The sequence below is a fragment of the Clostridium sp. UBA5119 genome (assembly GCF_002414285.1).
Classification (GTDB): Bacteria; Bacillota; Clostridia; order Clostridiales; family Clostridiaceae; genus Clostridium_J; species Clostridium_J sulfidigenes.
On sequence record NZ_DHYX01000055.1, the window covers coordinates 44,274 to 91,266 of the forward strand.

39 protein-coding genes are annotated in these 46,993 nt (G+C 29.7%); 12 read left to right on the forward strand and 27 right to left on the reverse strand.

Features of this window, described 5'->3' with window-relative positions:
• Positions 1–300: 300 nt before the first annotated feature.
• From B2671_RS08730 to B2671_RS08740, 3 genes are all read right to left on the reverse strand, one after another.
• Positions 301–1,125: a DUF3307 domain-containing protein gene (locus B2671_RS08730; RefSeq protein WP_346870063.1), complete on the reverse strand. Its 825-nt coding sequence runs from the start codon at positions 1,123–1,125 to the stop codon at positions 301–303.
• Positions 1,115–1,789: a SatD family protein gene (locus B2671_RS08735; protein ID WP_346870064.1), complete on the reverse strand. Its 675-nt coding sequence runs from the start codon at positions 1,787–1,789 to the stop codon at positions 1,115–1,117. Before B2671_RS08735 ends, B2671_RS08730 begins: the two co-directional genes overlap by 11 nt.
• A 294-nt stretch (positions 1,790–2,083) precedes the next feature.
• The gene (locus B2671_RS08740) at positions 2,084–3,640 is read right to left on the reverse strand and encodes an ABC-F family ATP-binding cassette domain-containing protein (protein WP_346870065.1); all 1,557 of its coding nucleotides are present in this window, start codon (positions 3,638–3,640) and stop codon (positions 2,084–2,086) included.
• Between the two features lie 260 nt (positions 3,641–3,900).
• On the opposite strand from B2671_RS08740, the gene B2671_RS08745 reads away from it, so the two are divergent.
• Entirely contained in the window at positions 3,901–5,076 is a 1,176-nt protein-coding gene (locus tag B2671_RS08745; protein WP_346870066.1) for a class I SAM-dependent rRNA methyltransferase, read from the forward strand.
• Between the two features lie 75 nt (positions 5,077–5,151).
• Here the strand turns inward: B2671_RS08745 and B2671_RS08750 are convergent, their stop codons facing one another.
• Positions 5,152–5,406 (reverse strand): phage holin family protein, encoded by a 255-nt coding sequence (locus tag B2671_RS08750; protein WP_346870067.1) that lies wholly within the window; start codon positions 5,404–5,406, stop codon positions 5,152–5,154.
• A gap of 270 nt (positions 5,407–5,676) precedes the next feature.
• On the opposite strand from B2671_RS08750, the gene B2671_RS08755 reads away from it, so the two are divergent.
• On the forward strand, positions 5,677–5,874 hold the full coding sequence (locus B2671_RS08755; protein ID WP_346870068.1) for a hypothetical protein: 198 nt from the start codon (positions 5,677–5,679) through the stop codon (positions 5,872–5,874).
• 59 nt (positions 5,875–5,933) lie between these two features.
• On the opposite strand, the gene B2671_RS08760 is transcribed toward B2671_RS08755, so the two are convergent.
• Positions 5,934–6,650 (reverse strand): 2-phosphosulfolactate phosphatase, encoded by a 717-nt coding sequence (locus B2671_RS08760; protein WP_346870069.1) that lies wholly within the window; start codon positions 6,648–6,650, stop codon positions 5,934–5,936.
• Positions 6,651–6,684: 34 nt separating this feature from the next.
• Complete coding sequence (locus tag B2671_RS08765) at positions 6,685–7,620, reverse strand: TIGR01212 family radical SAM protein (RefSeq protein WP_346870070.1); 936 nt, start codon at positions 7,618–7,620, stop codon at positions 6,685–6,687.
• Between the two features lie 489 nt (positions 7,621–8,109).
• Here B2671_RS08765 and B2671_RS08770 point away from each other — a divergent pair, with 489 nt between their 5' ends.
• The gene (locus B2671_RS08770) at positions 8,110–9,186 is read left to right on the forward strand and encodes a transporter (RefSeq protein ID WP_414632628.1); all 1,077 of its coding nucleotides are present in this window, start codon (positions 8,110–8,112) and stop codon (positions 9,184–9,186) included.
• A gap of 159 nt (positions 9,187–9,345) precedes the next feature.
• A complete protein-coding gene (locus B2671_RS08775; protein ID WP_346870124.1) occupies positions 9,346–10,242 on the forward strand; it encodes a radical SAM protein in 897 nt (298 codons plus the stop codon).
• A 106-nt stretch (positions 10,243–10,348) separates the two neighbouring features.
• On the opposite strand, the gene B2671_RS08780 is transcribed toward B2671_RS08775, so the two are convergent.
• The 11 genes from B2671_RS08780 to B2671_RS08830 all read right to left on the reverse strand — a co-directional run bounded on the left by B2671_RS08780 (position 10,349) and on the right by B2671_RS08830 (position 21,012).
• Positions 10,349–12,127, reverse strand: coding sequence for a heme NO-binding domain-containing protein (locus tag B2671_RS08780; RefSeq protein ID WP_346870072.1), 1,779 nt, complete (start codon positions 12,125–12,127; stop codon positions 10,349–10,351).
• Positions 12,128–12,161: 34 nt separating this feature from the next.
• Entirely contained in the window at positions 12,162–12,419 is a 258-nt protein-coding gene (locus B2671_RS08785) for an ATP-binding protein (RefSeq protein ID WP_422653232.1), read from the reverse strand.
• The gene (locus B2671_RS08790; RefSeq protein WP_346870074.1) at positions 12,373–13,659 is read right to left on the reverse strand and encodes a HAMP domain-containing sensor histidine kinase; all 1,287 of its coding nucleotides are present in this window, start codon (positions 13,657–13,659) and stop codon (positions 12,373–12,375) included. Before B2671_RS08790 ends, B2671_RS08785 begins: the two co-directional genes overlap by 47 nt.
• 1 nt (position 13,660) lies before the next feature.
• On the reverse strand, positions 13,661–14,338 hold the full coding sequence (locus tag B2671_RS08795) for a response regulator transcription factor (protein WP_346870075.1): 678 nt from the start codon (positions 14,336–14,338) through the stop codon (positions 13,661–13,663).
• A gap of 162 nt (positions 14,339–14,500) precedes the next feature.
• On the reverse strand, positions 14,501–15,865 hold the full coding sequence (locus B2671_RS08800; RefSeq protein WP_346870076.1) for a peptidoglycan-binding protein: 1,365 nt from the start codon (positions 15,863–15,865) through the stop codon (positions 14,501–14,503).
• Positions 15,866–15,957: 92 nt separating this feature from the next.
• Positions 15,958–17,679 (reverse strand): S8 family peptidase, encoded by a 1,722-nt coding sequence (locus B2671_RS08805; protein ID WP_346870077.1) that lies wholly within the window; start codon positions 17,677–17,679, stop codon positions 15,958–15,960.
• A gap of 59 nt (positions 17,680–17,738) precedes the next feature.
• Entirely contained in the window at positions 17,739–18,431 is a 693-nt protein-coding gene (locus B2671_RS08810; RefSeq protein ID WP_346870078.1) for an XRE family transcriptional regulator, read from the reverse strand.
• Between the two features lie 83 nt (positions 18,432–18,514).
• A complete protein-coding gene (locus B2671_RS08815) occupies positions 18,515–18,886 on the reverse strand; it encodes a DUF3783 domain-containing protein (protein WP_346870079.1) in 372 nt (123 codons plus the stop codon).
• Between the two features lie 15 nt (positions 18,887–18,901).
• Entirely contained in the window at positions 18,902–19,417 is a 516-nt protein-coding gene (locus B2671_RS08820; protein WP_346870080.1) for a peptidylprolyl isomerase, read from the reverse strand.
• 37 nt (positions 19,418–19,454) lie between these two features.
• The gene (gene murI, locus B2671_RS08825) at positions 19,455–20,285 is read right to left on the reverse strand and encodes a glutamate racemase (protein WP_346870081.1); all 831 of its coding nucleotides are present in this window, start codon (positions 20,283–20,285) and stop codon (positions 19,455–19,457) included.
• Between the two features lie 193 nt (positions 20,286–20,478).
• Complete coding sequence (locus tag B2671_RS08830) at positions 20,479–21,012, reverse strand: hypothetical protein (protein WP_346870082.1); 534 nt, start codon at positions 21,010–21,012, stop codon at positions 20,479–20,481.
• 181 nt (positions 21,013–21,193) lie between these two features.
• Between B2671_RS08830 and B2671_RS08835 the strand changes: the two genes are divergently transcribed.
• Positions 21,194–21,562 carry a hypothetical protein gene (locus B2671_RS08835; RefSeq protein ID WP_346870083.1) on the forward strand — a complete coding sequence of 123 codons (369 nt, stop codon included), beginning with the start codon at positions 21,194–21,196 and terminating at the stop codon, positions 21,560–21,562.
• Between the two features lie 107 nt (positions 21,563–21,669).
• Here B2671_RS08835 and lexA read toward each other — a convergent pair whose 3' ends face one another.
• Positions 21,670–22,578, reverse strand: a complete 909-nt coding sequence (gene lexA, locus B2671_RS08840) for a transcriptional repressor LexA (protein WP_346870084.1) — start codon at positions 22,576–22,578, stop codon at positions 21,670–21,672.
• Positions 22,579–22,624: 46 nt separating this feature from the next.
• Entirely contained in the window at positions 22,625–23,173 is a 549-nt protein-coding gene (locus B2671_RS08845) for a hypothetical protein (RefSeq protein WP_346870085.1), read from the reverse strand.
• A gap of 197 nt (positions 23,174–23,370) precedes the next feature.
• Between B2671_RS08845 and B2671_RS08850 the strand changes: the two genes are divergently transcribed.
• The gene (locus B2671_RS08850; RefSeq protein WP_346870125.1) at positions 23,371–24,939 is read left to right on the forward strand and encodes a MutS-related protein; all 1,569 of its coding nucleotides are present in this window, start codon (positions 23,371–23,373) and stop codon (positions 24,937–24,939) included.
• Between the two features lie 93 nt (positions 24,940–25,032).
• On the opposite strand, the gene B2671_RS08855 is transcribed toward B2671_RS08850, so the two are convergent.
• A complete protein-coding gene (locus B2671_RS08855; protein WP_346870086.1) occupies positions 25,033–26,133 on the reverse strand; it encodes an ion channel in 1,101 nt (366 codons plus the stop codon).
• A 243-nt stretch (positions 26,134–26,376) separates the two neighbouring features.
• Between B2671_RS08855 and B2671_RS08860 the strand changes: the two genes are divergently transcribed.
• A complete protein-coding gene (locus B2671_RS08860) occupies positions 26,377–28,404 on the forward strand; it encodes a HAMP domain-containing sensor histidine kinase (protein ID WP_346870087.1) in 2,028 nt (675 codons plus the stop codon).
• A gap of 81 nt (positions 28,405–28,485) precedes the next feature.
• Here the strand turns inward: B2671_RS08860 and B2671_RS08865 are convergent, their stop codons facing one another.
• The 6 genes from B2671_RS08865 to B2671_RS08890 form a co-directional block, all read right to left on the reverse strand.
• On the reverse strand, positions 28,486–30,534 hold the full coding sequence (locus tag B2671_RS08865; protein WP_346870088.1) for a family 10 glycosylhydrolase: 2,049 nt from the start codon (positions 30,532–30,534) through the stop codon (positions 28,486–28,488).
• Between the two features lie 194 nt (positions 30,535–30,728).
• Positions 30,729–32,390, reverse strand: a complete 1,662-nt coding sequence (locus B2671_RS08870; protein ID WP_346870089.1) for a glutamine--tRNA ligase/YqeY domain fusion protein — start codon at positions 32,388–32,390, stop codon at positions 30,729–30,731.
• 248 nt (positions 32,391–32,638) lie between these two features.
• Positions 32,639–33,442: a 3'-5' exonuclease gene (locus B2671_RS08875; RefSeq protein WP_346870090.1), complete on the reverse strand. Its 804-nt coding sequence runs from the start codon at positions 33,440–33,442 to the stop codon at positions 32,639–32,641.
• Positions 33,443–33,626: 184 nt separating this feature from the next.
• A complete protein-coding gene (locus B2671_RS08880) occupies positions 33,627–34,883 on the reverse strand; it encodes a HelD family protein (protein WP_346870091.1) in 1,257 nt (418 codons plus the stop codon).
• A gap of 262 nt (positions 34,884–35,145) precedes the next feature.
• Positions 35,146–36,735 (reverse strand): hypothetical protein, encoded by a 1,590-nt coding sequence (locus B2671_RS08885; RefSeq protein WP_346870092.1) that lies wholly within the window; start codon positions 36,733–36,735, stop codon positions 35,146–35,148.
• Positions 36,728–37,438 (reverse strand): ABC transporter ATP-binding protein, encoded by a 711-nt coding sequence (locus B2671_RS08890; protein WP_346870093.1) that lies wholly within the window; start codon positions 37,436–37,438, stop codon positions 36,728–36,730. The genes B2671_RS08885 and B2671_RS08890 overlap by 8 nt, the downstream gene beginning before the upstream one ends.
• A 252-nt stretch (positions 37,439–37,690) precedes the next feature.
• Here B2671_RS08890 and B2671_RS08895 point away from each other — a divergent pair, with 252 nt between their 5' ends.
• Positions 37,691–38,455 (forward strand): SagB/ThcOx family dehydrogenase, encoded by a 765-nt coding sequence (locus B2671_RS08895; RefSeq protein ID WP_346870094.1) that lies wholly within the window; start codon positions 37,691–37,693, stop codon positions 38,453–38,455.
• Positions 38,456–38,925: 470 nt separating this feature from the next.
• Positions 38,926–40,908 carry a sodium-translocating pyrophosphatase gene (locus tag B2671_RS08900; protein ID WP_346870095.1) on the forward strand — a complete coding sequence of 661 codons (1,983 nt, stop codon included), beginning with the start codon at positions 38,926–38,928 and terminating at the stop codon, positions 40,906–40,908.
• A gap of 88 nt (positions 40,909–40,996) precedes the next feature.
• On the opposite strand, the gene B2671_RS08905 is transcribed toward B2671_RS08900, so the two are convergent.
• On the reverse strand, positions 40,997–41,872 hold the full coding sequence (locus B2671_RS08905; RefSeq protein WP_346870096.1) for a tRNA 2-thiocytidine biosynthesis TtcA family protein: 876 nt from the start codon (positions 41,870–41,872) through the stop codon (positions 40,997–40,999).
• Positions 41,873–42,117: 245 nt separating this feature from the next.
• Here B2671_RS08905 and B2671_RS08910 point away from each other — a divergent pair, with 245 nt between their 5' ends.
• From B2671_RS08910 to B2671_RS08920, 3 genes are all read left to right on the forward strand, one after another.
• Entirely contained in the window at positions 42,118–43,980 is a 1,863-nt protein-coding gene (locus tag B2671_RS08910) for a S8 family peptidase (RefSeq protein ID WP_346870097.1), read from the forward strand.
• Between the two features lie 3 nt (positions 43,981–43,983).
• Entirely contained in the window at positions 43,984–45,879 is a 1,896-nt protein-coding gene (locus tag B2671_RS08915) for a S8 family peptidase (RefSeq protein WP_346870098.1), read from the forward strand.
• A gap of 222 nt (positions 45,880–46,101) precedes the next feature.
• On the forward strand, positions 46,102–46,722 hold the full coding sequence (locus B2671_RS08920) for a S8 family serine peptidase (RefSeq protein ID WP_422653233.1): 621 nt from the start codon (positions 46,102–46,104) through the stop codon (positions 46,720–46,722).
• Positions 46,723–46,993: the final 271 nt, after the last annotated feature.

Sequence of the window (46,993 nt, forward strand, 5' to 3'; positions counted from 1 at the left end):
ATTCTTCTCACACTCTTATTTTTTTGCTTTTCACCTAAGAAGTGATGAAAAGTATAGAAAAGGAGTCTCTCCTTTGTTATGGTTAATTTGCAGAAAAACACTTAACAATGGAGAGACTCATATGAATATTTTAATAGAAAAATATGTAAATTAAATAACAAAATTAATTTAATAATCGATAGGGACTAAGATTGTTACTGGCTGTAGATATCTAACATTTAAACTATGCAGTAGGTGTCCTTATAAAAATAATTTCAATTAATAATTCAAGTTAATATATTAAAATATCTTATTAACTGATTAAAAAATAAAGTTATAAATAACTATAACAAATAAAGTACTAAATAATGTTCCAATTAAATAATACTCACCAAATTCTGCATCCTCAGAAATCTTATTATATCTAGCAATTGACTTTGCTGTTAAAATAAATCCTATAGCCGAGTATTGATTACTATATAAAAACATAGCAATTATTATACGTTCTAAAAAACCTATAATTGCACCATTATTACTACTATTATTAGCAACGCTACTATTGATGCTATTGTTAACTACCGAATTATTACTACTAGTAACTAGGTTTCCCTTAGGCTTACATCCTGAAAATATTATTTTAAAAGTTACATTTGCTGGCTTATGCATATATAACACTATCAATACCCATTTTAAAACCGTTAATCCATCGATACCCAATATACTATATACAATATACAATGTATCTATTGGATAATATAAATTCCCCCTAAAACAAACTATTACAGTTATAAGTAAAATTATATGTACCACTTGATCAAATATATATATCATCCATGGTTTAATATACTTTTTTACTTTATTCTTTTTACATGTAGTATGAAATATTTTTAAATATCCCTTATATGAATAATATTTTACTACATCTATCAATAAATGAGCTAAACATAATAATAGTATTAATCCTGTTATCCTATAACTTTTTTCAAACAAAAATAAAATTAAAATAAATGGAATACTATAGAATACTGAATGTTTAAATACGCCACCTATTTTTTTCTTCTTTAACTCTGACATTTCATCATCTTGAAAATAATAATCCCCAATTACATGTGCTATCAAGCATAGTACAATAAATTTAATCTGCATATTTATATTCTCCCCATACTTCCATCAAAACTCTATTCAAACTATGTTTTACATAAATATAATTATAATATCCTGAGCTTTTTAATCTCCTTTGTACGCTTGATTGAACTAAATTTAATTCATTAGCAATTTCCCTTTGAGTCTTATTTGAAAACATTATTTTTTCAATAAGCTCTCTTTGCTTATCTGTCCACTTCTCTTCTATAAAGTAACATAAACATAAATTATTATTGATTAAACTAACTATATCCGTTTTATAAATCGAACTAACCCCTATATCTGTATTGTATTGTGATTTACTGTTTGTTTTATTTAATATTTTAATTTTTTCTATCATTTTTCTAGCATAATGATATGCTGGACCGTCAGCCCCTAATGCCATCTCTTTATTTATATTAGTATCAATATTACCAATCCCAACTCCAAATCTAATTTTTATAGGATACATTTTAAACTTAATTTTATCAATAATATCAAATAAATGAATAGGATTACTTAATAAGCCTTGAAATTCATCTCCTAATGTAATAATAAATTTTGCAGCAATGTTTCTTTCATATTCAATATTTATATCTTTTAATATATGATTTAGTGTTTCTTGAGCTTCATTTCTATTTAATATCTTTTTTGACTCAACTATATCACCTATAATTGCAAAGTACATAATTATTACCTCATAATTCATAAATATTTCTTTAATTTTAACATTTATTAGATACTTTTTCAACAATGATGCATTTATAATAGCATCATCCTTTTTGATGCACTTACAACAGCATCATCCTTTTTGATATTCTTGCAGTAGTATTAATATACTTTTTCTTTTTCTTAAAAATAAGTTTTTTAATTGGAATAATATATTGTTTAGTAGTTTAAATTATTTGCTTATGCTATATGTTAAAGTTAAAAATGAGGTGTAAAATAACACCTCACCTAATAATATAATTTTATATATTTATTATACAATCTTTGTTGTCCAGTCCTCACAGTTCCATATGTCAGTTACTACATCTTTATAAAACTCCGGTTCATGGCAAACTAGTAATATAGTTCCCTTATATTCTTGTAATGCTCTCTTTAACTCATCCTTTGCTTCTACATCTAAGTGGTTGGTAGGCTCGTCAAGGATTAATATATTGGTTTCCCTATTTATAAGCTTTGCAAGTCTTACTTTTGCAGCTTCTCCTCCTGATAGTACCATAACCATACTTTCTATGTGCTTAGTAGTTAAACCACATTTAGCTAAGGCTGCACGGACTTCGTATTGAGTGCAGCTAGGAAATTCACTCCAGTACTCTTCTATACAAGTATTTTTATTTCCTGATGCGCCTTCTTGCTCAAAGTATCCTATTTGTTGATAGTCACCTAGGGTAGCTTCTCCACTTATAGGTTTTATGTCTCCCATAAGGCTCTTAAGTAGAGTTGTTTTTCCAAGTCCATTGGCTCCTACAAGGGCAATCTTTTGTCCTCTTTCCATATAAATATTAAGAGGCTTTGTTAATGGACTATCATATCCTATAACCAAGTCCTTAGTTTCAAAGATAACCTTACCTGATGCTCTTCCTGTTTTGAAGTTAAATGTTGGCTTTGGTTTTTCCTTAGAAAGCTCTATTCTATCCATCTTATCCAACTTCTTCTGCCTTGATTTAGCCATGTTAGATGTAGCAACATTAGCTTTATTTCTCGCAACAAAATCTTCAAGTTTTGCAATTTCAGCTTGTTGTCTTTCATATGCTCTTTCAAGCTGTTCTTTCTTTGCTTCATATATTCTCTTAAACTCTTCATAGTCTCCTACATATCTACTTAACTTTCTATCTTCCACATGATATATAAGATTAATTACAGAATTTAAGAAAGGAATATCATGAGATATTAGAATAAAGGCATTTTCATAGCTTTGTAAATATCTCTTTAGCCATTCTATATGCGCTTCATCTAAATAGTTTGTAGGCTCGTCTAGAAGTAATATATCTGGAGTTTCAAGTAGAAGCTTTGCAAGTAAAACCTTAGTTCTTTGACCTCCACTTAAAGCCGTTACATCTTTATCTAGCCCTACATCTAAAAGTCCTAATCCCTTAGCAACTTCTTCAACCTTTGCATCTATAACATAAAACCCGTTATTATCTAGCATATCTTGAATAATAGCAGTTCTTTCTAATGCCTTATTCATTTGTTCTTCGTCCATTTCACCCATTTTCCCATAAAGTTCATTCATTTCAGTCTCTAAATCAAATAGATATTTAAATGCATCTCTTAGCACATCTCTTATAGTTAATCCTTGTTCTAGAGCAGCATGTTGATCCATATATCCTACTCTAACATTATTAGACCAAATCACTTGACCTTCATCAGGCATAAGTTTACTAGTTATTATATTCATAAAAGTAGATTTGCCCTCACCGTTAGCTCCAATTAAACCTACGTGTTCCCCTTTTAATAATCTAAAGGATACATCTTCAAATATTGCTCTATCCCCAAAACCATGACTTATATTTTTAACTGTAAGTATACTCATATATTTTCCTCCTATATCCTTCTGATTATTACCATTAAATGGTATGTGTTCAAAAAATTCAAACCAAGAATATTATACTTTACTAACAAAAATTTTTCTATGGTAAAAATTAAATAATTTATTTGCAAAATCCTCTCTATAAATTTATACTATAAGAAGTCTAAATAAAGTTTAATAAATTTATTTCTTAGATATAACAACTTTAAATTTAACAATATAAATTATTAATAATTAATTGTTTTGATAATAGGAGGATGTAAATGGCTTGTAAATTCTATCTACTAAAGGGAAAAGGAAAAAGTGTGGAGAATGGTCACCTTTGGGTTTACTCTACTGATATAGAAGAATATGATGGTGAATATGAAAATGGAGACATTGTAGAAGTATATAATTGCAGAGAGGATTTCATCGGAAAAGGTTATATTAATGATGTTTCTAAAATTACTATAAGAATTATGACTAGAGATATTGATGAAGAAATTGATGAAGAATTTTTTAGAAAAAGACTTAGAGCTGCTTGGGAATATAGAAGAAAAATAATAGATACTTCTAGCTGTAGGTTTTTGTTTGGAGAAGCTGATTTTGTACCTGGACTTATAATTGATAAATTAGAAGATTACTACGTTATTCAGTCTCTAGCTCTAGGCATTGATAAATATAAAGATATCATTGTAAAAATTCTAGTAGAAGAATATGGTGCTAAAGGTGTTTATGAGAGAAGTGACGCTAAGGTTAGAATCCTTGAAGGTATGGAACAGATTAAAGGCTTTTTAACTGAACCATTTGATACTATGATTCAGATAGTTGAAAATGGTGTTAAGTACTATGTTGATGTTGAAAATGGTCAAAAGACAGGATTTTTCTTAGATCAAAAGGAAAATAGAGCTACTATACATAAACTTTGCAAAGATGCCACTGTGCTAGACTGCTTTACTCACACTGGTTCCTTTGCATTAAATGCTGGTGTTGCTGGTGCTAAATCAGTATTAGGAGTAGATATATCAGAGCATGCAGTAGAATTCTGTAGACGTAATGCAGAGCTTAATAATCTACAAGATGTAGTTAAATTTGAATGTCACAACGCCTTTGATGTACTTCGTGAGTGGTCTGATGAAGGCAGAAAATATGATGTGGTTATCCTTGACCCACCAGCCTTTACTAAATCTCGTTCTACTATTAAAAGTGCTACAAGAGGATATAAAGAAATAAACCTTCGAGGAATGAAATTAGTGAATAAAGGCGGCTATTTTATAACATGTTCATGTTCTCACTTTATGAATCCTGAACTATTTAGAGATACCATTGCTAGTGCAGCTAAAGATGCAAGGGTTACCCTAAGACAAGTAGAATTTAGAACTCAAGCTCCTGACCACCCAATTCTATGGAATAGTGATGAATCATACTACTTAAAATTTTATATCTTCCAAGTAGTTTAATTACTTATAAAGAGCTATATAATTTATAATCTTATTTGATTTATAAATTATATAGCTCTTATATTTAAATCTTATTTACTCTTTCTTTTGACCTTGTTTTACTAGTTGGTTAGCATATACGCTAGCCCCAGTAACTAAAACACCCTGAATTATAGCATCAGCACTAAAACTGTGCATAACTCCTATAGATAACAGTATGCCTACAGGAAGCAAGATTATTGGTATATATTTATCATTTATCTTTTCTGTTCCTTTTAAAATCATACCAATTATATATAGCACTGGTATTAGTATCAATGCATTCTCTGTAATATAACTAAAGAATTCCATAAATATTCCCCCTTTATATATTTTATTCATTTTATACTTATATGAGTACATTATTTTATATAAATTCAATAAAATTTTATTTGTTTACTACTAGATATATTTATGCATGTCATCTAACATTTTCCTTTTTTTACACAATGTAATTTTATTCTTTGATTTTCTTAAATTATAAGGATAATGAGATATAAATTTGTTGTACAGTTTTTATTGAATGTTAGTTCTAAAAGTGTAACAATAATAATATAGTAATATTTGGTAAGAGGTGATGTTATGAAAGGCTTATCCACTCTAAGATTTGTTCAGATTGTTTTTTGTTTCCCTATAATAATATTGTTTGCTACGTCTAAAATGAATGGTATTGAACAAATTATTTTCATAGCTCTCTTTACCTTATATACTGTAGTATATGAAGTTATATTTTTAACTTTAGCTAAAAGAAAAAGAACTACTAAAAGCAGCAGTTCTTAAAATAGAGTTCTAAGCTTCAGTAGGAGTAAAACTGCCTCTGAAGCTTAGAACTCTGTTCATTAATATATCTTTATTTCTCCATCCTTGTATTCTGGAACTATATTTATTAAATCCTTTGAAAGACAATATCTTAAATCTTCATTATACTTAAAATCCTTCATCCTTTTATAATGAAGTGCATCTTTTACAAAACTTATTATACTAGGATTATTTATATATACATATTCCGAAGTTTTTGCTATATCTGTTAAGGTGAAATGATTTTTCATTATATCTCTTAAACAGTTGATTATATACCCACTTGCTATAAAATCATCCATAGAGAATTCTCCATCGGTTCCTGCATTTACAAAGGTTACATCCTTATTTAACTTAGCTAATTTTTCTGCTACTACTCTTCCATTTATTAAAGCGCCTATAAATATCTTCTCTGCTTCCTCACTATTTTTAATAGCTCTAGTCCCATTTGTGGTAGTCATTATAAGACTCTTACCTTTTACTATATCCTCAATATAGTCTAAAGGTGAATTGGAGAAATCAAATTTATCTATTTTTATTCCCCCTCTTTCTCCTCCTAAAAGATATTTATTTCTATCTTTACTTGCAATATCTATAGCTTCTTCTATCTCTTTTACAGGAATTATTTTATCACAACCATTATTTAATGCTGTAACCATTACTGAAGTTGCTCTTAAGACATCAATAACAACCACTATCCTATCTTTAAATTTTTCTGGCTTAATATGTTGTGCAGATATAACTACATCAATATTCATGTACTATTCCCCCCTGATTATACATTTAATTAAATTAATCTTCTTTATAATATTTTCCTTGATATAGGTCTTCAGTGACTAACTTATTATCTATGGCATTTAAGACTTCCCACTTTTTCAAACTCCACATAGGACCTACTAATAAATTTCTTGGAGCATCTCCTGTAAGTCTATGAATTACTATATTCTGTGGTAACATTGTTATAGCCTTAGTTACAAGGTCAATATATTCATCCATTTCTAGTAATGTAATCTTGCCTTCATCTAACAGCTTTTCTAGCCTTGTATTTTTCATTACATGAAGAAGGTGAATCTTAACTCCTTTTATGGGAAGCTTAGAAATATACTTAACGGTTTTTAACATATCCTCTTTACTTTCTCCTGGAAGTCCAAAGATTATATGTGCCACCACATCTATGTTCCTTTTATGTAGCTCCTCCACTGCTTTTTTAAATACTTCTAACTTATATCCTCTATTTATAAGGATAGCTGTAGTATCATTGCTAGTTTGAAGTCCAAGTTCCACCCAAGTATATACCCTTTTTGAATAGTTTTCTAATAATTTTAACACATCTTCTTCTAAACAATCTGGTCTTGTAGCAATGGCAAGTCCAACCACATCCTCTTGTATTAATGCTTCATCATACTTTTTCTTTAATACTTCTACAGGCGCATAGGTATTTGTATAGGCTTGGAAATAAGCTATATACTTACCATCTTTCCACTTTTTATTCATCATTTCCTTTATATCAATAAACTGCTCAGTTATAGACGATAACCTATCTCCAGCAAAATCTCCTGAGCCACTCTCAGAGCAGAATATACACCCACCTTTTGATAATTTTCCATCTCTATTAGGACATGTAAATCCACCATCTAATGATATTTTAAAAGTTTTTTGTCCATTAAACTTTTTTCTTAAGAAATAATTTAAACTATGATATCTCTTTCCATTAAAATCTTTTCTCATTTCTAATCTTCCTATCCTATTCTTCTATTATATATTTTAAATATATCCATATAGTAATCTTCTATATTCAATTATAGTTTAACTCTTTTATCTTTCAAAATCCACTAAGGCATCTTCAAAAAATAAATAAGTCAGAATGCTTGTCTATTTTGTGTTATCCGATGACTACCAGCTCTTAACTCCCATATTTTTCAAAGTGGGAGTTAAGAGCTGGTATGTCCCTGGATAACGATTTCTAAAGCTTCTGAGAAGCTAAGAACTCTGTTTATACTTCGTCAACAGAACCCTTAGATAGTGCTACTATCTGCGGAACCTGTTTCCTTGTCTAACTCAAAATATACTTCTCATCTTTGACTTATTATTTATTTTCAGATACCTAAATGAAAATTTACTAACAATACTTTAAAAAGTTTTCCACATATTAATACTTTTCCACATATTCTTCTGTGGACTTCAATATAAATATACAAGCTATCATAATTTGGAGGGATAACTTTGAAGAATCTTAAATTAATTTTTCAAGCTGCCACTGTTTTTATTGGCACCATTGTAGGAGCAGGCCTTGCTTCTGGTCAAGAAATAACTCAATTTTTTTCTACCTATGGGTTTTCAAGTTTTTATGGACTTCTTCTCTGTGCAGTATTTTACATAATAATAAGCTCCATTATAGTGTCTATAAGTTTAAAATATGACTTAAATTCTTATACGGATTTTATAACCCTTGTAAGCCCTGGTTTCTTTGGAAAAATAACGGATTATCTTACTAGCTTCTTTTTAATCTCAGGAGCTGCTATAATTCTTGCTGGTAGTGGTGCTTTACTTTATCAACACTTTGGTATTCCAAGACTTGTTGGAGTGTTCCTAATGGCTGGAATAGCACTTATTACCTTATTAAATGACACTAAGGGCCTAATAGCTATTAATTCCATAATAGTACCTAGCCTTACTACTATAATTATTACTATATTTGTCCTTTATCTTCTCTTTTCAAAGGATACTATATCTATAGACTATATGAAGCAAGTACCAGTATATAAAAACCTTATTATAGATAAACAGTGGATTATATCATCACTTCTCTATGCAGGATTTAACATGTTATCCTGTAGCGGAGTTCTTGTACCAATTAGTAAGGAAATTAAAAATAAACGTCTTATTATTTCTGGATTAACCATTGGCGCTCTTGTCCTTACTCTACTTGCTTTCTTAATTAATTCAATGTTAATGGCAAATATACCTGAAATCTTTAAATATGAAATTCCACTACTCTTTGTAGCTAGTAAGTTTATCTCTTTAATGCAAATTCTTCTTTTATGTATTATTTGGTGTGAGATGTTTTCTACGGAAGTTTCAGATATATATAGTGTTGGTAAAACCCTTGAAAATAAATACAACATCCCTTATAAGAGAGGTGTTGTACTCATTCTTTTAATAGCCATTCCTATATCTCAAATAGGCTTTAAACAGCTTATAACTTTCTTATATCCCGGTTTTGGAATAGTTAGCTTGGTATTTATAGCTCAATGCATTGGGTTCTACTTTAAAATGAATAAGGTAAAAAAATAATTAAAACTTATATAGGCTACTTCACTTTTTGCTCCTCTTTAATTATACTGATGTTATATAAGATGAACACTACTATGTTAGTAGTGTTTATTTACTTTGAAATATAAATATAGTATTTGCTATGTTTATTATGTAAGGAGATAATTAATTATGAAAGATTTGACTGCTCTCAATAATTGTAATATATGCCCTCGTAATTGCGGTATAAATCGAAACTCTGCAAAGGTAGGCTTTTGTAAAAGTGGAGCTAAAGTAAAAATTGCTAAGGCCTATGGCCATATGTGGGAAGAGCCCTGTGTGTCTGGCACTAATGGTTCTGGTACAGTTTTCTTTTCAAATTGTAACCTTAGATGTGTATTTTGCCAAAATCATGATATTAGTCAGTCTGACATAGGTAAGGAAGTTTCTATAGAAAGATTAAGTGAAATATTTTTAGAGCAACAAGCTAAAGGATACCATAATATAAACTTAGTTAACCCTACTCACTATATACCTCAAATAATAATTGCTTTGGATAAAGCTAAAGAAAATGGACTTAATATCCCTGTAGTTTATAATTCCAATGGCTATGAAAACGTAGAAAGCATTAAAGCTCTTAAAGGATACATAGACGTGTATATTCCTGATTTAAAGTATTTTAACGATAAATATGCAATAAAGTATTCTTCTGCTCCTAACTATTTCACCATAGCGTCAAAGGTTATTGAGGAAATGGTGGATCAAGTAGGTATTCCAATATTTAATGATAAAGAAATTATGATTAGAGGTGTTATCATAAGACACTTAATGCTCCCTGGACTTTTATTCGATTCAAAAAAAATAGTAGATTTCATATATAAAACCTTTGGAAATTCAGTATATTTAAGCCTAATGAATCAGTATACACCTATGTTTAAAGCAGCAGAATATGATGAAATTAATAAACCTCTTAACCCTATTCATTATGACTCTTTAATAGATTACTGTATAGATTTAGGCTTTAAAAATGCCTTTATCCAAGAATCTGGCTCTAACTCAACAGTTTATGTACCAGATTTCAATCTACAAGGGATTTAAAACTCAAATATTATAAATCTCTTTGAAAATAATAAAACTAAACAAATAAAAAGCATTCTTAGGTAAAATCTCATGAACTTTACCTTGAGAATGCTTTCATCATTAATTATACATCTAGTGTACTTCTAAAATATTCTGTAATTCTTTGAACCTCACCTATAGCTTCTGTAAGTTTAATCATTTCATCCGTGTAGGTATTTACACTAGCACTAACTTCTTGAGATGATGCAGAATTTTCTTCTGCAATAGCTGCTAATGATTCCACATTATCATACATTCCTTCTATAGCTTTAACTTCTCTACCTAAATCATTGATTGTAGTAATCATTGATTCTGATACTTTATCAACAGCAGTAGTAGTACCCGCACTTATATCTCTAATTCTTTCTAATCCATCAGTTTGTTTTTCAAGGGCTACATACTGTTCATCTATGCTATCTACAGTATATTTAATATCCTCTGCAAATTCTTTAAGATTTAAATTAATTTCTTCAACAGCATCTTTAGTTTGTTCTGCAAGCTTTCTTACCTCTTCTGCAACAACAGCAAAACCTCTACCATGCTCTCCAGCTCTAGCTGCTTCTATGGAAGCATTTAATGCTAAAAGATTTGTCATGTCGGAAATTTGAGCTACTATTGATACTATATTAGTAATATCACTAGCTTTATTGTTTAACTTTATTCCAGTTTCTTTTACTTCTTGGAACTTGTCCAATGTCTTTTGAATATTATTACTTACAGTCTTTATCTCATCAAAGCCAGCAGTAATTTTCGTTATAGTATCTTCCATAGCTAATTTATTTTCATTTTCACTGTTTACTAAGCTATTTAAAGCTCTAATATTATCATTCAATCCTGATGCTACTCTTTCTGTATTGTTGGCTTGGTCCACACTAGTTTCTGACATTTGTTCCACTACTGTAGATATTTCCTTAGATGAGCCTTCCATTACATCTGAAATAGTTTTAACCTTATTAAGATATTCTACCATCTCACTAACATTAGCATCAAACTCCGTCATATCCATTGAAGATACATTAGTTCCTGATTTTATAACTTCATATAATCCTTCAAGCTCATCCTTGGTGCTAATAACATCATATGACCTTTCCTTATCTTCTTTTAATCCAGTGGCAGCTTTAACAGGTCTTAATAATAAATATGTACCTACAAAGGTTACTACTGTAGCTACAGCTGTAATTTCTAAAGCTGGAACTATACTTTTAACTCCAAGTATTAATGTTGATCCAATAAGAGTTAATATAAAAGTAAATATGGATGCCTTAACTGATAATAATTTTATAAATCCAAAGGATAAGATTTTATTAAATCCATAACTTTTTTCGCTATTTATTTCTTTTTCAAAAGTCACTTGCACTTTCATCACATCTCCAGACTTTTCTAAAATTTCATATTCTAATTGTTCATTAAAATATTCAAAAGTTCCTTCAAGCATACCTAAGAAATAATCAAACATCTTTCTTTTAGATGAATAAGTCATCACCGCTTTTCTTTTAGATGTCTGAACAATATCTACTGCTGGTGGCTTAGCTCCTGAAATTTTCTTAGTTATTGCTATATGTATATCATTTAGTGATTTTAAAAATTCATATGCACTTCTCTTTTTAAAGTATACTGGATATACATTAACAAAGGATTGTATATTGTCTTTTCCTATATTATTCCATAATTTTTCTTTAGTTAAACTTCTAGTTTCTGATAGCCTAGATATAAACTTAGCTATTACTTTATCGTCTACTTCTTCTAGTGGAGAAAATATCTTATTTGTCTCCCATCCAGCATGGTTCATAGCTTCATTTACTTGTGAATCATTATAAAGTTTTCTACAAGTATTTAGCCATATTGATACAACTGTGCCCTTCATAATTAATACCCCTCTTTTCTATGGCTATAGTATATTAGCACTGATTTGGCAATTCAAAATAGAATCTTACACCTCTTTTTGTATTTTCAACTCCACATTTGCCTTGGTGCAAATCTACTATATTTTTAACAATTGATAGTCCAAGTCCTGTACCACTATCTTTCCTATTTCTTGACTTATCTATCTTATAAAATTTATCCCATATCTTATCAATTTCTTCGTTATTAATAAGCTCACCTGTATTTTCAAAAGATAATTGAGTNNTACATTCCAACAAATATACTTCCTTCACAGGGAGTATGCCTTATTGCATTAGTAAGAAAATTGGTTATTACTTGTTCTATCTTAAATTCATCACCATAAATTTGTTTCTCATATAGATTCAAATCTATTTTTATATTCCTATTATCGATACTATGATGTAATTTCTTTACAACATTTTTCACTAAATTATCAATAAAAAATAATTCTTTATTAAGGATCACCTTTCCACTTTCTAAAGATGATATTTGAAGCATATCTCTAACTAAATTACTCATCTTATCAGATTCTTCTATAATTACATTTAATGATGAATTCATATTGTCTTCTAAAAATACTCCATCCTTAATACCTTCTGCATATCCTTTTATTAAAGTAATAGGAGTTTTTAATTCATGAGATACATCTGCTATAAATTCTTTTCTCATAATCTCAATCTCTCTTTCTCTGTGGATATCATTTTGTAGTTTTCTATTAACTTCTTTTAATGAATTTAAAGAACTATCCAAATTTTGTCCTAAAAAATTTAATGTTTCCCCAAGGTTTCCAATTTCATCTTCATATACCATAGTACATCTCTGACTAAAATCCAAATTACTCATTCTTATAGCTACTTTATTTATTTCTTTTAATGGCTTTGTAATAAATTTCGAATAAATTAATGCTAATACAACTATTACTATTATAGCCCCTAAGTAAAAATACTTATAAAATATCCCTATAACTCCCATGGCTTCTTTTACATATTGTAAAGATGTAAATCCTACTATTATATTATTCTCATGTAGAAGTGCAGAAGCTAAATATTTAGTGTTCTCGCCATTCTTAAATGAAATAGTTACCTGTTTTTTATTAATCATCTCGTTTAATAGTTCCGGATCTGTCTTTATAGTTTTAATAACATAATTAAATATTTCTGTATTTTTACTATCTATAGCTTCTGAGTCAGTTTTAAAGGTTACTATAATATTATTTTCTGTGTTTACCACTCCTATAGATGTGTTATAATTATTCTCAAACTTCTTAATACTCTCTATTATTTCCCTTTCATCCTTTGGATTACTTAGTGTATCTCTAAACTTTATCACATTACTTTTAATATCATTTTCCTTTTTATCATTATATATCTTTTCAAACAATATTCTTTGACTTAAAAGGGTAATAGTCAAAAATGTTATAAACACCACAGTAGTTACAACAAACATTTTCAATGTAATGCTTTTTTCTATATTTTCTTTTATTTTTTTATAGTAGTTAATTATTTTATTCATACTAAACCTCTATCTTATAACCAAAGCCTCTTACTGTAACTATCACTTTATTCATGTGCTTTAGCTTCTCTCTAAGTCTCTTAATCGTAGTATCAACCACCCGTATATCTCCTTCAAAATCATAACCCCATATTTTTGTAAGAATTTGCTCTCTAGTAAGAACTATATTTTTATTTTTCAGGAAATATATAAGCAAAGAAAATTCTGTTGGTGAAAGGTTGATTTCTTCATCACTTACCATAACTCTATGACCTTCTTCATCTATATATAGATTTTCTATTACAATTCCCGTACCTTTATCCCTACTACTTCCATAGCTCCTCTTTATTAATGCTTTAATTTTAGCTACTAAAACTTTTGGACTAAAAGGCTTTGTTTCATAGTTATCTGCACCAAATCCCAATGCTAAAAGCTTATCTTCTTCCTCTTCTTTTGCACTGAGCATTATTACTGGTATATTCCATCTATTTCTTATAACCTTTAATGTCTCGAATCCATCTAAAACAGGCATCATTATATCTAGTACTACTAAATTTACTGATTCTTTCTCCATAATCTCTATAGCTTCTTTACCATTAGAGCTATGTAATGTTTTAAATCCTTCCTTTTTTAAATAAGCTTCCAACAAGTTTCTAATATTTTCTTCATCATCAACTAATAATACCTTTATATTATCCATATCCGTAACTCCTTGTATTTTTCTTCTTATCAATAATTATACCTTATTTTTTACTCTATAATTATTTACTTGAATATTTTATTAAAGTATTTTTAGCATGTTGTTTTTATACGCAAAAATGAACTTCGAGATAACTTCGAAGTTCATTAATAGATTATATACTCAATTTTTAGGATATTTAATTCTAGGTAAATCCGGTGCATCTTTATATGGCCAATGTGGAACAAAGTATGAATATTCAACTTTTTCCTCATGAACACTTCTTAATTCTGCGATTTTAGTTACTCCTGTATATATAGCGGAAATCTTATACCATGTAGCATAATCTACTTCACCTGTCTGTGGAAGACCAAATACCTGTTGAAATACTTTTACTTGATTGGCAGTTGTAGAACCATACTTTCCATCAATAGCTACTTTAGGTATTAGAGGATAATTTTGTGCTATTCTATTTAAAAAGGTTTGAGTGGTTCTAACTGGCTCTCCACTTGCTCCCTGTTTCAATGTAAAGCCTGGATATGACCTTGGACTTCCAGAAACCTTTTCAGCTCTTTCAAGAACTATATCACTTCCATAAAAGTTTCTTAATATATCATATGGAATCCATCCTTGAGCCCCTAAATCCTTGCTGCCCCATTGAGTAAGCCATCCTGGGCACTGAACATTTCTACCATCACAGTATTGCGTGAGTAAAGGTTGTTTAGCTCCTGACCTCTTTACATAGGTAGCAAATAACTCATCTACTATCCTACTTATGTTATCAAATATGTTTCTTCCGTAAACAAAAGCTTGATCATAGGCCGTAGAATTTGTTACATCAAAATTAAATCCCTTGCTTCTATACCATTCTGTGTATATTCTATTTAGAGTAAATGAAATAATACAATATACATTAGCTCTTATAGTTGCCTCTGGCCAAGTTGCATAAATTTCGCAACTAGCTACATTTTTTATATAGTCTGTATATGGAACAGTATAATTTGGTGCTGCTGTATTAGTCGGTACCCCTGCATGTACGATTATAAACTCTGGTACAACTGGCTCCGGCAAAACTACAAAACCACTTGGTGGAGGTGGCAAAGCCTTATCAGGGTCCTCAGGTATCTTAGGTGGAAAATCACCAAATTGAACATTAGGTGGAATTTCTATAACCCTGACTACCTGTACATCTTCATCCTCTGTGATCTCTCTATTAAGACTTGTTGGAATCAGATTACATATCTGTAACGCTGTTTGTCTCGGCAACACTTGGCATCCTCTTATATTTATTTCATCAAAGCCTTCTGCCGTTACATTTATATCATAAAGGGCATAAGGTATAAGGGTATTATCTGGATTTAATGACCTTTCTATTTCTGGAGTTTCTAATTCTATAGTCTCCGTTTGTCCTTCTGGATTAGTAGTTAGGGTAGTAACTTGCTCTCTAGTTTCTCCATCTGCTCTTGATATTGTAATATCGGCATTACTTATCGGTATAGCTGTATTTACTCTATACACTTGAACCTGTAACCTGCCTATATCTGCCATAAATTTCTCCTTAAAATAATACTTCAATATATATATTATGATTACCCTCATAGAAAAGTTACATATTATTTATAAGAAAATTGTAATTAATCTTACCTTGAAGCTACTTCGTTATTCCATACCCTAAGAGCTCCTGCAAGACACAAGGTACCATATCCCCAACTATTATTAGGATACTGTACATCTATCCTACTTCTATTTGCTCCTTTTAATAAAAAGTACTTTGACCTTTCTCCATACAAATAAGGATCATTTCCTCTTACAATTCCAAATTCCATTAAAAGTCCACATGCCCCAGCCACATGAGGTGTAGCCATCGATGTTCCTGAACGTGGCTCAAAACCACCTCCTGGAGTAGATGATTCAATATTTTCTCCTGGTGCTACTAAATCAGGTTTTACAGGATTTAATTCTTCATTTCCTCTTCCTGAGAAAGGTGATATAGTAGAGTTTATAAAATTATAACTACCAACGGTTATTACATCTGCTACAGTTCCCGGTATACCTACAGTATTACTTGTACTTGGTCTTAGAAATCTCGTAGCAATATTTAATCCCTCTGCAATAGGTAACCACATGTCATAACTTCCTAGAACATTTTCATTAGTAGTCATGTTCATAGTCCATATTCCACTCGCAATGGTTTCTTCTCCTACTCCTGAAAGTACAATTATTATTTCACCATCTATACTAAAAGGTGTTGGCCCTGTATTGAATACAATATACTCAGTATTACCTATTCTTCCTTGATTTAATGCATTAGTTAATCTTAATTCACCACTACTATTTCCACTTGGTGATATAAGATTTAAATCAATATCCTTTAAAAATGACTTAAATAACTGTATTATTAATAATCTTTCATCTATTCCAACATTAAATCGTATTTCTTGTTCTCCAACCAGTTCGCCACCAACATGATGTGCTCTATCTCCTTCATTTCCTGCTGCTACAACTATGTTAACTCTTTGCACTGTAGAAACTATCTCTATATACTGCTCTAACAAGCTATTTCCAGTATGTGCTCCATCATTTGTACTAAAACTTATGTTTATAACCAGAGGCTTATTTAATTCATAAGCTCTATCAATTAAGAATTTAATTCCTCTCATTAACTGGGTACTTTTTGCTCCCTGTCCTCCTATCTCTCTTGTCATTTTAACCATAGCTATAGAACTTCTAGGAGCTACCCCATAAAACCTCCTTGGTATATTCCCTCCAGCACAAGCTATACCAGCCACATGAGTACCATGGCCTGCTCTATCAAAGTGTGGTACTAATGAGTATGGATCTGGACTTCTTAAAGCTGCATTTATCTCTTCTCTTGTATAAATCCTTCTATTTTCATATAAATCATAAATAAAATCAATCCTTGTATCTCCATTCTCAAGTCTAAATGATTGATTTACATAATCTATTCCAGAATCTATGAACCCTATAAGTACCCCTTCTCCCTCTAATCCATAATTAGTATTTACTTCTGTTATACATGAAGCTCTATTACTAGGTTCAAAGGATAAATATAAATTTTTAGGTAACTCTATATAGTTGATTTCTCTTATTCCTATTAGCTTTTCAATATCTCCTCTTGGTATAGTTACAATTCCATAACCAAAATCTAAATCTTCAAAGGTACCTCCAATAGCATTTATTTTCTCTTTCATTACCTCTGGAGTTCCACTATATAGTATAATCAATTCAATGTTAGTTTCTTCAACATCTCCAATTCCATATCCATATATAATCTCATTTCTTATGCTCTCTGGTACATTTATAAGTAAATTTAATAACCCATCAGCCTTTTGCACACCCATACCTCCAAATTCTTATATAGTTATAGTATGAATGTATGCTAAAAATGTTATTAAATTGATTATAGTTGAATTTCTAATCTATTTAATTTTGCAATAACCTTTATATCTTTAGGATGAGCTGTTTCTGTACGAACCATATTTTTGTTACTTATTATTAAAACCTTATTACTATCTAGCTTCTTTAACTGTCTTATCACTCTTTCTCCATTTATATCCATGAGATATATTTTATTATTTTCTATTTCAGAAGTTAGGTTAGCAAATGCTAAATCTCCTTGACAAATTCTAAATCCTAACAAATCATCATTTTCAATTTTAATATATAACACCTTATCCTGAGCATATCCTTCTATTTTATTTGATATAACAGGCAACTCTTTTTTTCCTATAGGCTTGTTTAAATCATAGCTATAAATTCCTACAGACTTAAGAACAGAACTAAAGGCATCATTCCATACTTCATTTATAGTTTCTTTTACTTTATTAGCTTTTGCTGCATTATGTGTCTTTAGATTACTTTCTGAAGATTTTCTTTCTTCATAAGCTATATTATCAAAGAGCGTAGTCATTTCTGCAAGATCTCCACCTAAAACCTTACCTACTCTTTCTATAAACTTTTCTTCTACAACTTTTCTTCCATTCTCAACGTCATTTATATAGTTTTCTGATACTCCAAGCTTCTTAGCAAGTTGCTTTTGAGTCATTCCCTTGGTATTTCTTCCTTGTTTAATTCTTTCTCCAACAGTACTCATTCTTAATTATCCTCCCTGTATCTCCTTAATCTAAATAGAAATCCCCTAGTCCTAGAGGATTTCTAAATTATTTGGCTTAAAAATTATTTCTGATAATATTGTCTTTCTTTTACTAAATGATCTATCAATTCATGAACAGTCATTTTAATAGAATTTGGGGTAGTAGACGCTAATATTGGCTTTGGACCTAAAACTTCTCTAACCTTTTTAACAGCTTGTTGAAGATAAACCCCTAAAAACCCATTAAGTATAATAACTTTTTCTTCAGGTAGTTTAGTATCACTATATGATAAGCTCTCTTCTTTTAATATATGCTCTAAAGTATATTCTCCCATATTTTCATTTATTGATACACATGGTTTTATACATATATCTTTAAATCTTATATTTAATTTTTCTATCTCTTCATCATTAAGCCCATAAGCTATAATTAATCTATCTTTAAGTATATTCATATTAAATACCTTCCATTATAATTTTTCTGGTTCTCCGTAGTTTACATCAAAAGTTTCTACAGTTACAGATTTTATAACTTGATCTTCATATGGTCTATCTCTTCTATCTGTTTGAGAACTTACTATTTCATCTACTACATCTTGACCTTCTATTAATTTACCAAAAGCAGCATAACTTCCATCTAGGTGTGGTGCATCTGCAACCATTATAAAAAATTGAGACCCCGCTGAATCTGGATGTTGAGCTCTAGCCATTGATAAAACGCCCTTAGTATGTTTTAAATCATTTTTAAATCCATTCCCGCTAAATTCTCCTTTAATTGAATATCCTGGACCACCCATTCCTGATTTTTCTGGGCAACCACCCTGAATCATAAAACCTGGTATTACTCTATGGAAAATTAATTCATCATAAAATCCCTTATAAGCTAAGTCTATAAAGTTTTTTACTGTATTTGGAGCTATTTCAGGATATAATTCCGCCTTCATTATTTTTCCATTTTCCATTTCAAAAGTTACTATTGGATTCATACATCTTCCTCTTTTCTTTCTTTATATTATTAATTCTTTAATTATGTCTATGTAATTTATTATACTTATGATAAACAGAGTTATTTGCTGTTTTTATCTGNNCAAGCAACTTATATGACAATTCTATTAAACTTTTATCATCCTTAGAATTATATATTTTAACAGTGCCTTGTTCATTATTATTATTTAATAAACCTTTTTGATCTAACTTACGCTTCAATTGTTTTACTGTTCCTAAACTACCATCTATAATAGCAACATCATCATTTATAACATTCACTAATGCTTCTTTAATAAATGGATAATGAGTACATCCAAGAACTACAGAGGACACACTCTCTTTAGGTACATCTTTAAACCTATTTCTTAAATACCCCTCTATAACTTCACCCTTAATATTTCCGCCTTCAATGATTTCCACCAAACCATCACATGGCATTGAAATAATATCAGAAGCCTTATTATATCTTTCTCTTAGTTTACTAAATTTATTCTCAGATAAAGTCATTGGTGTAGCCATTATTACTATTATTCCATTACCATAATTCTCTACTGCCGGCTTTAAAGCTGGCTCTATTCCAATTATGGGGATTTCTTTATAAATCCTTCTTAATTCATCGATTGCGATACTAGTAGCAGTATTGCATGCCACTACTATAGCTTTCACATTCATAGAAATAAGCTTATCTACCATATTAAAGGTTAACTCTCTAACTTCCTCTGGAGTTTTCACTCCATAGGGTGCATTTAAAGAATCTCCTATATATATGTAATTTTCTTTAGGTAGTAGCTTCACTGCTTCCTTTAGGACACTAATACCTCCAACCCCTGAATCAAAAAATCCTATACTAAAATTAGTTTTGTCCATACTTCATTACACCACACTACTTAGTTTTTAGATATTTCTTCATATATCCTATAACTATAATACTACAGCTAAAAGATTATTAAAAGTATGAGACATGCATTATGTAAAAATATAGTTAAAAAAGAGTATTGTTTATGACTAATTTAGGTCATCTTACAACACTCTTTCTTCAATTAATTTTACAGTATTGTCACTATTGTAATACTTCCTTAATCTTTTCTTTAATATATTCTATTATTTCTATATCTCCAATAGTTGCTTTACCATCTATTAAATCAATCTTTATTCTAAAGAAATTTATAATTAACTTATTTCCCGAGATTATATATTCATCAGAATGTAATGGTGAGAAAATAACTTCTACTTCATCATAATTATGTTTATTTTCTTCCTTCTGAAATTCACTTGCTAATGAATCTAAATTTAATACTTTTAGTGGTGTTGCCATTGCATGTGTAAATTCTAAGTCTTCCATCATCCACATATTGTTATTCCAGAACTTCTTTTCTTTTTTAGTTCCATCAAAAGGTTCTCTATTTTTTATAGCGCTTAAAGCACGTCTTACAGATTCTCCATTAAATTCATCATCATAGGCAACAATTAATCCTGGCATTTTTGCTACATCATAGAAAAATGATTCTGCAATGTTATCCTTTTCAGATGCTGCTTGCCAATAATAAAGCATTGCTTCTACTGCTTCTAAATTTAATCTTACTCTACTTAACATAAAATCTCTCCCTCTCATAATCAGATTAAACCAAACTTCACAGATAATTATACACCATGGCTTAGTAAGTTTCTACGGTTTACATTTTTCTTATTTCCATTACCTAAATAGCTTTTTAAGCATATATTATATTAAACTCTTATAATTCAATAAGAATTCATTTTCAAGCGAGGTGAATTTCATGAAAAATACATCAGTAAAAATCACTTTAAAGCTATTTATCTGTGGTGTGTTGTGGAGTATTCTAACTTTAGCTATAGCAGGAATATTTACACCACTAACTAACTTTTTCTTTAAAGATATTATATTTGTAGAAGGCTTAATCATGTTATTAATGTCTATTACATCAGCTATAAACAGTAAATCTTTAGGTATGTCATATTATATTTTAAATGAAATATATTCTAAATATATGGACAATAAGGATTTTACAAAAGATAAAGATAACATTTTTAATACCTTTAATAATATAAATTTTCATCTTTTTCTAAATTGGATTTCTATAGCTATAGGTGGCTTTATAGACATTCTGTTGATCTTTATTTTATAAGCATTATTGAGACTATAAAATAAAAAGGTAGAGTAAACTTGAATAAATTATTTACTCTACCTGTATACATAAAATAATTTGTTATTATTTTAATACTTACATAGGTATTAGCTAGTAGACTTAATTAACCCTACAGCCTTCCCAATAATATAAGCATTATCCTCTTTAATCTCTATAGGATAGTATTTATCATTTTCTGGCATTAATACTGCCTTATTTCCTTTTAACCATAGCCTCTTAAGGGTAGCTTCTCCATCTATACTTACAGCAACTATCTCATTATGATTTGCCATAGTTTGCTTATTTATAACTATATAATCACCATCTTCAATATTAGCATTAATCATACTATCCCCTTTTACCTTTAATATAAAAGGTTGTTGTACACCTTTAAGCCAATATATAGGAACATTAAATTGCCCTTCTATTTCATCATTAATAGAAATAGGTTGCCCCGCAGCAATCTCATTGTACACTGGAACTTTATTTATTTCCTTATCTCTGATTATCTCACTAGTAGAGTTAGGGTTTAAAATAACTTCATTATAATTACTAGTATCTATGGCAAAATCATGAGATATACTGTGTTTTAAATCTACATATTTATATGTTTCAATATATTCATTGTTTTTAACCATTTCATCTTCCTTCAACTCTTTATTAGTTTGATCTTTGATAGTTTGTTCTATAACTTTTTTAGTGACATTTTTCTTTGATACTTTACTACAATTAACAACCTTATATTTATTACTATCAAAAATAGTAACATCCTTATTTCGTTTAAAGTATTGAAGCCAAGGTTTTAGTGTGTCAATAGGATTAATATTTTTCACCAAAATAAAGTTACTATAAGTAAAATCTTTTAAAAGTCCACGAATAAATTTTACTTCTTCAATGGTTAACTGTTCTACATTATCTATTATTATATGTGCATACTTTAAATCTTTAAGCTTATCTATATTATCATAAACAATTTTAAACTCATCTATATAATCAATTAGTCCATTTTCATCCATGTAGTTACAATACCATGAATATAATTTATAAATAGCTTCTCTACTATTAGAATTCTTTCTTAATGAAAACCCTCTTTTTTTTTCTATTTAAATTTTGATATTCTTCAAGGGAGCTTATATTCAAATGTTTTATATAGAAAATTTCATCGAATAAAAAATCTATATTTTTTGTTAATATAATCTTATTTATTCTTCTTTCCTTCTGTCGCAATTCTCCAATTCCTTCTAAAATGAAAGCCTTTGTCACATCCTTATTGCAAAACCTTTTACCTTTCAAAGGGTTGCGTGATGTTATATACTGGAAACATTTATTTATTAATTGTTTTTTACTGCAAACCTCAACATTATTATTTAAATATGCAAAGAACGTATTATTTCTATTTACATCTTGCTTTACCTCTTCTAAAGTATCCCCTAAAACCTCATTAGATATAAACAATATATTTTCATTTTCTCTAATGCAATAATTGTCTTGTAAAAATATAGCTCTTGATAAAGCTGCTCTAGTTTTCCCTATACCTTCTTTGCCATTGATTATAAAAAATCTATGCTTCTTATCCTCTTTAAATTTACTTAAGGCCTGTTTAATATCCATAAAATCACCTCCATTCACTGTCTATTCCACTAAAATATATAATTAATATATCTTCTTCTACTACATTTATAATATACCTCATATTATATCATAAACTCTCATATTCTTCCTAAAAAAATAATAGGTCGTCCCTACTTGTTAGACTAAAATGTAATAATGAGTTATAATGTTAAATAATAACATGTATTGGAAGTGATATATTGTCTAAAATCAAACTTAACTATATTAAAGAAGATTCTAAACGAGATAATGAAAGGGTACGTAACTTCAAGTCTATTAGACGGTTATTTGATATCAGACCTAAAACCGAATATTTTCTAGATGAACAAAGTTTCAATGATCTAGATATGAATAGAGTTTATGAAAAATTCGATAGAACCTATAGTAGCGCAGGAGAATCTGCTTTATATTCTATGATAAGGAATATTATTATAGATAAAAAAGAACTTAACAGAAGAAATAATATAATTAGCTTCTTTAAGGATAATGAACATAAAAAATGCCAGGTTCAAATGCATTTTTTTAATATGGGATTCGATAATAAAGACTGTTTTATAGAAATGCTAGAAACATATCTTAAAGTTAATAAGAGTAAATACTACTTATATACTTTCTTAGGTAAATTTCTACCTATATTAATAATACTTATATCTATAATGACCAAAAATCCTAAGTATATGTTTGGTTTTGCTATAATTTTATGGGTTAATGCATTTATAAATATGGCTGAAGCTAAAAATATCAAAGATAAAGGATTATTATACCTACGAAAAATAATCGTTGCTGCTAAAAAGTTAAAAAATCTTAATATTTCTGAACTTAAGGACTATAAATGCCAAATAACCAATATTTTAAACAATATAAAAACCATAGATAGAGGAACTAGACTTGTTGGGTTTACCACCATGTTTGAAGGTTTCTTTGAGTTCATCTCTGTACCACTTTTGTTAGAAGAAGCCGCTTACTATAAACTTAGTAGTGAACTTAAGGAGAAAAAGAATTACCTCTTAGACTTATATTACATAATTGGAGAAATTGAAGCTTTAGCATCTGTAGCAAGCTACCAAAGTGGACTTGATATACCATATACTAAACCAAAATTTTATCAGGAACTAAAGTTAAATATTTCTGAAGGAATTCATCCCCTTGTTAAAAATCCTGTTGCAAATTCCATCAATATTAATAAACATGGTATCATTCTTACAGGTACAAATATGTCTGGGAAATCAACTTTCTTAAGGATGCTCGGAATTAACATAGTATTTGCACAAAGTTTCAATTTTGTACTAGCTGAAAATTACGAAGCTAGCTTTTTCAATGTTGTATCTTCAATTAGTCCAAGCGATGATATAAATGCAGGAAAAAGCTATTACATGGCAGAGGCTGAATCTATTCTTAGAATTATAAAGGCTACTGAAAAACCTCTTCCTATTTTCTGCGCCATAGATGAAATTTTTAGAGGTACAAACCCTGTAGAAAGAATTGCTTCTTCTGCTGAAATTCTAAAATATATTAACTCTAAAAAAACAATTTCTATAGTTGCTACCCATGATAGGGAACTAGCTGATATTCTTAAAGATTACTATGATTTCTTTTATTTCAGTGAAGATGTAAATAGTAACGAAGGACTTTCCTTTGACTACAAACTGAAACAAGGAGTATCCCAAACAAAAAATGCAATAAAACTTTTAAAATATATTGGATATCCAAATGAAATCATAGAAAATTCCTTTGAAAGAGCAAAGCATATAGACGGTTTTATATAACAATAAAACATGGGAGGTCTCTAAAAAGTAACCTCCCATAAAATCTGCCTTACTTTATATTCTATGTATATACTTTAATAATTGTAAATATGTTTATCTTGTCATCTTTCTAACTAAAGTAGATGTCAAAATTCCTATCATTATAATTCCTATAAGTATTTCTATACTGCTTAGTATAACCCCCATCATATTATATGGCAATAAATCACCATATCCTACTGTAGAAAATGTAACTAAACTAAAGTGAATACAATAAATTATATTTTTTAATAGCATTTTAACAGAAAAATTACCTGCTAACCCACTAATTCCAATTACTCCGTTGGAGCAGTTTATACCAGTAATCATGTATAATAAAGCAAATATCAAAATAATAATTAAAGATAACATAAAACTTCTATAAGGCTTTTCACCATAGCCACATACTATATTGGCCACGGAAGAATAAAATTTCTTCCTACCTTTAAGCGTCCTATGAAAAGCTAATTTACTTTGATAAAAACACCTACCATATCTTCCACCTACATGATTTCTTAAATATTGTTCACCAAAATCCATGTAGCTAAAACTAATATTTAGATAATTACAATTACATATGCAATTACATGGTTCTTTATTATTACTACAGGTATTATTTTTTTTCATATTCTTATAGTTGAATTTTCCTATATAAGAACCATAATTAAGCTTAGTATAAGATTTCTCATTAATAAACTTTATATCCATGGTTCCTTCCATATCTTTTATTATGCAATCCATTAAATTACAATCATCTATAAATCTAACCTCATCATAACTATTTTTTACAAAATTACAACCTTTCATAAAGCTATTTTTAAAATCAACCTTATGTAATGAACATTCCTTTATATATAAAGATGAAAATTTACAATTATTAATGTATATTTTGTCTAAAATACAATTATTAAACTCCAAAAAATTTCTTAAATTTATCTTTCCTCTAATGAATCTACAATTTATAAACTTACAATTAATAAATATAACATTTGAAAAGCAATTATTTTCAAAATTCATATTTTTAAATTCACAATTACTATAACATACATCCTCTAAATTAATATTATTATAATCTAATTTCGTGTTCCCATTAAGTTTTAGATTTTCATAATTAAATTTTAATATTTTACCGTAATCAACGTATTTACTACATTTCACACCACAGTCACTATTCATATATACTCCCACCACAATTTTAATAGTATTATTTTATGGAAATGTATTTATTATATTCTCTAAGATAATAATAAATATATTAATAATTAATACAATGTTAAAAATATTCTATTATCTATATAATTTTCATGATATAATTATTATGTCGATATATATACTTTCTTGGGATGATTGCTTAAATACTTTATTCCAAGTCAATTAAATATATTTTAAAATCAAGTATAGATATGTTAGGTGATTTGTATGAATGATAAATATGTACTCTCCTGTCAAAGAAATAAATTTATATATGTATTAGTGAATTTAGTTTTAGGCATAGTTATGTCCTTTAACTCTATCACAGTTTTTGCTACGCCATCAAGTGATACTGATCAATCCCTTTTAAAGTATAAAGAAGTATTAATTTTATCTTCTCAAAGTGAAAATGAACTCTGGGAATCTTATCTCCTAGATAATCTCAAAACTTCACTAACTTCAAGCGACTTAAATATTCATACACGAACAGAATTCCTATCTATAACAAATGATGACAAATCCTATTTAGATAAGCAAGCTGACCTATGGTCATTAAAATATGAAAATACTAAATTTGATTTAATTGTTACTCTTGATGATGAATCTTTGAATTTTGTAGGAAATTATTACAATACTCCTATGTTTACAAATGTACCTGTGGTATATGGTGGTATTAATGATGTTAGCAAGCTGTCTTCCTATCCATTTAATAACTTTACTGGAGTAATGGAACCAGTTAATGTACGTACCCTAGTTGATTTGATTTTACATACAAATCCAAATACTTCTGAAATAAATATTTTATTGGATAATACTATAGAATCTAAGTATATAGAAAACCAAGTAAGAGATACTATTCCCTATTATACTAATGTGTTAAGATTTAATTTTATAAAAAGTGATTATATTGATGATTTATGCTATAAATTATCTCAATACCCTAGCAATACACCTTCAATAATTGTTGGTAATTTCAAAGATACTTCTAACATTATAATTTCACCCAAGAATACAACACATATTATAAAAAACTATTCCCATGGTCAATTATATACTTTTAAAGAAACTTATGTTGGAAATGGAGCTATCGGTGGACATATATTATTTGCAAAAAATCACAGTAAAATCATTTATGAAACTGCTATTCGTGTACTAAATGGTACAAAACCAAAGGATATTCCAAGTATATACGATCCTGGTAGTACCTTGTTATTTGATGCATCGGAAGTAACAACAAAAAATATATCTCGTTCTTCTCTTCCCGAGAATGTTGTATTTATAAATGATAGTTGGATAAATAAAGGCGTATCTCTAGGTATAGTATTTCTTTTACTTCTAATTTTGCTAGTATGTATGATAATGTTAGCTATTCAAACAATCCAAAAAACAAATAATGCTAAAAATATGATTGTTGCAAAGAAAAGATATGATGAACTTCTGATAAGTGATAAAATTAAAACTGAATTTTTAGCTAACTTTTCTCATGAAATACGTACTTTACTTAATGTTATACTATCCGGGCTACAACTTTTAGATATATACAAAGATAACGGCAAACTTACTTTTGCTAATAAAGATGATGAAGTTAAACTAATATATATACGTCAAAATGGATTTCGACTACTTAAGCTTATAAATAATCTAATTGATATGACGAAAATTGATTCTGGATTTTATCATGTAGAATTTGAAGTTAAAAATATAGTAGAAGTAGTAGAAGATATCACTATGTCTGTACTTGAATATGCATCTGCCAGAGGAATTTCTATAGTATTTGATACTAATGAAGAAGAAGTTTATATGCCACTAGATTCTGAAAAACTAGATAGAATTATATTAAATCTTCTTTCAAATGCTATTAAATTTACCCCTAAAGGAGGATGTATATACGTAACTTTAAAATGTTTAAAACAATCCATATCTGTTTCAGTAAAGGATACTGGAATTGGAATTCCTAAAGATAAGCAAAGAAGCATCTTTGAAAGATTTACTCAAGTAAAAAATGAAAAATCTAAAAGTAAAGAGGGTAGTGGTATAGGTCTCTCCTTGGTAAAATCTCTAGTAGAACTTTTAGATGGTTCCATTATTCTTAAAAGTGAACCAAACAAAGGTTGTGAATTTATATTTACCCTTCCTATAAAGGAAGTTGATAGGGCCACTTTAGATGTGGAAAATCATATATCACAAAACATTACTAATAATAGCGAGAAACTCATGGTAGAATTCTCTGACATAGACTCTAATATAAACATATAATAATATCATAGATTAAAAAACTCAGTTAACGTAATTATCATTACATTAACTGAGTTTATTTAATTTGAATAATATTTCAAATTACCTTACTCTATTTATAACATCTTGTACTGCAGAAGGATTTATTCCTCCTCCTATCTCGTATACTAAGGATGCTTGTTTTGTACTTAAAACCTGTTTTTGATTGTTACTTAGTTCAGTGTCTACAAGCACTATAGGTGTCTTTAATTTTGCTGCTAATGGACCAGATGTTAATGCATCTGCTAATACTAATCCCTTAGTAACACTAATACCAGATTGACCTGAGTTAGTATAAAACTTTTTAATCACAGCTGCATTTGTATCATATCTATTATTACCTGCAACTCTATTTCCACTTACATCTGAAGATGTTATAGAATTCATTTGTGATATTACAGCTTTAGTTATATTGGTTGTTCCTCCAATAAAGTATGCAGTTTGAAGACTTTCACCTCTTAGCCAATCTATAGTACTCTTAGGTATAGCATTCTTTTCAGCTAAAATTATAGGAGCTTTATCCTCTCCAGCTTTTGCTGCTATAGATAGTGCATCTGCTTCTCCTAACCCATAGCATACATAAGATTTATTCACATCTACTATGGTATCTAGTTTTTTAGCTACTAAAAGTGAAGTATCAAATCTAGTAGCACCGCCTATTCTATCGATATCCAAATTAGGTTTGATTTCTTGTAATTGTTTTTTCAAACTATCTGAAAGAACTGTTTTCCCACCTATAAGTATTACTTTAGATGGATTTAATCTCTTTATTTCTGCCTTAGTTTCACTTGGTAATGAATTCTTCTCTGATAAAATTATTGGAGCTCCATAAGCCGATGCCAATGGAGTTGCTACAAGACCATCAGCATTTGCATATCCATTTACCAATAGCACAGTATTTGCACTACTCCAACCTTCTTTACTTACCTTTACTGATGTTTCATATCTATTTAAACCCTTAAGTTGTTTATGTGTAACTTTATTTAACTGTTTTAATTTTGATTGAAGTGTACTATTTTCAGATATAAATTTTGCTCTAAAATATATATTTCCATCTACTTCTGAATTAGCTCTACTATAATTTACTTGTTTTTCTATTTGATTAGATACCTCAGTTTTAGAAACATCATGTCCAATATAAAGCTTAACATTAGTGCCTTGGACTTGTTTTGCCCACCAATCTACAAGAACTCCATAGGGAGCTGCACTATTTTCAAAAGTCCAATATATTTGTGGATTTATATAATCAACCCATCCATTCTTTATCCATGCTACAGAATCACAATATATATCATAGTAGCTTTGTCCACCATTTGTAGCTGAACCGGCTGGATCACTAGATGCATTTTTCCATATTCCTCTTGGACTTACTCCAAAGGATACTGATGAGTTTATACTATTAATTTTGGCATGTACTTTCTGAATCAATGTATTGACATTAGCACGTCTCCAGTCATCTTTATTAATTCCATTACCATACTTACTGTAGCTAGTATCATCATTAAAAGATTTACTTGGATAGAAATAATCATCAAAATGAATTCCATCTACCTTGTAATTTTTCACTACTTCAGCTACAGTTTCCACTAAATAATTTACCACCTGTGGATTGCCTGGATCATAATATAATGCATTGTTATAAGCTATAGCCCAACTAGGGTTCTTCCTAGCCATATTATTTGATGCTAATGTATTTACGTCTGTACCAGAAGTTGTTATTCTATACGGATTAAACCAAGCATGAAACTCCATTCCTCTTTTATGAGTTTCTTCAATCATAAATGCTAATGGGTCATATCCTGGGTTCTTGCCTTGAGTTCCAGTAAGTATGTCAGACCAAGGATTAAGGCTAGAATTATATAGAGCATCTCCCTTAGGTCTTACTTGCACTATAACACTATTTAGTCCTGCTGCTTGCAGCTTGTCTAGTAGTGCTATATATTCTTGTTTTTGTTGGGCCACATTATTTCTAGCACCAACAGTTGGCCAATCAAGATTCCACACGGTGCTAATCCATGCGCCTCTCATCTCTTTAGTATCTGCAAAAGCAGTAGTATTCATCACTGAAAATACTAAAAAGATGCCTAGTAAACCAGTTAATATCTTTTTCATAGTTCCTCCTTTATTCTTACATACAGTTTTTATGCTTGTCCATATATTATAATTAACGACCTTACGCCATTAATGTTTATATTACTACCTAAAATGTAACATATAATTCATATATAGTAAATCTATGAGTATATTTAATATTATACTTTATGAAAAATATCACCTCTTAATTTNNAAATTAAGAGGTGATATTTTTATTTTATTTTAAAAGAACTTTTTAAAGATACTATTCTATTAAATACAGGTTTATCCTCTGTAGAATATTTGGAATCTACATTAAAATATCCATGCCTGAAGAACTGGAAGCTCTCACCTGATTTTACACCCTTCATATTATCTTCAACATAACCTTGTAATACTTCTAAAGAGTTTTGATTAACACATTCTAGGAAAGTTTTATTTTCATCAATTTCTTCATCCTTTATTAAAGGCTCATATAGTCTAAATTCTGATGGTATAGCAGAGCTAGCATCTACCCAATGTATTGTACCCTTGACTTTTCTACCTGTAAATCCTGTTCCACTCTTAGTTTCCTTGTCATAAGTACAATGAATCTCAACAACTTTTCCAGACTCATCTTTTATAAAATCATTACACTTTATAAAGTATGCTCCCTTAAGTCTAACTTCATTTCCTGGGAATAATCTGAAGTACTTTTTAGGTGGCTCTTCCATAAAATCTTCTTCTTCAATATATATTTCCTTAGAGAATTGTACCATCCTTTTACCCATAGATGGGTCGTCTTGATTATTTTCAATCTCTAACATTTCAACTTCACCCTCTGGGTAGTTTGTTATAACCACCTTTAAAGGCCTGATAACTCCCATGGTTCTTAGTGCTTTAGCACTTAAATCTTCTCTAATAAAATGTTCTAATAATTGTTCATCTACAGTACTATCATTTTTTGCTACTCCTATTTCTCTACAGAAGTTTCTTATAGACTCAGGAGTATAACCACGTCTTCTTAATCCAGCTATAGTTGGCATTCTTGGATCATCCCATCCATCAGCAATACCTTCATCTACCAAAGCTTTAAGTTTTCTTTTACTCATTACTGTATTAGTAATATTTAGTCTTGCAAATTCTATTTGTCTTGGTGTACTTTCCATTTCACATGCTTCTACTACCCAATCATAAAGTGGTCTATGATCCTCAAATTCTAAAGTACAGATTGAGTGAGTTATGCCTTCAATTGCATCTTCTAGTGGATGCGCAAAATCATACATTGGATATACACACCATTTATCTCCTGTATTGTGATGAGCTGTATGAGATATACGATAGATTATAGGATCCCTCATATTTATATTAGGAGAGCTCATATCAATTTTAGCTCTTAAAACCTTCTCACCATCCTTAAACTCACCTTTTCTCATACGATCAAACAAGTCTAAGTTTTCTTCAACAGTTCTATTTCTGTAAGGACTTTCTTTTCCTGGTTCTTTTAAACTACCTCTATATTCTCTTATTTCATCAGGAGTTAAATCACATACAAAGGCTAATTCTTTTTTAATTAAGAGTACTGCCCTATTATACATTTCCTCAAAATAATCTGATGCAAAGTACAAATCATCCCAGTTAAATCCAAGCCATTTTATATCTTCTTTTATAGATTCAACATATTCAGTATCCTCTTTAGTAGGATTTGTATCGTCAAATCTTAAGTTTGTCTTTCCATTAAACTCATCTGCTAACTCAAAGTTTAAAACTATAGATTTTGCATGTCCTATATGTAAATATCCATTTGGTTCTGGTGGAAAACGAGTAATTATATTGTCATGTTTCTTGCTCTGTAAGTCATCCACCACTATTCTTTTAATAAAATTTGAAGATGTATTTCCTATATTTTCTCCCATAATAATCACTTCCTCTTATTATATTTTATTCAGGTTATTATCAAATAATTTAATAATATAATGGCATTAATATACCTTCATTATCGAAACATAATTCATATTATCAATAAATTATCTAATTATTTTGACTTACACAACCTTAAATATATCATAATTTGCACTTTTTTTCTATTATCTTTAAAATTATAGTGCAATAACTTCTATTTTAAACTATAACCTATTATTCCTTATTGCAACTAGGCTTATACCTATACAAGTAAAGAAGAAAGTGATTCTTTATACATTACATATTGAAGATGTAATGCTCTAGTTAAAGCTACATATAGCAACTTTTTATCTAATACTTCATTCCTATACATATCTTCATCACAATTATAAACAATTGTTGCATCAAACTCTAACCCCTTGGTCATATAGCTAGGTATAATTAAACTATCTATATCTAATTTACTTTGACCCTCTTCTATCAGTTCCCATTTATATTTGGACTCCTTCTTAAGCCTTTTATGTAATTCCTTACACTCAGTATAAGTTTTGCAAATTATAGCTACAGTTTTTTTATTCTTACTATATATTTCTTCTAATAAAGAATCAATAACTCTTATTTCTTCATCTTCTTTAGCATTAATAACTCTAGGTTCATCTCCATGTCTTAATATAGGAAGAGCTGGTTTTATATTTAACTCTTGCTTTTCTAATACCCTGTTTGCAAACTCTATTATTTCTACTGTAGACCTATAGCTTTGGGATAAAGTTATATAAGTGGCATCTTCGCTAAATACCTTTTCTATTAAACTTTCCCATGAATTAATTCCTTTATAATTATAGATTCCTTGCCCTAAATCCCCTACTATAGTCATGGAGTTATTCTTCGATATTTCTTTCAATACATTAAATTGCATAAGACTATAATCTTGTGCTTCATCAATGACAGTATGAATATAATTCTCTCCCACTACCCCTTCTAACTTCAATTGTAAGTAAGTTAATGCCGTTAAATCATCGCAGTCTATATTTTTAGTAGCAATATTATTATTTATTTCATCTCTCATATAGTCAGCTAACTTTTTAGGTAAGCAATTATCTGTTACAGATGAAAATACTTCTTCATCATTATAAAGATTTATATAACTATCTACTACACTTATCTTCTTCCAATTACCAAAGAACTCCTTTAATGCCTTACTACCTTTAGTTTTTAGTCCTGCTATAAGCTCATCTCGTTCATCATAGGTTTTAATTNNTTATATCTTTTATCTTAAAAAAGTATATATTTTCTATCTTTTCTTTAATTTCTTCTATTCGGTTTTTCAACTTACCTTTGAAGTATTTATTTATTTCATCTTTTCTTTTGTTAATAGGTAAATTTTCTAAATCCTTTATATATAGTCTTTTTATTTCCTTTGCTGAAAATAAAATGTATTCATCTACTAATATATCCTCTACTTCAGAACTCTTTCTTTCTAAATATTTTATAAACCTATCCATAATGGTTTTATAGGTCATTGTACCTTTTATCTTGCTGGATGCAGTAATGTATTTAATTTTTTCCTTATCATTACATTCCATTATATGTGCAAGCTTTTTATCCTTAGTTATTATTTTATATTTAATGTTTAAAATTGCACTACAAAGTTCTTCAAAGGTTGACTGTTTTACATTACTAACTCCTAAGTTTGGTAAAATATCTGAAATATAGTCTAAAAATAATTGGTTTGGTGCAACTACTAGTATGTTTCTATTATTCATTTCATCTCCATAGGTATACACTAGGTAAGCTAATCTATGTAATGCTACCGTAGTCTTTCCTGACCCTGCAGAACCTTGAATAATTATTGGCTTATTTTTATAAGCTCTAATAATTTCATTTTGTTCCCTTTGAATGGTATTTACTACATCCTTCAGCTTTTTACTCATATTTTCTTCTAGATTTATCTTTAAAAACTCATCTACTAGTTCTTCTCCATCTTCTGATACTGGAACTATTAACTCATTTACTCCCTCATCAAAGATATTTACTATTTTTCCATCCTTAACTTGAAACTTTCTTTTTAATAATAGTTCTCCTTGAATTTCTCCCATGGGAGCAGTATAAGATGCTGCTCCAAAAGTTCCACTATAATATAAATTGGCAAGAGGTGCTCTCCAATCAATGACAACCTCTTCGTTTTTAACTTCATCTATAAGTCCAAACTTACCAATATAAAAACTTTCTACATCCCTTATCTTTTCCTTGAAATCAATTCTTGCAAAGTATGGATTATCTTTACTTTCATTATACTTATGCAAATCTTTATTTGCGAAGTCTTGAATATTTTGGGCTAAAATTAGTTCTGTACTAAAAGTACCCCTTGAAGATTTTTTAAGAGTTGCTACTTTCTTTTCATACTCTTCACACTTTTTCTCAGTGTTTAAAAGTTGTTTTTCTATCCATTCCTTAGTACTACTGAATTTCATTTCTTCCTTCAAAGTCTCTTCCCTATTAATTGTCATTGTTTTTCACCTCTCACTTCTTATATTTTTGAAAAAATATAGAGGAAAAACCCCTTGGATTCTTCCTCTTTGCTTATAATGTAATATTTTTTGATTAATCCTATAATTTTCTAAGAGCTTATCGCAATCATAATGAAATATTTCTTTATTTATGAGTTGCCTATATATTATACATTAAAATTTTACAAATTCATAGAAGTTTTTTAATATTTATTCATAAAACATAAAAATTTCACTTTTATAACTTTAAATTCTAATTTACTTATCTAAGCTTGAAGGTTTTAGGTGCCACCTTATAAACTACTATTAAAGCAATAATCATATAAATTACAGTGAAAATAATAATTCCTACACTAAATAAATATGAAGTAACATCAAGATTTAAGCATATATAACAACCTATATACATAAGTGAATTTATTATACTAAATAACGGACTTTTAATTTTTAACGCCGCAGTATAAGGCTGAATTACATAATATAATACTAAGTGATGGATTGAAAAGAAGCATGATAAGCATATAATACTTAAAAACATCGGTATCATTTCAAACATCATAATAAACCTACCTACAGATAATATAATACCAATTATACCCATACAAATTGCTAATGCAGGTATAACATTAAAAACAATTATCCTCTTAAGTCTTGCTCTAAAATTAGCAATTATAACATTCCCTTCCCTATAATATCCATATCTTAGTAGACTCACATCACAATTATAGAACATTGCCTTACAAATCTTTTGACTAGTACATATAGAGTACATTATGAATATCCATAGTGGCGCTTTTTTATATAAAATCTTTATAACATCTTCTCTAACCTCTGGCTTCCATAATACAAACCCAATGATAGCTAAAGATATAATTATAATTGCTATAACTATATTTCTTGTAGCTCTAGACAGCAACTTCCTATGTCTCCTGAAAAATATGGCATTTAAATATTCATATCCTTTTTTACTCTCATATATATTAGAGTTTAACTCTTCACTTTTCATCTTTTTTTCATCTATTTTTACATCTGCAAAGGTAGCTTCAGCCATTATATTTTCACCGTTAAAGGCCATAGCCTTAGTACATATAATTTTATCAATCTCTTTAAACTTTTTATATCTAAATATATATGTAAGTGATATTCCTGATAAAATTATTAATAGTGCTAGAACTCTATAATCATACAGCCAGTTACCAATGCTTATATTAATCTTCAAGAATGGAAGTAGATAAGCTAACACCATACCTAAAGCTATAATTATTACATTATATATAGCCTTAGAAGTAAGTAATATTTTAAACTTATCATATATAAATAAGTGTATTAATTCTCCTATAAATCTAATTGCAATAAATTCTATGGATAAAATCATTCCTTTTAAAGGCGAAAATACTATAATCATTATAGGAATAAAATATATAAAATCTAGTATTCTCTTATATACTATTTGTCCAATAAAGTATTTTCTAGAATCAACCCTCATTAATCTAATCATATTAAATGATTTTGGTATATCAGAAAGCACAATAGTATCTTCAAGAGGTCCAAGTATAAAACTTAAGAAAAAGAATATCTGAACTGCAATATCCTTTGTGTTCCCAATATCCTTTGAAAAGTACATGGCTGGAATTAGCACCATCACCCCTATATAGAGGGCTTTTCTAATAAATCCAAATAAAAAAGACAATATTTCAAATATAATTCCAAGAATCATTTTAATATCTGTTTTTCCATAAAGATTTTCCGGGATTTTCTTTCCTATTATAGGAATCTTCTTAATGAAGTATATAAATGTATTTGCTCTCTTTGCAAAAGCAAATTTATATGTATTAGTAAAAGTTCTAATCATTACTTTCCTCCCTCAAGATTTCCATAATACGTTCTTCAAACTCTCCACTTCTCAATATATCATTTGGGACTTGCTCTAATATACCATTATTCAGTACTACAATTTCATCACATAAATCCGTAGCAAGTTGTAATATATGAGTTGAAAATATAATTATATGGTCACTTTTTATTTTCTTTAATAAATTCTTAATCTCTAAGGCTACAATTACATCAAAAGAGCTCAATGGTTCATCTAACAAAATTACTGGTGGTCTTGATATTAAAAAGCATAACATTTGAATCTTATTTTTCATTCCATGAGAATAACCTTTTATTAATCTATGACTATCTTCTTTAGATATTTTGATAATATCTAAATATTCTTCTATAGTTTTTAAATCTTTAATTTTATTCTTGTTTATATCAATGTAAAACTTAATAAACTCATATCCAGTTAAAAATTCCGGTAGTACTGGGTCTGCAAAAACAAATCCTATATTAGAATAATCTAACTCCCCTTCATTACCCAATCCATTCTCTAAAATAACCTCCCCTGAATCTTTGCTTAGCTCTCCACTTATACAATTAAATAAAGTAGTTTTGCCTGCACCATTTCTTCCTAATAGGCCATATATCTTTCCTTTTTCAAAAGTAAAAGATGCTCCTTTTAACACCACTTTATTTTCAAAACTTTTTTGTATATCCTTTAATATTAACTCCACTTTTCTCCCCCTAATCTTCTCAAACCCGCATGGGCAGAACAACTATTTAAATAGGAATTTTTTTCATATATCCTATCAACTATTAAATCACATATTTTACAAATTATCTATTTAAAATTGCACCTTATTATGAAATAATAGGATGAGGTTATTCTTATATTATCATTTTTAAGTAATTGCTTAGAATCAAGAATAAATCTAACTAAGCTCATTTATGAACACATTATTTTACTTTTTAAGGAGTTGTATTTAATGGAAAACATTGAGAAATTTCGAAACTTTATGAAATCTAGCTTTTCAACAGAAGAGGATGAAGGGGAATATGAGTTATCTGATCAACAAAAAAAATTACCTCAACCACCTTTACAAAAACCTTATGATGAAAATGAAAAAACTATAGACTTACCTGAGGTAACAGATAAAATTTTAGTTAGATCTAATATATTAGACATTATAAATCAAAGAGAAAGTCATCGTAAATTTACTGATAATAATCTAAGTTTGGAGGAACTATCCTTTCTTCTTTGGTGTACACAAGGTGTAAAAAAAGTTACTGCTAATAACTATGCAACCCTAAGAACTGTACCTTCTGGTGGCGCTCGTCACCCCTTTGAGACATACTTAGTAATAAATCACATTAAGGGCATTAAGAAGGGCTTATACAGATACCTTCCCTTAAGCCATAAATTACTTCTTATATTAGAAGATTCTACTTTATCATCTCAACTTTCTGATATAGCTTGTAAACAAACCTTTGTTGGTGATAGTGCCGTAACATTTATATGGAGTTGTATTCCCTATAGAGGCGAATGGAGATATCTAGATGCTGCCCATAAAGTTATGCTACTTGATGCAGGTCATGTATGTCAAACCTTTTATCTTGCTTGCAAAGCCATAGATTGTGGTACTTGTGCTGTAGGAGCTTATGACCAAAAACTTATAGATAAATTTCTTGGATTAGATGGCGAAAATGAATTTGTAGTCTATGTAGCTCCAGTTGGTAAAGTAAGTAAATAATTTGCCAATAGTATGCCATATTTAACAAAATCTAAAGGATAGCTTAAGTAAAATTTAAGGTGTCCTTTTTATATAAATTAATCATAATTATTAATCATAATTGACATTTATAAGGTGGCATTAATACTTTCTTTCTACATATAAAATGTATCACAATTTAGTATATTAAAATAATTCTATATTTTCTTTTAATATATTCAAAGATATTTAAATAAAATTCAACTTATATTTGACATAAAATTATTATGATGATAACATTTATTAGTACTAATAAGATTTAAACTTTATTTAAATACATATTTATTACTATTTTAATTTAAAATGGCTAATTTTTCTGCTTGATATATCATAATATTTTTTGTATCATATACAAGGTTAATACATAGGACAAATCCAATTGAAGTATAGGTTAAACCCTTCACTTCAATTGTTAAATAAAATTAAATAAGAATATATAGGGGGACTTTATTATGAACTATCTTATCTATGTTTGTATAGTTGCTGGATTGCTTGCTTTAATCTCTGCCTTTTTACTACTATTAAAAATTAATAAAAGTAGTGAAGGTACAGATAAAATGAAAGAAATCGCTTCAGCTATAAGTGAAGGTTCTGCTGCTTTCTTAAAGGCAGAGTACAAAGTATTAATCATTTTCTGTGCAATTATTTTTGTATTAATTGGTGTAGGAATAGGTAGCTGGGTTACAGCTGTTTGCTTCTTAGTTGGAGCATTATTCTCAACTCTAGCAGGTTATGTTGGTATGCATACAGCTACTAAAGCTAATGTAAGAACTGCTGAAGGTGCTAGAACATCTGGTATGAGTAAGGCACTGTCAATTGCATTCTCAGGTGGAGCTGTTATGGGTCTGTGTGTTGTAGGTCTTGGCCTACTAGGCGTAAGCGTAGTTTACTTTTTTACAAATAATATAGAAGTACTTACTGGATTTAGTTTAGGAGCTTCTACTCTAGCTCTTTTTGGACGTGTTGGTGGCGGAATATATACTAAAGCTGCAGACGTTGGAGCTGACCTTGTTGGTAAGGTTGAAGCTGGTATACCTGAAGATGACCCACGTAACCCAGCAGTAATTGCTGATAACGTTGGTGATAATGTTGGTGATGTTGCTGGTATGGGTGCAGACTTATTTGAATCATATGTTGGTTCTATCATATCTGCTATTACACTAGGCGTAGTTGCTTTTCAAGTAAAGGGAGCTCTTTTCCCACTTATAATATCTGCAGTAGGAATTTTCTGTTCTATAATAGGTATTGTGCTTGTAAATAATAGTAAAAGCCAAAATCCACATAAAGCTTTAAATAGCGGAACTTACTTAGCTAGTATATTAGTTGTTATATCTTCTGCTATACTTAGTAAAAAATTCTTTGGAGATTTCTTACCATTCTTCGCAATAATTTCTGGAATTATAGTTGGTTTATTAACTGGTAAGTTAACAGAAGTATACACTTCAAGTGATTATAAATCAGTAAAGAAAATTGCTGAACAATCTGAAACTGGTTCTGCAACAACAATAATATCTGGACTTGCTGTTGGAATGGAATCTACAGCTTTTCCTATAATATTAATTGCTATTGCTATACTCGTTGCTTATTCATTCGCTGGATTATACGGTATTGCTCTTGCAGCCGTTGGAATGCTTTCAACTACTGGTATAACTGTTGCAGTTGATGCTTACGGTCCAATTGCTGATAATGCTGGTGGTATTGCAGAAATGGCAGGACTTGATTCATCAGTTCGTAAGATTACAGATAAATTAGACTCTGTAGGTAATACTACTGCTGCTATGGGTAAAGGATTTGCTATTGGTTCTGCAGCTCTTACTGCATTAGCATTATTTGCTTCTTACTCTCAAGCTGTTGGATTAACTACTATCGATTGCTTAAATCCTAAAGTAATTGTTGGTTTATTAATTGGAGGTATGCTTCCATTCTTATTCTCAGCATTTACAATGCAGTCAGTTGGTAAAACTGCTAACAAAATGATTGTTGAAGTTCGTAATCAATTTAAAAACATTCCTGGTATCTTAGAAGGTACAGGAAAACCTGATTATAAAAGATGTGTTGAAATTTCAACAGCTGCAGCATTAAAAGAAATGATGCTTCCTGGAGTTATGGCTGTAGCTATGCCACTAGTAATTGGTATATTACTTGGTACAGAAGCTTTAGGTGGACTTCTAGTAGGAGCTCTTGTTTCTGGAGTTATGCTTGCTATCTTCATGTCTAACTCTGGTGGTGCATGGGATAACGCTAAGAAGTACATTGAAGAAGGTACTCACGGTGGTAAAGGTAGCGATGCTCATAAAGCTGCTGTTGTTGGAGATACTGTTGGTGATCCATTCAAGGATACATCAGGTCCATCAATCAACATATTAATAAAACTTATGACAATTGTTTCTTTAGTATTTGCTTCACTATTTGTTTCAATAGGTGGCCTTTTATAGAGATCTAATTATAAGTTAAAATATTAAACCTCTTATTTTAGAATTATAATTCTAAAATAAGAGGTTTTTTAATTTAATACCTTGATTTCTAATCTAAAAATTCTCCATCATATTCTTCTAAGAAAGAATGTTTTTCTCCATCCTTTTGCCAACCTAAAATTGCATCCATATTCACATTTTCAGCAGACTTAAATATAGATTTATCCACATCTTTAAAATTCTTTTTCATTTCTTTTATCATATCCTTTATTTCATGTCTCTTGTTACCAATCTTCTTTGCTGCTACCATGCATGCACAGTTAAGAGGCCATATACCACTACTTTGTATAAAGTTTTCTATGTAGCTTTCCTCAACATAATAAAGAGGACGTATAAGCTCTAATCCTTTAAAGTTGGTTGCTTTAAGTTTGGGAAGCATAGTTTTAAAAGTTCCTCCATAAAGCACATTAAGCATTGTAGTTTCAATAACATCATTAAAGTGATGTCCTAATGCTAGCTTATTACATCCAAGCCTTTCAGCTTCAGAATATAATGCCCCCCTTCTCATCCTAGCACACATATAACAAGGATAATCCTTTGCTATCTCATCAATAATGTCAAATATTTTTGAATCAAAAGTATGTATTGGTATATTTAAATAATTACAATTATCCAATAAAAGTTCTTTAATTTGTGGATGATATCCTGGATCCATAGCAATAAACTCTAATTCAAAATTTACTTGACCATGACGTTTTAACTCTTGAAATAACTTAGCCATTATTATACTATCCTTACCTCCAGATATTCCAACAGCTATCTTATCTCCTTCTTCTACTAGGTTGTATTCTCTAATAGCCTTAATAAACTTAGACCATACTGACTTTCTATATTTTTTAATTAAACTTCTTTCTATTTCTTCTAATGGCTTTCTCTCATTAAAAGGGACTAATATTTCACAACCTTCTCCTGCTACACCACTCATTTATTTCACCTCGTATATTTTTTAATATATGTACTTTACATAATTCTAATATTAAGTTTATATCTTTACACTATAAACTTACTTTGATATTATAGCACCTTTATAAATTTTTGTCATACCACCATTTGTTCTTCCCTTCATTGCTCTATTAAAAATTACAGTGATAAAATATACTATTTGTAACTACTTTAAGAACTATAGAATACTATAAATAGATAAACACTTTCTGGAGATGTAAGTTTTTTATGGATAATGTAAGTTCATTTAAAGATGCCTATCTAAGTGAAGATTATGTGACTCTATTCATTTTATCTACAAAAGATCTTGTTAATATTCTCAAAGATGTAGACTATGCTTATGCTTATAAGCTATCTGATACAATATACTATGTTTCCGTTATAGCTAGGGAGTACCGTCCTTTTGTTCGTAAATTCAGAGAAATATTTAGAGTAGATGTTAGCTATCCCTATACTTTATCATCTATAGACCTAATACAGTCTTCTTCTATAGCTCCTTTCCACGGAGACACCTTCTTGAATCTTAAAGGTAAAAATACCATAGCTGCAATTATAGACACAGGTATAGACTATTTAAATCCTCAATTTCAAAATGATGATGGAACTACAAGAATTATAGGTATATGGGATCAAACCATTGAAAATAATAAAATAAATGATGATCCTGCAGCATTTTTCGGTACCTTTTACGCTAGGGAAGAAATTAATAAAGCCATTGAATCTTTTAATAAGGGGGAAAATCCTTATAATATAGTTCCTTCAAGGGATGTTATAGGACATGGTACAAATATGGCTGGTTTGGTTGGAGCTAAGGGCTTAAATGGAGTAACAGGTAGTGCCCCTGAATGTGACTTCCTAATAGTAAAACTTAAAGAAGCTAAAACCAGTAATCTTAGATTAATTGGTGTCAATGACAGAAAAAACATACCTATCTACGAAGGTCTTGATATACTTCTTGCAATGTTATTCGTTATGAATTATAAAGATTCTAATTCCTTAACACCAATAAGTATTTTATTATCTACAGGAACTAATTGGGGTGGCCATGAAGGACTAACCTCTATTGAGCAAGATATTGATTATTTTTCTTCTAGGAAAGGTCTTATTTTTGTAACCAGTTGTGGAAATCAGGGCGCTAATGCTACCCATTCTGAGGGAAGGTTCCTTAAAAGCAATTCCCAGGATATTGTAGAATTTATTGTAGGTCCAAAAGAAAGCAATCTATCTGTCATGCTTTGGATTCAAAGACCAGATAAAATATCCATATCTGTAGTTTCTCCTGGTGGTGAAGTTTCACAACCTATACAACCTAAATTAGTAGCTACAGAATTTGAAGAGATTATTTCTGTGGTTGAAGATAGCACAATTAGTATTCTATTTTTAAGTTCAGAATTTACAACTGGAAATGAAGTTGTATATATCGCAATTAAAAATCCTAAAGAAGGTCTTTGGCAATTAAGACTTAAAGGTGATTTTATAATAAATGGTAAATATGATGTGTGGCTTCCCCAAAGACCTTTAATAGAACCAACTACTAGAATAATAAGCTCTACACCTTATAATACAATAGAAATTCCAGGCAATGCAAAAAAAGCTATAACTACCGCTTTCTATAATCAAAATAACAATACAGTGGTTGTAGATTCTGGTCGTGGTTATACTGCTGATAATAGAATTAAACCAAATTTAGCTACAGGTGGTATAATGGCATTAACTACTGGTTTAAACAATGAGAATGCTGTAATTTCTGGTAGTTCCGTGGCTGGAGCAGTATTATGTGGTGCTACCCTACTTATGCTTGAGTGGGGTATTATACTAGGAAATGATTCCAATATGTATGGTCCTACTATTATTTCTTATTTAACTAGGGGAACTAATAGAAGAGCTGGAGATTTATATCCAAATCCTGAATGGGGCTACGGTATGCTTAATCTTCAAGGTTCCTTCGAACATCTAAGGTCAACCTCATTATTTAGAAAGTACAATAAGTGTAATAGTAAAACAATAAATCATCTACCTTCTATATTTTCTATAAACATGCCTAAGGAACTATATAGAAGAATAGATGATACTATGGATATGGAGGAATAATATATGAATCTATCAGATTTAAGAGAAATAACTACACAAATAGATGATACATCCCAATATAATAGTTATATTGTTTATTATACCGGTGATATAATTACTCCTATTAGTACTATTCCTCAAGCTACAGTTATAATCCTAAATCCATATATGGCAGTTATATTCATTAAAATTGGATATGAAGATTTAATAGTTGATATTCACAATATTAATATAATCAAACCTGATAATTACTTTATGCTTTCTCAAATATCACCTTTGCAGTCTTCTAACATAATACCATTTTCTGAAGGTATCCCCATGGAGTTAACTGGTACAGGAGTCATTGTTGGCACCATTGATACCGGCATAGATTACTTAAATAAAGAATTTACTAGAGAAGATGGGTCCTCTAGGATATTATCTATTTGGGATCAAACAAATAATGACGGCCCTAGTCCACCTAATATTAATTACGGTACTGTATATTCACAAGAACAAATTAATGCAGCTATTTCTCTTAAAGCTGATGGTGGTGATCCATATTCTATAGTTCCTGAAATTGATACTGATGGTCATGGTACTCAATGCGCAGGTATAATTGGTGCTAGAGGTTATAGTGAAGTTAAAGGTGTTGCTCCTAACTGTGATTTTATATGTGTAAAATTAAGACCTTGGAGAAAAATAGGTGATGCTATGAATTCTTCCCAAAATGGTACTCCAGTTTATCGTAATTGTGATATAGCTACAGCTATGCTTTATCTTATACAACAGCATTATATCTCTGAACTTCCTATGGTGATATTTTTGCCAGTTAGTGGTAACTTAGGCTCTCATAATGGTACTAATGTTATTGAGGAACTCATAGACTACTATTCTTTTAGTAATAAGGTATCTTTTGCTTTAGGCACTGGTAACCAAGGCAATTCTGGAACCCATGCCTCTGGTTATATAAATAACACGGGAGAAACTGCCTCTATTAAATTTTCCGTAGCACCAAATCAAGGAGAATTTCACTTAGGCATATGGTGTTCCTATCCCGATAAAATTTCTTTAGGCATAACTTCTCCTAGTGGTCAAGTAATTTCAAGGATTCCTGTAAAGCTTGGAAAAAAAGCATTTCTTAAATTTTTGTATGAAAAAAATACTGCTATTTTAACCTATTACTTCCCTGAAACCATATCTGGTAACGAATTAATTTACTTGGAATTTCCTGATATTGCCCCTGGCATATGGACTTTAAATTTATACGGTGATTATATAGTTAATGGCTTATATAATATTTGGATTTATCCAAAGCCTATATCCAAACCTGGAACTGAACTATTAAATCCTGACAACTTTACAACTCTTACAATTCCATCTACTAGCAATTTAGCTATTACCACTGGATTTTATAATCAAAATACTAATGATATAGATTTAAATTCTGGCATTGGATTTACAGCAAATAATAAAATTAAACCTGACCTAGTTTGTGGTGGTGTAAATGTGTTAACTACCTCCCTAAATAATACTACTACAACTGTATCCGGCTCTAGCATCGCTACTGCAGTATTGGCTGGAGCAATATCCTTAATTTATCAATGGGGAGTAACAAATGGTAATTTCAATATGTTATCCTCTGAAAATATTAAAACCTTACTAATTAGAGGAACAAAAAAGAGACCTAATGAAGCATATCCTAATGAATTTTGGGGTTATGGAATTCTTGATATCCGTGGAACCTTCGATGCTATTAGAGGTATCTATTCTCATCCAGATTTATTAGCAATACCTATAACTTTAGGAGATATTAGCTTCTCTAGATATTACAATGATAATATTGAGACATATATCCCTTATGATTTATTTAGAGGACTAAACCCTTCCAGGGTTTTTTATTCTAATTGTAACTACTTTACATCGTTTAGAATAATATAGATAGATAAGCAAGTTTTAGGAGATGTAAGTTTATTAATGAATAATTTAAATACATCTAGACAAATTGATTCATGTAAAGAAGCCTATCTTAGTGAAGATTATGTAAGCCTATTTGTTCAATATGATAGGGATCTTGTTAGCATACTTAATGATATAGATTATGCCTGTGCCTTTAAAGTTTCTGAAATAGATTATATTGTAGTGGTTCGTGCCAATAGTTATATGGACTTTATTACCAGGTATTCAGGAATAACAGATAATCTAATTATAGATGTTAGCTTTCCATATACACTTACAGCTATCCAACCAGTAGATGCTGCTAACATAACACAATTTCATGGAGAAACTTTTTTAAATCTTACAGGAGATGGCACAATAGCTGCAATTATTGATACTGGTATAGATTACTTAAACCCACAATTTCAATATCCAAATGGAAATACAAGAATTGCGGCAATATGGGATCAAACTATTGAAAGTGACATAAATACTAATGATGATATAGCCTTTTTTGGTACAATTTATAGCCGTGATGATATAAATAGAGCTATCCAAGCTTCTACTGAAGGTGGTAATCCCTATGACATAGTCCCTTCAAGAGATGAAATAGGCCATGGTACAAATATGGCTGGTTTAGTTGGTGCAAGGGGTCTAAATGGCATAGTAGGAAGTGCTCCTGAATGTGAATTTATAATTGTTAAGCTGAAGGAAGCAAAAAACAGCAATCTTAAGTTAGTAGGAATTAACAATAGAAGAAGCACTCCAATTTTTGAAGGTATTGATATTNNCAGGAACAAATTGGGGTGGACACGAAGGTTTATCATCCATAGAACAAGATATTGATTTCTTCTCATCGCGAAGGGGGCTTGTATTCGTTACTAATACTGGGAATCAAGGTTCTAGTTTAACTCATGCCTATGGTAGATTTTCAAAGACCAATTCCTTAGAAATTATAGAATTTATTGTAGGGCTAAATGAAGATAATTTAGTTCTTATGCTATGGCTTCAAAGACCTGATAAAATATCTATATCTATAGTTTCTCCTAATGGTGAAATTGCGGAACCTATACAACCTCAACTAGTAGGCTATAAGTTTGAGCAAGTCACTCTTATC

Coding starts and splice junctions, on each gene's coding strand:
- B2671_RS08730 (WP_346870063.1), bottom strand. CDS start 1,125: ATGCAGATTAAATTTATTGTACTATGCTTGATAGCACATGTAATTGGG.
- B2671_RS08735 (WP_346870064.1), bottom strand. CDS start 1,789: ATGTACTTTGCAATTATAGGTGATATAGTTGAGTCAAAAAAGATATTA.
- B2671_RS08740 (WP_346870065.1), bottom strand. CDS start 3,640: ATGAGTATACTTACAGTTAAAAATATAAGTCATGGTTTTGGGGATAGA.
- B2671_RS08745 (WP_346870066.1), top strand. CDS start 3,901: ATGGCTTGTAAATTCTATCTACTAAAGGGAAAAGGAAAAAGTGTGGAG.
- B2671_RS08750 (WP_346870067.1), bottom strand. CDS start 5,406: ATGGAATTCTTTAGTTATATTACAGAGAATGCATTGATACTAATACCA.
- B2671_RS08755 (WP_346870068.1), top strand. CDS start 5,677: ATGAAAGGCTTATCCACTCTAAGATTTGTTCAGATTGTTTTTTGTTTC.
- B2671_RS08760 (WP_346870069.1), bottom strand. CDS start 6,650: ATGAATATTGATGTAGTTATATCTGCACAACATATTAAGCCAGAAAAA.
- B2671_RS08765 (WP_346870070.1), bottom strand. CDS start 7,620: ATGAGAAAAGATTTTAATGGAAAGAGATATCATAGTTTAAATTATTTC.
- B2671_RS08780 (WP_346870072.1), bottom strand. CDS start 12,127: ATGAAGGGCACAGTTGTATCAATATGGCTAAATACTTGTAGAAAACTT.
- B2671_RS08795 (WP_346870075.1), bottom strand. CDS start 14,338: ATGGATAATATAAAGGTATTATTAGTTGATGATGAAGAAAATATTAGA.
- B2671_RS08800 (WP_346870076.1), bottom strand. CDS start 15,865: ATGGCAGATATAGGCAGGTTACAGGTTCAAGTGTATAGAGTAAATACA.
- B2671_RS08805 (WP_346870077.1), bottom strand. CDS start 17,679: ATGGGTGTGCAAAAGGCTGATGGGTTATTAAATTTACTTATAAATGTA.
- B2671_RS08810 (WP_346870078.1), bottom strand. CDS start 18,431: ATGAGTACTGTTGGAGAAAGAATTAAACAAGGAAGAAATACCAAGGGA.
- B2671_RS08815 (WP_346870079.1), bottom strand. CDS start 18,886: ATGAATATACTTAAAGATAGATTAATTATAGCTTATGGGCTTAATGAT.
- B2671_RS08820 (WP_346870080.1), bottom strand. CDS start 19,417: ATGAATCCAATAGTAACTTTTGAAATGGAAAATGGAAAAATAATGAAG.
- B2671_RS08830 (WP_346870082.1), bottom strand. CDS start 21,012: ATGTTAAGTAGAGTAAGATTAAATTTAGAAGCAGTAGAAGCAATGCTT.
- B2671_RS08835 (WP_346870083.1), top strand. CDS start 21,194: ATGAAAAATACATCAGTAAAAATCACTTTAAAGCTATTTATCTGTGGT.
- lexA (WP_346870084.1), bottom strand. CDS start 22,578: ATGGATGAAAATGGACTAATTGATTATATAGATGAGTTTAAAATTGTT.
- B2671_RS08845 (WP_346870085.1), bottom strand. CDS start 23,173: ATGGATATTAAACAGGCCTTAAGTAAATTTAAAGAGGATAAGAAGCAT.
- B2671_RS08855 (WP_346870086.1), bottom strand. CDS start 26,133: ATGAATAGTGACTGTGGTGTGAAATGTAGTAAATACGTTGATTACGGT.
- B2671_RS08860 (WP_346870087.1), top strand. CDS start 26,377: ATGAATGATAAATATGTACTCTCCTGTCAAAGAAATAAATTTATATAT.
- B2671_RS08865 (WP_346870088.1), bottom strand. CDS start 30,534: ATGAAAAAGATATTAACTGGTTTACTAGGCATCTTTTTAGTATTTTCA.
- B2671_RS08870 (WP_346870089.1), bottom strand. CDS start 32,390: ATGGGAGAAAATATAGGAAATACATCTTCAAATTTTATTAAAAGAATA.
- B2671_RS08875 (WP_346870090.1), bottom strand. CDS start 33,442: ATGAGAGATGAAATAAATAATAATATTGCTACTAAAAATATAGACTGC.
- B2671_RS08885 (WP_346870092.1), bottom strand. CDS start 36,735: ATGATTAGAACTTTTACTAATACATATAAATTTGCTTTTGCAAAGAGA.
- B2671_RS08895 (WP_346870094.1), top strand. CDS start 37,691: ATGGAAAACATTGAGAAATTTCGAAACTTTATGAAATCTAGCTTTTCA.
- B2671_RS08900 (WP_346870095.1), top strand. CDS start 38,926: ATGAACTATCTTATCTATGTTTGTATAGTTGCTGGATTGCTTGCTTTA.
- B2671_RS08905 (WP_346870096.1), bottom strand. CDS start 41,872: ATGAGTGGTGTAGCAGGAGAAGGTTGTGAAATATTAGTCCCTTTTAAT.
- B2671_RS08910 (WP_346870097.1), top strand. CDS start 42,118: ATGGATAATGTAAGTTCATTTAAAGATGCCTATCTAAGTGAAGATTAT.
- B2671_RS08915 (WP_346870098.1), top strand. CDS start 43,984: ATGAATCTATCAGATTTAAGAGAAATAACTACACAAATAGATGATACA.